The sequence below is a fragment of the Algorimicrobium echini genome, assembly GCF_900115185.1.
Taxonomy (GTDB): Bacteria; Bacteroidota; Bacteroidia; order Flavobacteriales; family Flavobacteriaceae; genus Algorimicrobium; species Algorimicrobium echini.
In genome coordinates this window covers 403464-461134 of the sequence record NZ_FOVN01000001.1, presented here as the reverse complement: position 1 = coordinate 461134, position 57671 = coordinate 403464, and the positions used below count along the sequence as shown (strand labels likewise).

Annotated in this window: 55 protein-coding genes and 1 pseudogene (2 of these 56 cut by a window edge); 28 read left to right on the top strand and 28 right to left on the bottom strand. The window is 33.9% G+C overall.

Annotation, left to right across the window (positions count from 1 at the left end; translation table 11 throughout):
* Both BM239_RS02190 and BM239_RS02185 read left to right on the top strand, forming a co-directional pair.
* Nucleotides 1-863 carry the 3' portion of a DUF5689 domain-containing protein gene (locus tag BM239_RS02190; protein ID WP_092206007.1) on the top strand. The gene continues 535 nt to the left of window position 1, outside the view, so only the last 863 of its 1398 coding nucleotides appear in the window; the start codon falls outside the window, past its left edge; it ends in the stop codon at nucleotides 861-863.
* Nucleotides 864-943: 80 nt separating this feature from the next.
* A complete protein-coding gene (locus BM239_RS02185; RefSeq protein WP_092206006.1) occupies nucleotides 944-1321 on the top strand; it encodes a hypothetical protein in 378 nt (125 codons plus the stop codon).
* 162 nt (nucleotides 1322-1483) lie between these two features.
* Here BM239_RS02185 and BM239_RS02180 read toward each other — a convergent pair whose 3' ends face one another.
* Nucleotides 1484-2449 carry an endonuclease/exonuclease/phosphatase family protein gene (locus tag BM239_RS02180; protein WP_092206005.1) on the bottom strand — a complete coding sequence of 322 codons (966 nt, stop codon included), beginning with the start codon at nucleotides 2447-2449 and terminating at the stop codon, nucleotides 1484-1486.
* 24 nt (nucleotides 2450-2473) lie between these two features.
* On the opposite strand from BM239_RS02180, the gene BM239_RS15370 reads away from it, so the two are divergent.
* From BM239_RS15370 to BM239_RS02145, 9 genes are all read left to right on the top strand, one after another.
* A complete protein-coding gene (locus BM239_RS15370; RefSeq protein ID WP_177208962.1) occupies nucleotides 2474-2620 on the top strand; it encodes a hypothetical protein in 147 nt (48 codons plus the stop codon).
* Nucleotides 2621-2890: 270 nt separating this feature from the next.
* On the top strand, nucleotides 2891-3583 hold the full coding sequence (locus BM239_RS02175; protein ID WP_092206004.1) for a hypothetical protein: 693 nt from the start codon (nucleotides 2891-2893) through the stop codon (nucleotides 3581-3583).
* Between the two features lie 2 nt (nucleotides 3584-3585).
* Nucleotides 3586-3963, top strand: a complete 378-nt coding sequence (locus BM239_RS02170; protein WP_092206003.1) for a hypothetical protein — start codon at nucleotides 3586-3588, stop codon at nucleotides 3961-3963.
* Between the two features lie 217 nt (nucleotides 3964-4180).
* Nucleotides 4181-4327 (top strand): hypothetical protein, encoded by a 147-nt coding sequence (locus BM239_RS15365; protein WP_177208961.1) that lies wholly within the window; start codon nucleotides 4181-4183, stop codon nucleotides 4325-4327.
* 188 nt (nucleotides 4328-4515) lie between these two features.
* The gene (locus tag BM239_RS02165) at nucleotides 4516-5130 is read left to right on the top strand and encodes a DUF6705 family protein (RefSeq protein ID WP_092206002.1); all 615 of its coding nucleotides are present in this window, start codon (nucleotides 4516-4518) and stop codon (nucleotides 5128-5130) included.
* Between the two features lie 125 nt (nucleotides 5131-5255).
* Nucleotides 5256-5855, top strand: coding sequence for a DUF6705 family protein (locus BM239_RS02160; RefSeq protein WP_317042722.1), 600 nt, complete (start codon nucleotides 5256-5258; stop codon nucleotides 5853-5855).
* A 102-nt stretch (nucleotides 5856-5957) separates the two neighbouring features.
* Entirely contained in the window at nucleotides 5958-6548 is a 591-nt protein-coding gene (locus BM239_RS02155) for a DUF6705 family protein (RefSeq protein WP_092206000.1), read from the top strand.
* 166 nt (nucleotides 6549-6714) lie between these two features.
* The gene (gene hflX, locus BM239_RS02150) at nucleotides 6715-7926 is read left to right on the top strand and encodes a GTPase HflX (protein WP_092205999.1); all 1212 of its coding nucleotides are present in this window, start codon (nucleotides 6715-6717) and stop codon (nucleotides 7924-7926) included.
* Between the two features lie 451 nt (nucleotides 7927-8377).
* Nucleotides 8378-10633, top strand: coding sequence for a transglycosylase domain-containing protein (locus BM239_RS02145; protein ID WP_092205998.1), 2256 nt, complete (start codon nucleotides 8378-8380; stop codon nucleotides 10631-10633).
* 67 nt (nucleotides 10634-10700) lie between these two features.
* Here the strand turns inward: BM239_RS02145 and BM239_RS02140 are convergent, their stop codons facing one another.
* From BM239_RS02140 to BM239_RS02060, 17 genes are all read right to left on the bottom strand, one after another.
* A complete protein-coding gene (locus tag BM239_RS02140) occupies nucleotides 10701-11636 on the bottom strand; it encodes a DUF3078 domain-containing protein (protein ID WP_092205997.1) in 936 nt (311 codons plus the stop codon).
* Between the two features lie 43 nt (nucleotides 11637-11679).
* Nucleotides 11680-12186: a DUF2480 family protein gene (locus tag BM239_RS02135; RefSeq protein WP_092205996.1), complete on the bottom strand. Its 507-nt coding sequence runs from the start codon at nucleotides 12184-12186 to the stop codon at nucleotides 11680-11682.
* A gap of 18 nt (nucleotides 12187-12204) precedes the next feature.
* The gene (locus BM239_RS02130) at nucleotides 12205-14040 is read right to left on the bottom strand and encodes an ABC transporter ATP-binding protein (RefSeq protein ID WP_092205995.1); all 1836 of its coding nucleotides are present in this window, start codon (nucleotides 14038-14040) and stop codon (nucleotides 12205-12207) included.
* A 114-nt stretch (nucleotides 14041-14154) separates the two neighbouring features.
* Nucleotides 14155-14478 carry a DUF59 domain-containing protein gene (locus BM239_RS02125; RefSeq protein ID WP_092205994.1) on the bottom strand — a complete coding sequence of 108 codons (324 nt, stop codon included), beginning with the start codon at nucleotides 14476-14478 and terminating at the stop codon, nucleotides 14155-14157.
* Between the two features lie 93 nt (nucleotides 14479-14571).
* On the bottom strand, nucleotides 14572-14994 hold the full coding sequence (locus tag BM239_RS02120) for a SufE family protein (protein ID WP_092206751.1): 423 nt from the start codon (nucleotides 14992-14994) through the stop codon (nucleotides 14572-14574).
* 50 nt (nucleotides 14995-15044) lie between these two features.
* Nucleotides 15045-15842: an META domain-containing protein gene (locus tag BM239_RS02115; protein ID WP_092205993.1), complete on the bottom strand. Its 798-nt coding sequence runs from the start codon at nucleotides 15840-15842 to the stop codon at nucleotides 15045-15047.
* Between the two features lie 40 nt (nucleotides 15843-15882).
* A complete protein-coding gene (locus tag BM239_RS02110; protein ID WP_092205992.1) occupies nucleotides 15883-16206 on the bottom strand; it encodes a DUF4377 domain-containing protein in 324 nt (107 codons plus the stop codon).
* 14 nt (nucleotides 16207-16220) lie between these two features.
* Nucleotides 16221-17435 carry an aminotransferase class V-fold PLP-dependent enzyme gene (locus BM239_RS02105; RefSeq protein ID WP_092205991.1) on the bottom strand — a complete coding sequence of 405 codons (1215 nt, stop codon included), beginning with the start codon at nucleotides 17433-17435 and terminating at the stop codon, nucleotides 16221-16223.
* 163 nt (nucleotides 17436-17598) lie between these two features.
* Nucleotides 17599-18912, bottom strand: coding sequence for a Fe-S cluster assembly protein SufD (gene sufD, locus BM239_RS02100; protein WP_092205990.1), 1314 nt, complete (start codon nucleotides 18910-18912; stop codon nucleotides 17599-17601).
* A gap of 146 nt (nucleotides 18913-19058) precedes the next feature.
* Nucleotides 19059-19811: a Fe-S cluster assembly ATPase SufC gene (gene sufC, locus BM239_RS02095; RefSeq protein ID WP_092205989.1), complete on the bottom strand. Its 753-nt coding sequence runs from the start codon at nucleotides 19809-19811 to the stop codon at nucleotides 19059-19061.
* 1 nt (nucleotide 19812) lies between these two features.
* Complete coding sequence (locus BM239_RS02090) at nucleotides 19813-20244, bottom strand: hypothetical protein (protein WP_092205988.1); 432 nt, start codon at nucleotides 20242-20244, stop codon at nucleotides 19813-19815.
* A 32-nt stretch (nucleotides 20245-20276) separates the two neighbouring features.
* Nucleotides 20277-21725, bottom strand: coding sequence for a Fe-S cluster assembly protein SufB (gene sufB / locus BM239_RS02085; protein ID WP_092205987.1), 1449 nt, complete (start codon nucleotides 21723-21725; stop codon nucleotides 20277-20279).
* A gap of 49 nt (nucleotides 21726-21774) precedes the next feature.
* Nucleotides 21775-22104, bottom strand: a complete 330-nt coding sequence (locus BM239_RS02080; RefSeq protein WP_092205986.1) for a HesB/IscA family protein — start codon at nucleotides 22102-22104, stop codon at nucleotides 21775-21777.
* 183 nt (nucleotides 22105-22287) lie between these two features.
* A complete protein-coding gene (locus BM239_RS02075; RefSeq protein ID WP_245758174.1) occupies nucleotides 22288-23358 on the bottom strand; it encodes a cytochrome-c peroxidase in 1071 nt (356 codons plus the stop codon).
* A gap of 10 nt (nucleotides 23359-23368) precedes the next feature.
* Nucleotides 23369-24139, bottom strand: a complete 771-nt coding sequence (locus tag BM239_RS02070) for an MbnP family protein (RefSeq protein ID WP_092205985.1) — start codon at nucleotides 24137-24139, stop codon at nucleotides 23369-23371.
* Nucleotides 24136-25461 (bottom strand): hypothetical protein, encoded by a 1326-nt coding sequence (locus tag BM239_RS02065; RefSeq protein ID WP_245758173.1) that lies wholly within the window; start codon nucleotides 25459-25461, stop codon nucleotides 24136-24138. The genes BM239_RS02070 and BM239_RS02065 overlap by 4 nt, the downstream gene beginning before the upstream one ends.
* 7 nt (nucleotides 25462-25468) lie before the next feature.
* Complete coding sequence (locus BM239_RS02060) at nucleotides 25469-26956, bottom strand: choice-of-anchor B family protein (RefSeq protein ID WP_092205984.1); 1488 nt, start codon at nucleotides 26954-26956, stop codon at nucleotides 25469-25471.
* A 306-nt stretch (nucleotides 26957-27262) separates the two neighbouring features.
* Here BM239_RS02060 and thiL point away from each other — a divergent pair, with 306 nt between their 5' ends.
* A complete protein-coding gene (gene thiL / locus BM239_RS02055; RefSeq protein ID WP_092205983.1) occupies nucleotides 27263-28309 on the top strand; it encodes a thiamine-phosphate kinase in 1047 nt (348 codons plus the stop codon).
* A 6-nt stretch (nucleotides 28310-28315) separates the two neighbouring features.
* On the opposite strand, the gene BM239_RS02050 is transcribed toward thiL, so the two are convergent.
* Nucleotides 28316-28594: a hypothetical protein gene (locus BM239_RS02050; protein ID WP_092205982.1), complete on the bottom strand. Its 279-nt coding sequence runs from the start codon at nucleotides 28592-28594 to the stop codon at nucleotides 28316-28318.
* Nucleotides 28595-28657: 63 nt separating this feature from the next.
* Nucleotides 28658-29431: an alpha/beta fold hydrolase gene (locus BM239_RS02045; protein WP_092205981.1), complete on the bottom strand. Its 774-nt coding sequence runs from the start codon at nucleotides 29429-29431 to the stop codon at nucleotides 28658-28660.
* A 76-nt stretch (nucleotides 29432-29507) separates the two neighbouring features.
* Between BM239_RS02045 and brnQ the strand changes: the two genes are divergently transcribed.
* Nucleotides 29508-30809, top strand: a complete 1302-nt coding sequence (gene brnQ, locus BM239_RS02040; RefSeq protein ID WP_092205980.1) for a branched-chain amino acid transport system II carrier protein — start codon at nucleotides 29508-29510, stop codon at nucleotides 30807-30809.
* Nucleotides 30810-30830: 21 nt separating this feature from the next.
* Here the strand turns inward: brnQ and BM239_RS02035 are convergent, their stop codons facing one another.
* Nucleotides 30831-32123 carry an aminopeptidase P family protein gene (locus BM239_RS02035; RefSeq protein WP_092205979.1) on the bottom strand — a complete coding sequence of 431 codons (1293 nt, stop codon included), beginning with the start codon at nucleotides 32121-32123 and terminating at the stop codon, nucleotides 30831-30833.
* A gap of 426 nt (nucleotides 32124-32549) precedes the next feature.
* Here BM239_RS02035 and BM239_RS02030 point away from each other — a divergent pair, with 426 nt between their 5' ends.
* From BM239_RS02030 to BM239_RS01990, 9 genes are all read left to right on the top strand, one after another.
* Nucleotides 32550-35393, top strand: a complete 2844-nt coding sequence (locus tag BM239_RS02030; RefSeq protein ID WP_092206748.1) for a VPS10 domain-containing protein — start codon at nucleotides 32550-32552, stop codon at nucleotides 35391-35393.
* 42 nt (nucleotides 35394-35435) lie between these two features.
* Nucleotides 35436-35981, top strand: coding sequence for a hypothetical protein (locus tag BM239_RS02025; RefSeq protein ID WP_092205978.1), 546 nt, complete (start codon nucleotides 35436-35438; stop codon nucleotides 35979-35981).
* Nucleotides 35982-35987: 6 nt separating this feature from the next.
* Nucleotides 35988-36869, top strand: coding sequence for a hypothetical protein (locus BM239_RS02020; protein ID WP_092205977.1), 882 nt, complete (start codon nucleotides 35988-35990; stop codon nucleotides 36867-36869).
* Nucleotides 36870-37027: 158 nt separating this feature from the next.
* Nucleotides 37028-37705 (top strand): succinate dehydrogenase cytochrome b subunit, encoded by a 678-nt coding sequence (locus BM239_RS02015; protein ID WP_092205976.1) that lies wholly within the window; start codon nucleotides 37028-37030, stop codon nucleotides 37703-37705.
* A 14-nt stretch (nucleotides 37706-37719) separates the two neighbouring features.
* Nucleotides 37720-39717, top strand: a complete 1998-nt coding sequence (locus tag BM239_RS02010; protein ID WP_092205975.1) for a fumarate reductase/succinate dehydrogenase flavoprotein subunit — start codon at nucleotides 37720-37722, stop codon at nucleotides 39715-39717.
* 11 nt (nucleotides 39718-39728) lie between these two features.
* Entirely contained in the window at nucleotides 39729-40475 is a 747-nt protein-coding gene (locus BM239_RS02005) for a succinate dehydrogenase/fumarate reductase iron-sulfur subunit (protein WP_092205974.1), read from the top strand.
* 78 nt (nucleotides 40476-40553) lie between these two features.
* Complete coding sequence (locus BM239_RS02000) at nucleotides 40554-41468, top strand: M20/M25/M40 family metallo-hydrolase (protein WP_092205973.1); 915 nt, start codon at nucleotides 40554-40556, stop codon at nucleotides 41466-41468.
* A gap of 18 nt (nucleotides 41469-41486) precedes the next feature.
* Nucleotides 41487-43259, top strand: coding sequence for a MutS-related protein (locus BM239_RS01995; RefSeq protein ID WP_092205972.1), 1773 nt, complete (start codon nucleotides 41487-41489; stop codon nucleotides 43257-43259).
* Between the two features lie 131 nt (nucleotides 43260-43390).
* On the top strand, nucleotides 43391-43609 hold the full coding sequence (locus BM239_RS01990; protein ID WP_092205971.1) for a PLDc N-terminal domain-containing protein: 219 nt from the start codon (nucleotides 43391-43393) through the stop codon (nucleotides 43607-43609).
* A gap of 145 nt (nucleotides 43610-43754) precedes the next feature.
* Here the strand turns inward: BM239_RS01990 and BM239_RS01985 are convergent, their stop codons facing one another.
* From BM239_RS01985 to BM239_RS01980, 3 genes and pseudogenes are all read right to left on the bottom strand, one after another.
* Complete coding sequence (locus tag BM239_RS01985; protein WP_092205970.1) at nucleotides 43755-44660, bottom strand: thioredoxin family protein; 906 nt, start codon at nucleotides 44658-44660, stop codon at nucleotides 43755-43757.
* A gap of 123 nt (nucleotides 44661-44783) precedes the next feature.
* A pseudogene (locus BM239_RS15275) lies at nucleotides 44784-44933 on the bottom strand (S46 family peptidase); the annotation flags it as partial.
* A complete protein-coding gene (locus BM239_RS01980) occupies nucleotides 44888-45091 on the bottom strand; it encodes a hypothetical protein (protein ID WP_143094871.1) in 204 nt (67 codons plus the stop codon). The pseudogene BM239_RS15275 and the gene BM239_RS01980, both read right to left, overlap by 46 nt.
* A gap of 550 nt (nucleotides 45092-45641) precedes the next feature.
* On the opposite strand from BM239_RS01980, the gene BM239_RS01970 reads away from it, so the two are divergent.
* Complete coding sequence (locus BM239_RS01970; protein ID WP_177208960.1) at nucleotides 45642-46205, top strand: hypothetical protein; 564 nt, start codon at nucleotides 45642-45644, stop codon at nucleotides 46203-46205.
* 78 nt (nucleotides 46206-46283) lie between these two features.
* Here the strand turns inward: BM239_RS01970 and BM239_RS01965 are convergent, their stop codons facing one another.
* Nucleotides 46284-48410, bottom strand: coding sequence for a S46 family peptidase (locus BM239_RS01965; RefSeq protein ID WP_092205966.1), 2127 nt, complete (start codon nucleotides 48408-48410; stop codon nucleotides 46284-46286).
* A gap of 139 nt (nucleotides 48411-48549) precedes the next feature.
* Between BM239_RS01965 and BM239_RS01960 the strand changes: the two genes are divergently transcribed.
* From BM239_RS01960 to BM239_RS01950, 3 genes are all read left to right on the top strand, one after another.
* Nucleotides 48550-49692 carry a methionine aminotransferase gene (locus BM239_RS01960; RefSeq protein ID WP_092205965.1) on the top strand — a complete coding sequence of 381 codons (1143 nt, stop codon included), beginning with the start codon at nucleotides 48550-48552 and terminating at the stop codon, nucleotides 49690-49692.
* Between the two features lie 80 nt (nucleotides 49693-49772).
* Nucleotides 49773-50285, top strand: a complete 513-nt coding sequence (locus BM239_RS01955) for a hypothetical protein (protein WP_143094869.1) — start codon at nucleotides 49773-49775, stop codon at nucleotides 50283-50285.
* A complete protein-coding gene (locus BM239_RS01950) occupies nucleotides 50278-51057 on the top strand; it encodes an amidohydrolase (RefSeq protein WP_092205963.1) in 780 nt (259 codons plus the stop codon). The genes BM239_RS01955 and BM239_RS01950 overlap by 8 nt, the downstream gene beginning before the upstream one ends.
* Here BM239_RS01950 and BM239_RS01945 read toward each other — a convergent pair.
* Together BM239_RS01945 and BM239_RS01940 are read right to left on the bottom strand one after the other, a co-directional pair.
* Entirely contained in the window at nucleotides 51044-52654 is a 1611-nt protein-coding gene (locus BM239_RS01945; RefSeq protein WP_092206747.1) for an Ig-like domain-containing domain, read from the bottom strand. The genes BM239_RS01950 and BM239_RS01945 overlap by 14 nt on opposite strands.
* Nucleotides 52655-52710: 56 nt before the next feature.
* The gene (locus BM239_RS01940; protein ID WP_317042710.1) at nucleotides 52711-53244 is read right to left on the bottom strand and encodes a ComF family protein; all 534 of its coding nucleotides are present in this window, start codon (nucleotides 53242-53244) and stop codon (nucleotides 52711-52713) included.
* 299 nt (nucleotides 53245-53543) lie between these two features.
* Between BM239_RS01940 and BM239_RS01935 the strand changes: the two genes are divergently transcribed.
* Both BM239_RS01935 and BM239_RS01930 read left to right on the top strand, forming a co-directional pair.
* Nucleotides 53544-54428, top strand: a complete 885-nt coding sequence (locus tag BM239_RS01935; RefSeq protein WP_092205961.1) for a hypothetical protein — start codon at nucleotides 53544-53546, stop codon at nucleotides 54426-54428.
* A 63-nt stretch (nucleotides 54429-54491) separates the two neighbouring features.
* On the top strand, nucleotides 54492-56033 hold the full coding sequence (locus BM239_RS01930; RefSeq protein WP_092205960.1) for a glycine--tRNA ligase: 1542 nt from the start codon (nucleotides 54492-54494) through the stop codon (nucleotides 56031-56033).
* Nucleotides 56034-56156: 123 nt separating this feature from the next.
* On the opposite strand, the gene BM239_RS01925 is transcribed toward BM239_RS01930, so the two are convergent.
* Nucleotides 56157-57671: the 3' portion of a heavy metal translocating P-type ATPase gene (locus tag BM239_RS01925; protein ID WP_092205959.1), read on the bottom strand. 444 nt of this gene lie beyond the right edge of the window; the window shows 1515 of its 1959 coding nt (coding positions 445-1959); its start codon lies beyond the right edge, outside the window; its stop codon occupies nucleotides 56157-56159.

Here is a 57671-nt window from a genome sequence, read left to right as displayed (position 1 = left end):
AAATAGTACCATTAAGCGTATCTGTATCTCAAATAAACTCAAGTCTTGTTGGTGTGTTTATACAATTAGATAATGTGGAGTTTGCTGATAATTTAGCAGGTAAGCGTTACTTTGATCCAATGGAAGATTTTGATACAAAAAGACAACTTCAATCATGTGGAGGTGTAAATTACACTACAATTAACCTTGAAACTAGTGGTTTCTCTACATTTAAGAACGAATTATTACCTACTGGAAATGGAACTCTTAAGGCAGTAGTAAACAAAACCTTCGATGGTGCCTCTGTAGTATTAGCATTAAACTCTGTTGATGATGTAAACCTTGAAGGTAACCGTTGCTCGTTAGCAGTTGCTATTTTTAGTGAAGATTTTGAATCTGCAACAAACAATACCAATTTAGACATTCCAGGTTGGACAAACTTTGCAGAAGCAGGTTCATGGGTTTGGAGAGAGAAAATATTCGATAACAATGGCTATACTGAATTCAGTACTTTTAATTCAGGAAGTCCAGTAAATATTGCTTGGTTAGTGTCACCAGGTATAGATATGGATGCTCAAGAAGACGAAAGATTAAACTTTACAGCTGCTCAACACCATTTAGAGTCAGAAGCAAACACTTTAGAAGTATTTGTTTCAACTGATTTTGATGGAACTGATGTATTAGCTGCCACATGGGAACCAGTATCTGCTAGCTTGCCAACTATGGATAATAGCTGGTATGAAATGGTTGACTCTGGTTTAATTGATATTTCTGGTTATACAGGTACTCTTTATGTTGCTTTTAAAGTTACAGGATCTGGAACCGATACATCTTTAGATGGTGCTTACCAAGTAGATAACTTTAATGTATTTGCAACTGAATAAAAGTTATTAATTTTATATTATTAAAACCTGCTAATGATTACATTTAGCAGGTTTTTAATTTTTATACCATATCTGTACTCATGTCCACTTTCGATTCTCTTTTTTTTAGCCTGTTTAGACACTATAAAAACAAAAAACACAAAAAAGCCAATCAACTAGCTACGGTTTATATTTCTATTTTACAATGCTGTATCTTGTTGTTATTAGGGATGTTTTTTGCTGGTTTTTCTAGCCAGATGAATATGAATACCATGTCTCAAGATAAAGCGTGGGTATTATTTATTATAGCCACCATTTTTATTTTTTTTAAAAATTGGGTGCAATATGCTGGAAGGAAGCGTCAAGTACTAAATGCTAAAATGCTGAATAAGAAATCTCAAAACCACTCCATATTTTTGCTTTGGTTGCTTCCTGTTGCTTGCATTTTATTGTCAGTAATACTCTGGCAAGCTGTTTAAATTATTAAAAATTCAAATTATTTATTTACAAATTGCTGGCTAATTTAAGTCTACTCGCTAGGTTCTAAAAGTTCTTTGTCGGGACGGTTTTAGCTCACTAATCAGGTTTTTAAGTTTCGTATAATCTTTAAAAGTATTCGGAAACGTTCTTCAGTTTACCCTTCATTTTTTTAAGGTCATATAAACAGGAAAATGATCACTATAACCACCTTTGTGCTTGTTGCCAGCATAGGTTCTAAAAGGTGTCCCTTTATGTCTGCCTTTGTATTCTTTTAAAAAATCGGCATCAAAAATATTGGCCGAATCAAATTCCAAATGGTTTTCTCGCGATTCAAAAAAAGGCATCGTAAACATAATCTGATCAAACAAATGCCACTTTCTTTGGTGCACCAAACTCCCACGATTATAGGATTGTAAGGTATTCATCGGGTTGAACACGTTATTATTTTCTGTGAGTTGGGTAATACTCTTACAATGTGGATCATCATTAAAATCGCCCATGATAATAATTTTTGCATCTGTTTGTTTCGTCTGTATATCCTTAATAATCTCGCTTACTTTCTCGGAAGCTTGTAAGCGTTTCACTTCAGATAGTTGTGTGCCTTCTCGTCTGGAAGCCCAATGATTCACAAGTATCGAAATGGTTTCGCCTTTAAGACTTCCAGTAACTAAAAGAACGTCTCGTGTGAAATCGTCGCCTCCTTCGGATCTTTCAAAAATCAGTTCAAAAATCTCTGAATGAGTCACTGTAAATTCTGTTGTATTGTAAATAAGCGCCACATCCATACCACGTTCATCTTTGGAGTTAAAGTGTACAAAACCGTAGGGAATACCTTTTAAATGCGTAGTATCTAATAAATCGCGGATAACTTTACCATTTTCCACTTCGGCTAGTCCAATAATACTTGGTGCATCTTCGGATTTGGTTTCACCAATTTTAGAAATAGCCAAACTAATTTTATCTAGTTTATTTTGATAGCGTTTTTTAGTCCAACGTCTTTCAGAATTTGGTAAATAATCCCGATCGTGTTTGCTACGGTCGTTATAAATATCAAATAAGTTTTCGGTATTATAAAAAGCAATGGTAAAGGTGCCAAGAGAATCTGCTGACTTTTGCGTGCTGGTCATTAATTTTAGTATTTGCTTAAAAGTATGAATTGGGAATTAAAAAATGGACTTTATACTCAAAAACTCATAGTGCCAAAAAGGCAAAGTGCTGAAACTGGACCATTTTACGGGAAAACCGTAACGGTTTTTTGGGTATTTGATGAACGGCACATAATTCATCAAAAAAGCTAGTTCTAATCATTTTTTTTTTTTTTTATGTTTGCCGCATCGAAAATAATTTGGTTTAGTTTTGAAGTCTGAATCGATTATCTACGACATGATATATCAACAACTGACGTCAGTTTTTTTATTCTGGATACGGAATATTATTGCAAAACTTCTTTAATTAAAAATTTCAAAACTATGGAGTCATTGTGAATAATAAGTTATTAAAATTCTTTTTCACAAATACCAATCAAACAATTATTATTAACTAAAATTATTACATAAATTTAAAAAATTATGAACATTATTGAAATATTTAGAAAACCGAACTTGTCGCTTTTTGCATCAGTATTACTTTTATTTAGCTCTTGCAGTCAATATGATAATGATGAAATATATTCACCTAATTATAGTGAGTTAAATAGGAACGAAGGGATGAGTTCCAAATCTATTGAAGATTTAAAACTTAAAGCTCTAAACAAAATAACACCTCTGGTTGATGAAGCACAATTAGTCTTAAGTTTCTTTGAAACATCAGTAAATAGTTCCCATGAATTGGAAAACTTAACTGTAAATGAGGCTTTACAAATAACAATGCCTTTGGTTAACAAAACGAATTTAGCCTTAAATGAATTAGGTTTTGACCCTAATTTAATGAAGGATCTTTTTGGTAGTAATGACGATCCAAGAATCGCTCTTGTAGGTATTGGTTTGGTCGGCGGCTTAAATGGTTTTAAAGCTGACGCTAGTGGAATGGGTGGTCCGAACATTCTTGGTTGTCTTGGCTCCGCAGTCGGCTTAGATTTGTTGGTTGCTGTAGGAGATGCTCTTGCAAGTGCTGCTGTAGGTGGCTCTGCTTCTACCATAACTGCCGAAACAATTTTATCTTTAGGAATTAAAGGTTTAAAAAGGGTGCTACGCAATTTTATTGGTCCAGTTGGAGTGCTTATTGCTGCATATGATTTTTCTAGCTGTATGGATTTGATATAAATATGGAAAATCAAAAGATTATTTGGGATTTTATTAAAGTGGTAATTTTTATTACTGTGGCTATAATTCCTGTATGGAATTTATTTAAAGTGATAATTTCTAAACAGCCTATTAAAATAATAAGAACAAATGTGTTAATTTCTTTTATTGGAATTATCGTTTCAATTCTAGGATTTGTTTATTTATATAACGGAAATATAAAATCACCCGAAAATTTTTCACAAAGCATAAGTTTGATTACGATTACTATTATTGGTGTTTTGTCATTTTGTATAATTCTTATTCCTTATTACCGAAAGAGGTCTTGGAAGAATAAAATACCAATTTTTATTATAGGTATTTCTGCTGCAGTATTAGCTCTCAAATACTTATATTATTAAACTATTTAATTACGTATTACTTAATAACAGCCATTAAGAAGGAGGTTCAACTCTTTCTAACTTTATGGCTGTTTTTTGCATTTCACTCAAAAATTTCAGTAAACGCATTATAAATATCAAATAGATTTTCGGTATTGTAAAAAGCAATAGTAAAGGTGCCAAGAGAATCTGCTGACTTTTGCTTGCTGGTCATTAATTTTAGTGTTTGCTTAAAAGTATGAATTGGGAATTAAAAAATGGACTTTATACTCAAAAACTCATAGTGCCAAAAAGGCAAAGTGCTGAAACTGGACCATTTTTCGGGAAAACCGTAACGGTTTTTTGGGTATTTGATGAACGGCACATAATTCATCAAAAAAGCTAGTTCTAATCATTTTTTTTTTTTAGTAGGTTTGGATTATTGCGGAATGATTTAGAATTAGGAGTTTCTTTATATAAATTGAAACCTAACAATTTAAATAACCCAAACGAGTTAGAAACTTGGGAAAAATTGTCTTTAAATAATAATGGAACTTTAGCAAACCCAAAACCTTGTAATTAAAAAATAATAGAATGAAAAATATAATATATATAAATTTATTGGTAATAGGGCTAACTTTATCTTGTAAAGCACAATCACCAATCGTTAGTTTAGATGCTCCAACTACTACACCAAGTGGAGCTTATTTAAAGGATTTAAATAATGAACTTGATAAATTTGAAGGAACTTGGATTTTCACAGAAGGCACAATAACTTTTACTATTACTTTGGAAAAAAAAGAGATGGTTTACGATGGTTTTAAATACTATTCTGATGAGTTGTTCGGAGCATATTCATACACCACCAACGGTGTTGAAATTGTAAATACATTTCCTTTAATCACTGAAACAGAAACTGATTTAGATAACACAAATATTGGTGGTAATTATATTATTCCAAACAATTTATATGTAGCATGTGATGATTGCGCTCCTGACGAAAGAAGGGTAAAGCTATATTTTAGCGACCCAGAACGTCCATATTTATCTGTCTCCACTGTACTGCGATATATACAAGATGGTAATGTGCCCGGGCAAGACGAACAAATAACAGCTACAATATTTCCACATGGTGGAATGTTACCTGATGAAAACTCACCTTCTACAATAAGAGTACCTTATGGTGAGTATTTAATGGTTAAAGAATAAAAACTGATAAAATTATTTAATAAAAAACAGCAGTTAAAAGTGGTGCCCAAACCGTTCATACTTTTCTGCTGTTTTTCTATCTTACTAACATTAGTTTTAAATTAGTGATATGAGAACTCCAATTTATTTTCTCAATAGTTTCTTGTAAAGCGCAAAGTCCCATAATATCTTTGTATGACGGCTCGGATTATGCTAATACAGCTAACGCCTATTATAAAGATACTGATAATGACTTTGATAGGTTTATTGGAACTTGGGAATATAACAACGGAAGTGAAAAATTAAGAATTATTATTAGAAAAAAAGAACAATATTATTATAATGGTGTAGGCAATATACCAGCCTTTTATGCAGATTATCTATATGGAGAATACCTTTACAAAGATTCTAATGGAAATCAATTAGTCAATACGTTAACGAATATTGATAGTAATCCTTCGGATATATCAGAACACCTTATATTTGGTAACAGAATAAATCCATCCCAGTTTTTACCAGGTTGTGAAAACTGTGGTCCTAATGAACGAAGTATTTTTCTAGCGCTTTATGATCCGGTAAGAGATTATATAAAGTGTGAACTTGTTTTAAGAACCATACCTAATACTCAAAACAGTAACGTTAACGATTTAAAAGCAGTTATAACCGGTAGTTATTCTATAATACCGGAAGGCTCACCAACAGATAGCAGAATACCTTATGGTAAGTATGTCATGATAAAACAATAAGTAACTTTAAAACTTTAAAGCCTCTCATGCATTTGAGAGGCTTTTTTGTTTTCAACAATTACTGTTATCTTACGTTGAAACCCAAGTCTACATTTTCATAACATGAAAACAATACTTATAACCTTAGCTTTACTATTAGGAATCAACATTTATAGTCAAAATCCAGCACCTATTCCTAGTGTAACAGAAAATATTTGTAGTGGTTTGACGGAAGAAGATGTGCCTAACTATACATATTTCTCTGATTTAAACGGAACTTTTAATGACTTTATTGGTACTTGGAAATGGGAAAATGGGAACCAAATAGTGGTATTCGAATTAACCAAAGTAACTCAAAAATATTTTCCTGAACACAAAATATTCGAAGACTATATGATTGGTAACTACAGCTATTCGATTGACTCGGGAAATTCATTTATTGTTAATTCAATTATTAGTCCAGTTAACGAGAACCCAAGTGAAAACCCGATGTATACAAGCTGTGTAGAAAATGGCAAATTAATATTTATTTTTAATGACATTGTACTTAATAAAGGTTATTGTTACGCAACTTTTGAATTTTTATCGGGAAATTTAAATCAATTAAATGTGAAAATAGAGAACCCAAAAGAAATTCCTGGAAGATTTGATGGAGAACCTGCTTATAATTATAATTTTACACTACCAACTGAAATAATTGTTAATAAGCAATAAATTATTAATAAACACTATAAGAGTAAACAGCCATAAAGAAAGAAGCATAACCGCTTCTTTCTTTATGGCTGTTTTTTTTGCATCACACTCAAAAATTTAAGCAATCGCGTTAAAAATATAAAAATTAAACTGCCTACAATTGTTTAACTTTGTACTTTTAAAGCTTATGATAGAAAAAATAGATATCACGCACGAACGTGCCGTATTAATTGGCGTTATTACAAAAAGTCAGGACGAAGATAAATCTAAAGAATATTTAGACGAGTTAGAGTTTCTTACCTACACTGCAGGTGGAGAGGTTTTAAAACGCTTTACCCAAAAAATGGATATGCCAAACCCAAAAACCTTTATTGGAAAAGGTAAAATGGAAGAAGTCCGTCAATTCATTCAAGATAACGATATTGGAACCGCCATTTTTGATGATGAATTATCCGCTGCTCAAGAACGAAATATCAGTAAAATTCTGGAATGTAAGGTCCTTGATAGAACCAATTTAATCCTCGATATTTTTGCCCAACGCGCCCAAACCAGTTATGCCAGAACCCAAGTGGAATTGGCACAATGTGAATATTTATTGCCACGACTTAAAGGTATGTGGACACACTTGGAGCGCCAAAAAGGTGGTATAGGTATGCGTGGACCTGGTGAAACAGAAATTGAAACAGACAGACGTATTGTTCGGGATAAAATAGCACTCTTAAAAGACAAAATTAAGACCATAGATAAACAAATGGCTGTGCAACGTGGTAATCGTGGTAAAATGGTTCGTGTGGCACTTGTTGGTTATACCAACGTTGGTAAATCTACACTGATGAACACCATTAGTAAAAGCGATGTGTTTGCCGAAAACAAACTATTCGCCACATTAGATACAACGGTTCGGAAAGTGGTCATACAGAATTTACCATTCCTGTTAACCGATACAGTAGGATTTATTAGAAAGCTGCCAACCCAATTGGTAGATAGTTTTAAAAGTACCTTGGATGAGGTTCGCGAAGCCGATTTGTTATTGCACGTAGTGGATATTTCGCACCCTAATTTTGAAGAACATATTGATTCCGTAAATAAGGTTTTGGGTGAAATAGGTTGTGCAGATAAGGAAACCATTATGGTTTTTAATAAAATAGATGCTTACCAACCAGAACCGTATGATGAAACCGATTTGGAAGTAGAGCGGACAGAAGCACATTATTCGCTACAAGAATGGCAAAAAACCTGGATGAATCGGGTAGGCAATAATGCCTTGTTTATTTCGGCCTTAAACAAGCAGAATATGAAAGAGTTTAAAAAGCGTGTTTATGATGAGGTTCGTGAGATTCATGTAACCCGTTTTCCTTATAATCACTTTTTATATCCAGATTACGACGAAGAAGAATAAAACACATTAGTATCTTAAATGAGTTTCATTAATGTTTTTAAATCCTTTGTGTTTTTGGTATCGAACAGTGATTCAATGTTGTAAGATTTGCTTTAAAATATTCCAATTTCGGCCCATCGAAGTTTTATTGTAAAATTTGAAATGAAATCGAAGATTTACGAATACCAAAAAATAAAATATTGATACATGAGTAAATGGCGTAAAATTTTAGGCTGTTTAAGCAAGCGAAATTATGAATTAATAAGTGTTTTCAAAGCGAGTTCCTAAAATTTAGGCGTCGAATGATAAATTTAGATAAGGGTTGGTAAGTCTAGTCTTTTTTGTTTCTTTTTTGGACAATGCACAAAAGATAAGACTAATAGTTTTTTCACTTTCAAAAGCTATATAAAGCGGGTTTGTTTAAATAATAAAATTTCACCTAAATAGATGATTCAAATATTTCAAGATTTCAATGGGTAAAGTACGTGCATTTTTAAAAAAGACATGGGTAAAATGGTCGCTAATGGTATTGGCTGGTATTATTTTATTCTTTGTTGCCTTGTATGCTTGTATTTATTTTGGGCTATTTGGAAAAGTGCCAACACATGAAGAATTAAGTACTTTAAAACAAGCAGAAGCTACACAAGTTTTAGATCAAGATGAAACATTAATTGGCAAATTTTATATTTACGATAGGCAGCCATTGGCGTATGAAGCGTTTCCAAAACATTTGATTGATGCGTTGGTAGCAACAGAGGATGTTCGCTTTTACGAACATGACGGTATTGATAATATTAGTTTGTTGCGTGTGTTTTTTAAAAATATACTGCTTCAAGATAAATCGGCTGGTGGTGGAAGCACCATAACACTACAGCTCGCTAAAAACTTATATGGTCGGGAAGATTATGCATTGTTTAGTATGCTTATTAATAAATTTAAAGAATCTATTGTAGCACAACGTATGGAAGATGTGTATTCCAAACAAGAAATTTTAACACTCTATTTAAATACGGTTCCGTTTCCAGATAATACCTATGGAATTGAAAGTGCTTCGCAAAAATTTTTTAATAAATCGGCTAGTCAATTAACCATTCCAGAAGCTGCAACCTTAGTAGGAACCTTAAAAGCAACAACCTATTTCAATCCCAGAAAATCGGTTGCCAGAAGTCAGTCACGACGCAATGTGGTATTGGATCAAATGGTGAAATACAACTATTTAAAAGGAGCAAAAGCTGATTCACTTAAAACGGATTCCCTCGTTATTAAATATCATTCGTTTAATCACGATTTAGGATTAGCACCTTATTTTAGAGCGCAGGTTAAGCAACAACTTCAAACGATTTTAAAAGCGTATAAAAAGCCAAATGGTGATGCTTATAATATTTATAAAGATGGATTAAAAGTCTACACCACGTTAAATGCCACGATGCAAACCATGGCAGAAGACGCAATGAAAGAACACCTTACTAAACTGCAAGCAGCTTATGAAGCATCACATGGCAAAAATGCACCTTGGACATCCAACACAAGTGTATTTAAAAAAACCTTACAAAGCCTACCAGAATATCAGCGTATAAAAAAAGCTGGTCTTTCAGAAAAAGCGATAGACGACTCGTTATCTGTAAAACACAGTATGGATGTATTTTCTTGGAAAGGTGATAGTACTGCAATGCTTTCAGCAAAAGATAGTCTACAACACTATCTTAAACTTTTAAATACAGGAATGTTGTCCATCGACCCAAAAACGGGCGCCATCCAAACCTATATTGGTGGTATAGATTATCGCTATTTTAAATATGACCACGTGTCTCAAAGTGAACGTCAAGTGGGCTCAACCTTTAAGCCTTTTGTATATACAGCTGCTATTGAAAACGGTATGAAGCCTTGTTCATATTATTCTATAGATGCCGTAACCTATACCAACTACAAAAACTGGACACCAACCAATGCAGGACAAGATCCCAAGGAGAAAACAGATATTAATTACAATCTGGAAATGGCGTTGAGTAATTCGGTAAACACCATTGCCGTAAAAGTTTTAAATGATGTTGGTATTTCTAAAGTTCAAGAGCAAGCGCAAAAAATGGGTATTACTAAAGCATTGCCTACAGAACCCTCTTTAGCATTAGGTGTTGCTGAAATAAATTTGATAGAATTAATAGGCGCTTACGCCAGCTATGTAAATAATAGTTATGGTGTGAAACCCTACATGATAACGAAGATTGAAGATAAAAACGGTAACGTGATAGCTGACTTTGAGCCGGAAATGTTAGAAAAACAAGCGTATAGCAATTATACCCGACAGGTTTTATTGGAAATGATGAAAACAACGGTTAATAGCGGTACCGCTTCACGACTACGAACGACTTATAATTTAACTAACGCTATAGCCGGAAAGACAGGAACCACACAAGATAATAAAGATGGATGGTTTGTGGCCATTACACCCAAATTGGTCACTATTACCTGGGTAGGAAATGATAATTATAACATCGGTTTTAAAACGACGGCTTTGGGTCAAGGTGCTAATTCGGCTTTACCCATGTTTGCCAAATTTTATCAGAGATTGAACAACGATTCTGAATTTAACGCAATTACCAAAAGCACTTTTGAAACACCAAGTAATGACGTTTTAAAAGATTTAGATTGTAAATTGGAAAAGGAAGATGGTTGGTTAAAAAAACTATTTAAGCGTAAGAAAACTTCGAAAGAATTTAAAGGCGATTAATGATTAAAACAAAAAAAGCTCCAACATAAATGTTTGGAGCTTTTTTGATTATAAAAATGGATTGGTTTTAGAACGCATAACTCAAACCAAATGTATAATATACTTGTAAATCATTATCTACGTTTTCAAAGGTTGGTTGAGCTTCAAGTCCCATAGGATCCCACTCTTTAAACGCAAAGTTAACAGCCTCTTGTTTATTATCTCTCAAGCCTAATTCAAAACCTAATCCAATACCTTTCCATAACTTATAGCTAAGAGCGTTAATCCAAGTCCAGTTAGATAAGTTAGAATCCTCATAACTCATAAAAGCCGATAGGTTCGAGTTGAAATCTAATTTTCCAAATGAACGACCATAGTTAGCAACGACTTTCGCACCTAGAGAAGAATCGAAAATTGCATCATTATCAGCAAATACAAAGTTGTAGTTTAAAGGGTGTACGACAACAACTAAATTTTCTAGAGGTGTCCACGTTATACCAACACCAACATCCAAATAACCAGGATCATTAAAGTTGTTAATAAGTGTAGTTCGGTATTCAGCAAGTGTAGAAGCTGCTAAATTTTTAGCTATTTTATAACCAAAAAGGGATGTTACGTTAAACACATCATTAGCTTCTCTAAAGCTATTATCATCTGTTGGGTCATCTTTATCATCAAATTTCACCCAACTTAAGTTAATATTTCCTGTGTTGTACCAGAAATAGTTTTCACGATCTAATTTGGCATAAGGATTAACCGTAATAGTAATGTTTCCTGAAGCATTGTTAGGTGTTCCTTGGCCGTACCAATTATTGAATTCAGAAAAACTAGCACCAATGGTACCAAAAGCACCAAATTTCCAACCTGGGAAAGCATCAATTTGTTTTTGTAACTCATCGGCTTCTGCTTGTAAGGCATCAGCAGCGGCTTGTTTTTCAGCTTTTTGCTCTTTTAATTCTTCTTTTGTTTGCGAAAACGTGGCTGTCGCAAGCAGCACTAAACCAATAGTAAATATTCTTTTCATAGGTTTTAAGGATTAATTAGTAATTAATAACCCTACAAAAATACTATTTTCTTTTAAATAATGGCACACTAGAACAAGCTTCGCCAAACATTATGGATTTTGCAACCGGTTTTAGTTTGTTGGTAATCATGAGATAAGCGTTTACTGGAACCGGTTTTTTTGAACATCCTTTAATAATAATGGGTTTGTCCTGAAATTCAGAAACATCTAAATTTGATATAATATCTTGATAAAGGCTTGTTTCGAGTAATTCTAAATTACCTAAAATGGTTTTTTTGGCAATGGATGCTAATGAAAGTGTTATGAGCATATAAGCCCAATCAGGAATAATAGCATCTGTTGAACATTGAATAGCTACATAGGCATCTTGATACTGTTGCCAATCATGGTTTTTAACCTGTTCTCTAAAATCTTTTTCTCGGAGCACAATATCTTCAAATAACCAGTTTTTAATATCTAATATTACACGTTCACCTTTTGGGTAGTAATCCTCTAAATTAAAGGTTATTAGTTTGCTATTTGCTACGCGATTAATTATTTCTTCTTCCATAATACAAAGTTAATTTAATTATTGATAGCCTTCAGCCTGCAATTGAAAGAGTTGGGCATATAAAGCGTTGTTTGCCATTAATTGATTATGAGTACCTATTTCTAAAATTTTGCCGGCCTCTAATACTAATATACGATCTGCTTGCCTTACAGTACTAAATCTGTGCGAAATAATGATGCTCGTTTTACCTTGTGTTAAACCAATAAAACGCTTGAAAACATCACTTTCAGCTTTTGCATCTAATGCGGAGGTTGGTTCATCTAAAATCAACACTTCGGCATTTTTCATATAGGCTCTAGCTAAAGCTACTTTCTGCCATTGCCCACCAGAGAGCTCTTGTCCTTTAGCAAAGCGCTTTCCTAGTTGTTGGTTGTAGCCTTTTTTTAATTCTGAAATTACTTCAGTAGCCAAACTTAATTGGGCGGCATGTTCAATTTTTTCTTGATTATTTAATTCAGCAATATCTCCAACTGCAATATTTTCCTTAACGGTAAATTCATACCGAAAGAAATCTTGAAAAATAACACCAAAATATTTCTGATAATCGTCTTTTTTAAAGCGATTAATATTAACACCATCTAATAAAATTTCTCCAGAAGTGGGTTCATAAAACCGCAATAGTAATTTTGTAAGCGTTGTTTTTCCGGCACCATTTTTACCAACAAATGCCATTTTCTCACCAGCAGAAATTGTAAAGGTTACACCTTTTAAAATCTCATGATCAGAATCAGGATATGAAAAATGTACATTTCTGAATTCGAATCCAGATACAATTTTTTCAGGAATAGGTTGATTTTCTTCATATTTTGGAACTATGGACCAATCAATAAACTCAAAGTAATCTTTTAAATAGAGCGCGCTTTCTGTAATTCTGGTAAATTTAGCGAAGAAATCTTGAAGATTTCGTGTAAGTCTATTGAAGGATCCTGATAGAAACGTTAATTCACCAAGTGTAATGACGCCAGATACAACCCGATAAATAATAAATATATAAGCACCATAATAGCTTAAAGTTCCCAAAATATTAAAAATAAAACCCAAAGCTGAACGTTTAACGGCTAGCTTTTTATTGAGTTGGTAATATTCTTGAGAAAGATTTTTAAAACGGTCTACAATAAAATCCGTTAGTCCAAATAGTTTAATTTCTTTAGCAGTTTGGCTGTTAGCACCAATAAAACGTAAGTAATCTAATTCACGTCTTTCGGCTGTCCATCCGCGCGCTAACGAGTATTGTTGCTGACTAAACCAAATTTCATTAATAAAGGACGGAATAATACTTAAAACTAATAAAATGATGAGATAGGGTTCAAAATAAATTAAACCAGCTACAAGTGTAGCTATAGAAATAAGACTTTGTATTTCGCCCAAGGCATTAGACATAAGCCCAACACGACCAGCAGTTTGTGTACGAGCACGTTCCAGTTTATCATAAAATTCAGAATCCTCTAATAAACTAATATCAATTTGGTTAGTTTTTTTGATAATCTTAACCGATGAATCAATGGAGTAGGCGTCACCTAATAAATTGTCAGTTAAAGAAATAGCGCGACTGATTAAATCGGATAGCACAATTAAACCAAACTCGAGCGCAACATAAGTCCAAAGGCGATTGAAATTGACAGCATCAATTGTAGATTGAAGTATAATTTCATCTATTATAACTTTACCAACCCATAGGATTAATACAGGTAAAATAGCGCCAATAAGCCGACAAATTGCTGATAAAATAAAACGCTTTTTGTTGGTTTTCCATATTTCTTTAAAAAAACGTGGAATATATATTAAAGCACTAAAGGATTTTTTTAAGCTTGTTTTGTCTTTGTCTTTAAGGGATTTAAGTCTGGATCTAGCCATCTGTAGGATTCAAAAAATTAAAAGTTTAACGTTTAAGATTCCAGATTTAAAAATATACCTCTAAATTTCTAAAAAACAATCAACATGTCATGGAATATGAATCGAAGTGGCTAATTAAAGCATACCTAGCTCTAATTTGGCTTCTTCGCTCATTAAATCTTGACTCCAAGGTGGATCAAAAGTAATTTCTACTTCAGCAGATTTAACACTGTCTAAAGATTTTACTTTTTCTTCCACTTCAAGGGGTAAGGTTTCGGCCACTGGGCAGTTAGGTGTTGTTAAAGTCATTAAGATTTTTACATCATAATCTTCATTTACAAACACGTCGTAAATTAAACCTAACTCGTAAATGTCTACTGGAATTTCTGGATCGAAAATGGTTTTTAAAACGCGAACTATTTTTTCTCCTAAAGCTGTTGTATCTATAGTTTCACTCATGTTTTTTGAAGTTTATTATTTCTAATATTCGTTGTTAAGCTATTTGCGTATTGTTAATAGGTTTATTACTAAATACCAACAGTTGCTAATAGATTATTTAAGTTGTGTTTGATATGCAATAGCATACATTTTTAATTGTTTTACCATGCTAACTAAACCGTTAGCTCGGGTTGGTGATAAATGATCTTTAAGGCCAATTTTATCAATAAATTCGGTGTTAGCAGCTATAATATCTTGAGGTTCTTGGTTTGAAAACGCCCGAATGAGGATTGCAATAATTCCTTTGGTAATGATGGCATCACTATCTGCGGTAAAAATAATTTTGTTATCAACCAAATCAGCATGTACCCAAACTTTACTTTGGCAACCTTTTATGAGATTATTTTCCGTTTTGTATTGGGCATCAATTAAAGGTAAATCTTTCCCCAGGTCAATCATGTATTGGTAGCGTTCTTCCCAATCTTCAAACATGGAAAATTCGTCAATAATTTCGTTCTGTATATCTTCAATTTGCATCATCATAATTTTATACAAAAATACAATAAGTAATGTAGCTATTCAATTATTTAAGGCTTTTCAATATATCCTATTAATTCTGAAACTAAAGCTTCTATAGTTTTTGGTGGGTTTCCAGCATCAAAAGAAGGGGTTTGATAATTTGAACTCCCTGTAGATATTTTTAATCCTGCAATTGCAGCACCATCATACTGATGGGCTTTACTAGGCGGTTCTAAGCTTTCTAATTCATTGAGATTTAAAGCCCCAATTTTAGCATTTAAGGAAGCTATTTGGGATTTAGATAGTGCTTTTACTTGCGGTTTACTGTTTCGTTCTTTTTGAAAAGAAATGCTATTATTCTCGTAGTTTATAAGCATATATGAACCACGAGAAATAGCAGTATACTCCACTTTATAGTCTTTTTGCTTGTCTGCTACTTGTGAGTTTGAGGGTTCAGGTTTTGCTAAAGTCATAACAACTTTATTGTCTAAATCATAGAAAGTAATGACCTGATTGTTTTCCGTAAAACGAATGGTTTCATTTAATGCTTTTAGGATGTCTTGTTCTGTTTTGTTTGCTTCAGGACGACACATTTTTCGCGTGCTTGCTAAAGGACTAAAATTTAAAGCAGCTCCTTTGTTTTCGTAACTTCCTGAAAATTGATTACATCCAGAAAAGCCTGAAATCATTTTTTTTTCTAAAGAAAAACGAATTAAAAGATCTTTGGAGTCTAGCTGGTTTCCATATACAGAAGTGATGTTATAATTTCCAGCAAGTTCGGTTTGGGTTGTCATTGCAGATGCTTCTTTAGCATTGCCACAAGAACATATAAAAAGGCAGGTAAAAAAGAGACTAATATATTTCATAATTGTTGTTTTTTATGAGATGTGCAAAAAGAAGGCCAAACTAATTAATTTTGGTTGTCGATTTCTTTACAACTTCTACCAAGGTGTATTTTATATTAGAAGCGTCAGCTGGTGGGTTACTAATAGTTTCTTTAGTAACTTGTAATTTATAATAAAACCCTGTTTCGTATGTAAAACCTTCTATCTGATCGTAGAATAGGGACCATTCGGTATCATTTTCAAATTTTACTTGCAGGCATTTTTGTGGGCCAACTCCAACACAGTCTGCTTGTTTGTTAGCAACATACACAGTGGTTAAATTTGTTTCTTGACAAGAAAAAGTTGCTAAAAACAGTAGGGTTACTAATAGGCTTTTTAACTTCATAATTATTTGAATATTTAAGATAACATCATTTGTGCTTTTTTCACAGCAGTAATCAAAGCATCTACTTCTGCTTTAGTATTATAAAAGGCGAAGGAAGCTCTTACAGTTCCTGGAATATCATAAAAATTCATTATGGGCTGGGCACAGTGGTGACCTGTTCTAACGGCAATTCCCATTTTATCCAAAAGTGTACCAATATCATAAGGATGAATGCCTTCTAAATTAAAGGATATAACAGACGTTTTATTTTTTGCAGTTCCGTAAATTTTAAGGCTTTGTATTTTTTGTAATTCGGCTGTGGCATATTCTAAAAGTTCATGTTCGTATTTCTCAATAGCTGCAAAACCTATGTTGTTCATGTAATCTACGGCAGCTCCAAAAGCAATACCACCACAAATGTTGGGTGTTCCGGCTTCAAATTTATGCGGCAAATCCGCATAAGTAGTTTTTTCAAAAGTGACGTCAGCAATCATTTCGCCACCACCTTGATAAGGTGGTAATTTATGGAGCCAAGCTTCTTTTCCATATAAAAAACCAATCCCTGTGGGACCACACATTTTGTGTGCTGAAGCCACATAGAAATCAACATTTAAGGCCTGCATATCAGCTTTTATATGCGGACAAGCTTGTGCGCCATCTATCAAAACGGCTGCACCAACTTGATGCGCTTTTTTAATAATGGCTTCAATAGGATTTATCGTGCCCAAAGCATTTGAAATATGGTTTACAAAAACAAGTTTGGTGTTTTTAGTAAGCAACCTGTCGTAATCATTCATGATTAGTTCTCCAGCCGTATTCATTGGAATCACTTTTAAGGTGGCTCCTGTTTTTTCACAAAGCATCTGCCAAGGCACTATGTTACTATGATGTTCTAATGCTGAAACTATAATTTCATCCTCTTTTTTTAATAGAGAAGAAAATCCATTAGCAACTAAATTAATACCATGTGTTGTACCAGCCGTCATGATAATTTCATGAGCATGTTTGGCATTAAAATGTTTTTGGATGGTTTGTCTTGCTGCTTCGTATTTATCAGTAGCTTCCTGACTTAACGTGTGGACACCTCTATGGATATTAGCATTAAAATTACTGTAATAATCTACAATAACATCAATAACCTGTTGTGGTGTTTGAGATGTAGCTGCATTATCTAGATATACTAGCGGTTTTCCATTTACTTGTCTTTGAAGTATGGGGAAATCTTGTCTTATTTTTTCAACGTTAAACATAGTGTTGTTTTAAAATAGCCACATTAGCAGCTTGATCCTTTTTGTTTTCATTACTGAATTGACCTCTCTGTTGTTGGACAGGTTAAGCAGACAGCGCGAAATAGCTTCAAGCAAGAAATAGTTGTTATGCCATTAAATAACGGTAGTCTATTTTACACTTTATCTACAGATCGAAACCAATATTAACGCCCAATTTATGAGCAATAATTTTTGTAATACGTTGTTTTATTTCAGGAATTTTTACTGAACTTAATACGTTGTTACTAAAAGCAAACATAAGTAAAGCTTTGGCTTCCTTTTCTGGAATTCCTCTGGAACGCATGTAAAACATAGCGCTTTCATCCAGTTGACCTATAGTACAACCGTGTGAACATTTTACATCGTCAGCAAAAATTTCTAATTGTGGTTTGGTGTTGATACTTGCTTTATCGCTCACCAATATATTATTGTTGGCTTGAAATGCGTTTGTTTTTTGGGCTTCTTTATTTACTAAAACTTTTCCATTAAAAACACCTGTAGAACTATCGCCAAAAATGCCTTTATAATCCTGATGACTCTCACAATTTGGTTCTATATGATGTACCAAGGTGTTATGGTCTACATGTTGTTTATTGCCAATAATAGTAACACCTTTTAGTGTGGAATCTATACGTTCGCCATTTTGATAAAAGTTTAAGTTGTTTCGCGTTAATTTTCCACCAAATGAAAATGTATGCACCGAGGCATGACTCTCCCGCTTCTGATTGATAAACGTACTATCAATTAATGAGGCGTTTTCATTATCATTTTGAATTTTATAATAATCAACAATGGCGCGCTTATTGGCATGTATTTCAGTGACACTGTTAGTTAGTACGGGATTGTTTGTTAAACTTTGATGACGTTCAATAATCTGTACGTGTGAATTTTCATCTACCACAATTAAATTACGTGGTTGTAACATTAAAGCCGATTCGTTTCCAGTAGCAAAATGAATAATTTGTATCGGCTTTGCTACTAGCTTGTTTTTTGGAATATGAATATAAGCACCTTCTTGCGAAAAAGCTGTATTTAATGATGTTACGCTATCTTTAGTTGCTATTTTATTGAAATAATTTTCAATAATTAAGCGGTATTTTGGCTTGTTTAAAGCAGAAGACATAAGACAGACATCAATACCTTCATGTGTCGTTTGAGATAAATAGGAAGAATATTTTCCATCTATAAATACTATTTTATAGGTGTCAATGTCATGGATAAAGTACTTTTTCACATCTTGATAATCTAGTGCATTTTCCTGTTTTGGAAATACACTATAATCGTGTTTCAATATGCTATTTAGTGATGTGTATTTCCAAGCTTCATCCTTTTTGCTAGGAAAACCCTTAGTTTCAAATGCTTTAATTGCTTCACTTCTAATATCATGCACTGGCGAATCGATGTCAATACGATCTTCGAAGGCCATAAATGAGGATACTAATTTATCTTTTAATTCCATGTCATTCTGTTTTCAGTGTTCATTAGCAGAGGTCAGTAATTCTGTACTTGCTAAAGAATGCTGTTTGCTAATTTGTAATAGTTAAGCTTATATTCTAAATTCTTGTTTTATGAAACTTGATTTCTGAATATAAAACTTTAAACTTATTATGCGTTTACTTCTTCTTTAATCCAGTCGTAACCTTTTTCTTCAAGTTCATGAGCCAATTCTTTGGTTCCTGATTTTACAATACGACCATTATATAATACATGAACAAAATCTGGAACAATATGGTCTAACAGACGTTGGTAATGCGTAATAACAATTACGGCATTATCTTTACTTTTAAGCTTGTTAACACCATTAGCAACAATGCGTAAGGCGTCAATATCTAATCCAGAATCAGTTTCATCTAAAATGGCGAGTTTAGGCTCTAACATGGCCATCTGAAAAATTTCGTTTCGTTTTTTTTCGCCTCCAGAAAAACCTTCATTCAAGGAACGTGATAAAAATTTTCTGTCTATTTCAAGTAATTCAGCTTTTTCACGTATTAATTTCAACATATCTTTAGCAGGCATGTCCTCAAGTCCTTTTGATTTTCGTGTTTCGTTAATGGCTGTTTTAATAAAGTTTGTTACCGAAACTCCTGGAATTTCAACTGGATATTGAAACGACAAAAACACACCTTTGTGGGCACGCTCTTCAGCGGCTAGTTCATCAATGTTTTCGTTTTCTAATAAAATAGTACCATCTGTTACTTCATATTCTTCTTTTCCAGCAATAACAGAAGCGAGTGTACTTTTTCCGGACCCGTTAGGACCCATAATAGCGTGAACCTCACCTGGTTTTACTTCTAAATTAATGCCTCTTAAAATGGCTTTATCGTCAACACTTGCGTGTAAATTAGTTATTTTTAACATGTTATTTGGATTCCAATTTTACTACATTATTGGTTTCAGGGTTTGAAGCTGAAACACTTAAAATTTCTTTTATTTCTACACGAAAAGGCCAGCCTTCTTCGTTTTCGGGTTTTGGTATTACTTTTCCACGAATGGAAACTGTGGCATAATCTGTTGGTTCTTTTTTGTAGGCTTTTGCCATGTTGTTAAGTTCCATCATTTTATCATCAATAACAACACCATATACTTCACGATGTGTTTGTAAAACAGCAGCATCAGCATAATAAACAAATTCCCCTTTTAATAGCGTTAATCCATCATTTTGTTTTTCAGTACGATTAGGATCGTCTACATTTATGGTTTTTGTTTCTATTGTTGTTTCTTCGGTTTTACTATCATTTTTACAACTAATGAAAGCGATAGATAACATTAAAATTGTGGCTAGTTTTTTCATAAAATATCACTAAAAAATATTGATTATCTTGATTACCCTACAGATCCTTCTAAACTAATTTCTAAAAGTTTCTGTGCTTCAACAGCAAATTCCATTGGGAGTTTATTTAATACTTCTTTACTAAAACCATTTACAATAAGTGCAATGGCTTTTTCGGTGTCAATACCACGCTGGTTGCAATAAAAAATTTGGTCTTCACCAATTTTACTAGTTGTTGCTTCGTGTTCTATAATTGCCGATTTATTTTTAGCTTCAATGTATGGAAAGGTGTGGGCGCCGCATTCGTTACCCATTAGCAAACTATCACACTGTGAAAAATTTCGAGCATTGTCGGCGCGTGAACTTATTTGTACCAAACCTCTATAAGAATTTTGTGATTTACCAGCAGATATTCCTTTAGAGATAATGGTAGATTTAGTGTTTTTTCCTAAATGAATCATTTTTGTTCCCGTATCCGCTTGCTGGAAATTATTAGTAACAGCAATGGAGTAAAATTCGCCTACAGAATTATCGCCTTTTAATACACAACTTGGATATTTCCAAGTAACAGCAGAACCTGTTTCTACTTGTGTCCAAGATATTTTAGCGTTTTTCTCACATAAACCACGTTTGGTTACAAAATTGAAAACACCACCTTTGCCTTCGGAATTTCCAGGATACCAGTTTTGTACTGTAGAATATTTTATTTCAGCATCATCTAAAGCAATGAGCTCAACCACGGCTGCATGCAGTTGGTTTTCATCACGACTAGGAGCTGTACAACCTTCAAGATAGCTTACATAGCTGCCTTCGTCAGCAATAACTAATGTTCTTTCAAACTGACCAGTTCCTGCTTGATTAATTCTGAAATATGTTGATAATTCCATAGGGCAACGAACCCCTTTTGGAATATAACAGAAAGATCCATCGCTAAATACAGCAGAATTTAGAGCGGCATAAAAATTATCTTTTTGAGGTACAACCGTTCCTAAATGTTTTCTTACTAACTCCGGATGCTCTTTGATGGCTTCCGAGATACTCATGAAAATAATCCCTTTTTCGCCTAAAGTCTTCTTAAAAGTTGTGGCAACGGAAACAGAATCTACTACCACATCCATGGCAACATTGGCTAATTTTTTTTGTTCGTCAATAGAAATACCAAGTTTTTTAAAAGTTTCTAGTAATTCTGGGTCTACTTCATCTAAACTGTCATATTTTGGTTTGCTATTTGGAGCGGAATAGTAAGAAATTGCTTGAAAATCTGGTTTCTGGTAATGAACATTAGCCCATTCTGGCTCAACCATTTCCTGCCAAACACGAAATGCTTCTAATCGCCATTCCGTCATCCATTCTGGTTCTTCTTTTCGTTTAGAAATTGCACGAACAACATCTTCATTTAAACCAATTGGAAAGGTGTCAGATTTGATGTCTGTGTAAAAACCGTATTCATATTCTTTGGTTTTTAATTCTTCTCTTAAATCGTCTTCAGTATATTTACTCATGAGTGTTTTTTCTTTTAGTTACCTTAAGATAAAGGTTAGACTGTTAGGACTACAGTGAAAATGATTCACCACAACCACACGTTCTATTGGCATTGGGATTATTAAAAACAAAACCAGTACCATTTAGGCCACCCGAATATTCTAGAGTGGTACCAATCAGGTACAAAAAGCTTTTTTTGTCTACAATGATTTTAACACCATTGTCTTCAAAAACTTTATCGCCATCAGCTTGGGCTTTATCAAACTTTAAATCGTAAGATAAACCAGAGCAACCACCACTTTTAACCCCAACCCGAACATAATCCGTGTTTGCGTTGTAGCCGTCTTCAGTCATTAATTCAACGACTTTCTTTTTTGCTGTTTCAGATACTTTTATCATAGTCTTAATTAGATTTGCTCTAAATAGTATGCAAATATACAATATAAGTCATGGATTACCATATAACCTAACATGATATTAACAGATAGATGTATAGATAAAAGTTATACACTAAAATCCAGTTTTTAGTATGATGACATTTTGAAAATTACAGTAATTTCATCTATAAATAATTTACTGAAACTAATTTTGGAAAGCTGGGTTATTTACGAAAGAGGGATCAGATAGGGTGTGTAAAAAAGCTATTAAATCTGCTTTATCTTGTGCGGAAAGCTGTACGCCACCTTGTGCCACTTTTTTCATCAATGGATCAATAGTTGGAGAGTTTTGTAGTCCTTCGCTGTAGTGATTGATAACATCTTCTAAAGTTTGAAAACGACCGTCATGCATAAATGGCGCTGTGTAAGCCAAATTACGTAGGGATGGTGATTTAAATTTTCCATTGTCTGCAGGATCTCCAGTTACAGCACCCAATCCTAAATCGGTAATTGTGGCGTCCAACCCATTGTTATGAAATTTATTATCTGTCCAAAGTGGGTTGTTAGGGCTACCATGGCAGTGAAAACAATCACCTCGTGTTTCATCCATAAAAACGTTTAATCCGTTGGTTTCTTCGGGTGTAAGAGTTACTTCTCCTAATAGGTATTTATCAAATTTTGAGTTCGCCGAAATAAGCGTTCGTTCAAATTGTGCAATGGCTTTGGTGGCTTTTTCTTTTGTTATAATACCTTCGCCAAATGCATTGGTGAATAAATTAGGATATTCTGGATGTTGTTGTAAACGAGAAATAACAGTTTCCCAAGTATTATTCATTTCAATTGGGTTTTCAACAGGTTCTAAAGCTTGATGCTCTAAACTAAATACACTGCCATCCCAGAAGAACTTCTCATCATAATTCCAGGCTAAATTAAAAATTGGCATGGCATTTCTGGTGCCAAAATTACCGTTAACGCCATCGCTAAATTGAGAGGTATCTGAAAATGCATTTCGTGGGCTGTGGCATGAGGCACAGGCCTGGGTGTTGTTGACAGAGAGTATGGGATCAAAAAACAATTTTTTACCAAGTGCAATTCCTTCAACTGTTTGCGGGTTATCAATTGGAATTATTGGATTGATAATTAATTGATTGAAAAGCGGAGGAATGTCTAACGGTTGAGCTGTTGGTTTAATAACGTACTCATTCGTATTTTCATCACTACAAGCAGTTAAGAAAACACAGGAAAGGATTAAAATATATGTTATTGATTTATACAAATTAGTGGTTTTATTGTGTGATATTCCCAATAGAAAATACCGTTAAGACATTTTCTTGCATCATTTTTTGAGCATCATAATTCGGCATTAAAGGTGTATCTAGAACATTTAAATCCCAAGTGTTTGGGTTTTTAAAGAATTCAGCAATATTCATTTTCACTTCAATGGAAGCATTATTAATTATAGTTATTGGTGTTTCGAGTACAATTTCAGCGAAATTTTGTTCGAAAACATCCATACTGACACGCGCTGTTCCATTATGAAAATTGTACGGCATAGCTGTTGTATTAACATTATACATACCATCAAATTGCATAAAGTGGTATCCACCACCTAACATAGCTGGCCAATTCCATGAGGCACTATTTAAGTCAGTGTAGGCGCCATCTATATTGTCTGTTTCATTAAAACCCCAGATAAATTTTAAGGTATAAGTTCCTATTGGAATGTTATTATTTTCTGGTGAAAAGTTATAGGTTGTCTCATCAGATAAATCGGTAAATTTATATCCGTTGAAACGATACGTTTGTCCGTTTTCGTTAGTTAACTCAAACCGAGAAATTAAATAACGTAAACGAGTCATGCTCATGACTTCTCCATGTGCGTTAATAACGGTTTCAGTTTGTAGATTGTTGTTATTGATGGTGGTACCATCCCAATTATGTGTGAAATTAAAAGTAATTGCTGCTTGAGGTAAAGGAGCTATTAGGTTGTCATCGTTATCTTCACTACAGGAAAATAGAATGCATGATACTATAAATATTGCTATTATTTTTTTCATTTTGTTTTTATAATTAATAAATCTGAAAATCCTTTATTTACTAAAACATCACCATCATTACTGCTAGACTCTCCAACCCCAACTATCGTTTGGTCATCTAATTCAATAGCGCTATTGCAAAAATCAATTTCTGAACCTCCAATAGATTTTTGATTGGTAACAGAACCATTTGCATCAACTTTTAAAATCCAAGCATCATTTTGCCCGGAATTACTTGTTAGGTTTCCATTTAAACTTCTAGAGTTTCCAGCTAAAATAAAACCATTGGTAACGGCTTTAGTAATGGAGCGTCCTGCATCGAAATTACTGCCTCCGAGAGTTTTTTCCCATATTAAATTGCCAGAAGGTGATATTTTTATGAGCCATAAATCGGCTGCCCCTAAATTATTAGAAATTTGAACATCTTCACTGCGTGTGTCTCCAACAATGAGGTAGTTTCCATCACCAGCATCCATGATGCCATGAGCTTCATCTATTTGAGTACCACCAAAATTTTTCTCCCAAATAATGGTTCCAGAATTAGAAATTTTAACTACCCAAAAATCGTAAGCACCAATATTGTTAGAGATGTCTACATCGTTACTGTCAGACGAACCAACAATTACAAAGTCTCCTTCGGTTGTTTGAATAGCGTCAAAGGGTGAGTCTGTAAAACTACCACCATAATATTTACTCCATTCAATGGCTCCTTGACTGTCTAATTTCAAGGCCCAATAATCACCTCCAGCATGTTTAAATTGGTTATTTTTAGTGTTTCCTGCGCCTCCAGAAGCTGTAACATCTAAAATGCCTGTTATAAAGAAGCCGCCATCATTGGTAACTACTAATGAGGTTCCGCGATCTGCGCCACTATAACCATAGGTTTCTTGCCAAACTAGATTTCCATTGGAGTCTAATTTTGCTAACCAATAGTCTTGAGCACCTGCGTTTGCGGTAATGTCTCCATCAGTACTATCACTATAGCCTAAAATAGCATAGCCACCATCGCGTGTTTGTACAATTTTTTCACCACGATCATCACCAGATCCACCATAGGTTTTGGTCCATTGCATATCATGATTAGCACTATATTTTAGTACCCAATAATCATAACTTTCATTGAATTTATCTGAAATATCACCATCAGCACTTTGTGTGAAGCCTAGGATAGCATAGCCTCCATCTGTTGTTTTTATGATGGACTGTCCGCTGTCGTTTTTTGAGCCACCAACTGTTGTAACGGTTGTCGTTGAAATAGCAACATCTTCTGGAGTTGTCCCATTATCAGATGAACAGCCTAAAATACATAATGTTGTTAAAATACTTAATACTTTTATTCTCAATGGGATTTTAATTTTGTTTTTGCACTATAAATAAGCCGCCTTCAATGTCACTAACTATAATATTTCCACTGTTAAAATAAGGGTATACATTCCAAGCACCATGAAAACTAGTGCTGTTATTAGCAGGATAAGTGTCAAAGTAACCTACTTCAGTCATTGTTCCCGAAGCGATACCAGAAATATCTACAAAACGTACACCAGCTGAATAATTTGCTATATAAAACGTATTACCTTTTACGTAGCCATTATGATCTATTGCTGCTGTAGGGCCAAAGTAATTCATATGAAAGGCTGGATTGTCTAAATCGGTAAAGTCAAATACAATGGTTCGTGTGTTGCCTCCAAAAGACTGTTCATCTATTTCATCACCTAAAATAAAATAGTTTAAATTTTCTGTAAACCAACCTTGGTGTGTATAACCAATATTGTTGTAAGCGATATCTGAAATAATTTGTGGATTTGCTTTGTCAGTTACATTTACAATTACGACTTCATTTTCATTACTTCCAATTAAAATTTCTTGACCAGTATAGTCTGTGTCTGGTCCATTGTAATTTATTACTTGTGCATCATGTGAATAACCAAAAAAGCCGCCTTCATTAATAGGGTTTAATGGGTTCTGAATATTAATAAATAAAGGACCACCTGCAAAAGTGCCACTACGGCTTGTTCCAACAATATAGGCATAACCAGAATCTTCATTAATTACAATATTATGAGCACTTCCAAAACCGGTAAAGTGAGTGTCAGCAGTAAAGTTTTCTGGAGGATTTGCTACATTTCGTAATCGAGTTAAATCAAAAACCTGCATACCATGACCACTTGCTTCGCTAACTATAAAAACATAGTTGTTATATACTTTCATGTCTCGCCAAACATTTCCGCTATTTCCAGGGCTAGCAGATGCTAAACGTCCTAAAAATATAGGGTTAATAGGGTCTGTGACATTAATAAATGCTGTTCCTTGAGTTGTTCCAACTATGGCATATTCGTTTCCTGTTGTGCTATCTGTCCAGCCCCAAGAATCGTTACCTTCAGCATTTAGTTCTCCTAAAATATTTATAGGAATATGGCTCATTAAATTATAGCCATTACAAGGATATGGTCCAGCCATACCGTTAATACATTCAAATAACGGTGTTGTGGCAGGTGTGTCTTGACAAGCGTTTCCTATACCATCATTATTATCATCTTCCTGATTTGGATTAGCAATTGTAGGGCAGTTATCTTCACTATCTGGAATGCCATCGTTATCCGAATCAGTTATATCAGGCGTGTCGCAAATATCTCCAACGCCATCATTATCCGTGTCTTCCTGATTTGGATTTGATGCTTCTGGACAATTATCTTCACCATCAGGAATGCCATCACCATCCGAATCTACTATAACAACTGGGTCTACAGGTTCATCATCGCAGGCCTGGAATGTGGTAAAAATAATTACACAAATAAATAGAAGTTGGATAGATAGGGGTAATTTAAGTCTCTTTTTCATAGGTTTTTTACTACGGTATACACAGAATTATACCGCATGTTTTTTTTAGGGTAAACGATTTATGCGTTGATTTATTGTTTGTTATAAGCTAATGTCTCTAACAAAACACAACACGTACTTCTTATTTTTTTAAGGTATTTCGGTTTTAAATAGTTTGTTATTAATTTACCGATTCCGAACAAAATTAACGGATTATTTATAATAAAACTTGCTATTGGTCCTTTATTTATGTTAAAAAATTGCATGAATGCGTAATTTAAAGAATTACATGGCTGCAAATAACCGGAAGCTTCTTATTTTTGCATCATGATAGAAGATAAAAATCAACCAAGAACACAGTTAGAAAATTTAGGTGAGTTTGCATTAATAGACCATCTAACGGCCAATTTTAATATTACACAAAAATCTACCATTAAGGGTATAGGTGATGATGCAGCGGTTTTAGATTTTGGTAAAAAACAGGCAGTTGTTTCCACCGACTTATTAATTGAAGGTGTTCACTTCGATTTGAGTTATATGCCCTTAAAGCATCTAGGTTATAAGGCTGTTATGGTAAATTTATCTGATATTTATGCTATGAATGCTATGGCAACGCAAGTTACAGTTTCTATTGCGGTTTCTAATAGGTTTCCTTTAGAAGCCTTGGAGGAACTTTATGAAGGAATTCACACTGCTGCAAGTATTTATGGAATTGATGTTGTTGGAGGCGATACAACATCGTCAACATCTGGATTATTAATTTCTGTAACGGCCATTGGAGAGGTTGCTACAGGTGAGGCAGTTTATAGAAGTGGAGCAAAACCTAATGATTTGTTAGTGGTAACAGGAGATTTAGGTGGTGCTTATATGGGTTTGCAAGTTTTAGAACGAGAGAAGGAGGTGTTTAAAGTTAACCCAAATAATCAACCGGATTTAGATCAATACACTTACATAGTTGAAAGACAGTTAAAACCGGAAGCTAGAAAAGATATTGTAAGTTTATTGAAGGAATTAGAGGTGAAACCAACAGCGATGATTGATATCAGCGATGGATTATCATCTGAAATAATTCATTTATGTAAACAAAGTAATGTAGGGTGCGATTTATATGAAGATAAAATTCCTTTAGACCCACAAGTTATCACTACCTGTGAAGAATTTAACATAGATAGTACTACAGTAGCTTTAAATGGAGGAGAAGATTATGAATTGTTGTTCACCATTTCGCAAGAAGATTATCCTAAAATTCAGGCTAACCCCAATTTTAGTGTCATAGGTTACATGCAAGATGTTAGTGCAGGAATGCATTTGGTAACACGTGCTGAAAGCAAAATTCCGCTAAAAGCCCAAGGTTGGAAAAGTTTTAACGCGTAAATTCCGTTAACCGGTAATTCGTAAATTGGTTTCCATGTAGCTGTTTGATGCCAATCTCATGGCGCGACGCGTGTAAATTTGTTCTAATATGCTATTAATTTCTTTAAATTTTGGCGTCAGTTCGGTTAATCTGCCATTGCCATTGGTTGTAGCTTGTTTTTTACATTTTTTGCATTGATACTCCTTGACATGTAGTGTAACTTTTCTGGAAACTTCAAAATCATGACCAAACATATTACAATATAATTTGGGAATGAAAGCGATTTTTTGGTTAGTAGGTTTCATACTTTATAAGTTTTGGGTTCCTAAAGCTATTAAAAAAATCAAATTATTCGTCAAAATCACAAATTATTCGATGAAATGCATTATTTCCTGTAAGAATAAACTTTCATTTTCAATATAGCTCATGTGTCCATCAGGAAAAATAACGAAATTAGTTTTCGTGTCTTTGGCTTCTTTAATGAGTATTTCACATGGTATAACCGTATCTCTACGACCAATAATTAATAATTTAGGACACGTAATGTTTTTGAGAATATCAGTTCTATCTACCCTGATTTTCATGCCTTCCAAAGCAGCAATAATACCTTGTTGCTGTGTTTTTAACGCTTCTTTTTTGACTTGTGAAATTTCTTCAGAAAGAATAATCTGATTATCACAAGCAAATAAATTTGTAACTGCCATGCTAACAAACGCTTTGTGGTTATGTTTGACGGCCTTTATGGCTCGGTTTCTATTTAATTTTCGTTCAGGACTATCTGCTTGTGCAGTGCTATTTGCTAGGCATATGCCCAATAATAATTCAGGGAATTTTTCAGCAAAAGCTAATGCTACATAGCCTCCCATGGAATGACCAATAAATATACTTTTAGCAATATTTAAATGAATTAAAACCGCACGAACCATGTCTGCCATGAGTTCCATAGTATGAATATATCCCAAACAATCTGTTTGTCCGTGGCCTAATAAATCTATGGTAATGACGCGGTTTCTCTCAATAAGTTTAGGGATTAAACGCTGCCACATTATGCTACTTTCTAGAAAGCCGTGAAGCAAAACGATTGGTGTTCCATTGCCTTGGTCGGAATAAAAAACAGCGGTACCTTTATAGTCTAATATCATTTTTAAAGTATCTTGGGCAAAGATAACAGAGTTTGAATTTTAAAAGATTAATCTATTTTGTTTTTCAGCAAATACAATGAATAATACGAAACAAACAGTCATTATTGCCTTTGCTCTTTTCTCGCTTTTTTTTGGAGCGGGTAATTTAATTTTGCCACCTTATTTGGGCGTTCAAGCAGGAAGTGATTGGTATTTAGTTGCTTTTGGTTTTTCTTTAACTGCTGTAGTCATTCCTATTTTAGGTATTTATGCGTATGCTAAATTACAAGGTACCATGTTCGATTTTGGTAAAAAAGTGTCGCCAGTATTTAGTTATATTTATTGTATGTTTATGTATGCAATTGCAATTGCTTTACCAGCGCCAAGAACGGCTTCTGTGACACATGAAATGGCAATCGCACCATTTTTTAATTCGCCTGCTTTGCTAACAAGCTGTATTTATTTCGCATTAGTTTTTCTGTTTGTAATGAATCGCTCGCAACTCTTAAGCTTAATTGGTAAGTATTTAACGCCTTTAATAGTTGTTATATTATTAATCATAATTGGTTTAGGAATAAATGGTGGCTCATCAGAAATGGCAACTACGGCTGTTAGTTCGCCATTTTCACTCATAACATTTGGGGTTTTTGAAGGTTATCAAACTTTTGACGCCATTGCAGGTGTTGTAGTTGGTGCTGTTATTGTTTTATCTTTAAAAAGGTATGGAGTAGGTTCTTTTCAAGAAAAGAGAAAGCTAATTTTGCATTCAGGATTGTTGGCAGGTTTTGGATTATTTATCATTTACGCTGGCCTTATAGTTTGCGGCTATTTATGGCAAGATAATTTTTCAGATAATGCAACTAGAACAGAAGTGTTAACCAAATTAAGTCAGATTACATTGGGTGAAATAGGCGCTAGTTTTTTAAGTGTTCTTGTTGCTTTGGCTTGCTTTACCACAGCGGTTGGTGTTATTACAGGGGCATCTGATTATGTGAGTGGCTTATTTCAAGATTCTAGAAAAGCATATACCTTAACAGCCATATTGTCGTCTTTAATTGGTGTTTTGGTTGGAAGTTATAATGTGGCTTTTATTATTGATGTTGCCTTGCCAGCACTTATGTTTATTTATCCAATTACTATTGTGTTGATTTTGTTGCATGTGATGCCAGAAAAATTTGCATCAGAAACTGTTTTTAAAGCAGTAATACTGGTAACTTTTATATTTAGTATTCCTGATTTTTTAAAGTTTTTAATACCAATAGATCATTTAGAAGGTGTCTTGAGTGTTATTCCGCTTGCAAATCATAGTTTGGGTTGGGTGTTGCCTGCTATAATTGTATTTATTATAGTTAATGTGTATCAAAAAAAAAGCCTCAATAATGATATTAAAGAGGCTTAATAAAATGATAGATATTAAAAATTAAGAATTCATTATGTCTTCAATTTCTTCAATTTCAATAGGGATATTACCCATTAAGTTTTTCGGTGCGCCACTTTCTTGAATCACTAAATCGTCTTCCAATCGGATACCAAAACCTTCTTTTGGAATATAAATTCCAGGTTCTACTGTAAAGACCATATTTGCTGTCATCGGTTCATGAAGTAAACCATAATCATGTGTATCTAAACCAATATGATGAGAGGTTCCATGCATGAAATACTTCTTGTAAGCTGGCCAATCTGGATTTTCATTTTGAACATCAGCTTTGTCTAATAATCCCAATTTTAAAAGTTCAGAGGTCATTAATTTGCCAACTTCCACATGGTAATCGGCCCAAATAGTTCCAGGAACTAACATTTTTTCGGCTTCTTTCTTAACATGATTTACCGAATTATAAACAGCCTTTTGTCGGTCGTTAAATTTTCCAGAAACAGGAATTGTTCTAGTCATATCACTAGAATAATTGGCGTATTCAGCACCAACATCAAGCAAAATTAAATCGCCAGCCTGACATTCTTGATTATTTTGTATGTAGTGTAAAACATTCGCATTATTTCCCGAGGCTACAATGGGTGTGTAAGCAAACCCTCTCGAGCGGTTTCTTAAAAATTCATGCATTAATTCGGCTTCAATTTCATACTCCATAACACCTGGTTTTACAAAATTTAATAAACGGCGAAAGCCTTTTTCTGTAATATTACAGGCCTGTTGCATGATGTCTAATTCAATCTTATCTTTTACAGAACGTAAACGTTGCAATATGGGATTGCTTTTGGCGACACTGTGAGCTGGATATTGTTCTTTTAGTTTTTTATTAAATCGATCTTCACGAGTTTGAGTATCAGTATTTGCACGATAATGCTCATTGGTGTTGATGTAAACCGTTTCGCATTGTGCCATGACTTCTTTAAAAATTTTATCGAAATCTTGAAGCCAATAAACCGTCTTGATACCAGAAGTTTCTAGAGCTTTTTCTTTGGTTAATTTTTCACCTTCCCAAACAGCAATATGGTCGTTTGTTTCAGTTAAAAACAAAATTTCGCGATGCTTTGGGTTTGGGCAGTCTGGAAAAAGTACCAAAATACTATCTTCTTGGTCTACACCACTTAAATAAAAAATATTTCGATCTTGTTGAAAAGGAATGGTACTATCTGCGCCTATTGGATATACATCGTTTGAATTAAACACGGCTAAACTATTAGACTTCATTTGAGCCATAAAATTTTTCCGGTTTTTAATAAAAAGTTGATTGTCTATTAACTGGTATTTCATGTGTTCGTTTTTATTGTTTTTTAATTGTCACATGTGCTCGCTATAAAATAATTACCATTAGAGATAATGTTTTAAGAACGCTCGGTTCATGTGTTCGTTTTTATTGTTTTTTAATTGTCACATGTGTTCGCTATCCAATAATTCCATTAGAGATAATGTTTTTAGAGCGCTCAATTCATGTGTCTGTATTTATTGCCTATTTACTGAAGGCTAGTTTTCTAAAGCGAATTTTAGTATTTTCTATTAAATGAAACTTGAAAAAATACATGTTTCATATTGTTGAAAATTGATTTCCTCAAAGCTACATATTTCACAATGGTTTAGAAAAAAAACGCTTCACTTTTTGTTAAACTTTAACACCAAATTTTGATGCTAGGCAGTTTATGGCTAATTTTCAATTTTAAACAAATAATATCACGTTATTTTATGAATCGCCTCCAGCTAATCAGTCTTGGTTTTATAATTTTGGTTGCCACTGCATTTGGTCAACAACCAGCTACACCATCAAGTGTTATTAAAAAATCATTAGAGCAGAAAGACGCTTTAATGCAAAAATCCTTGGTTAAAAACATTCCATTTACCAATATAGGACCAACAGTTATGAGTGGTCGTGTTACGGATTTGGCTGTCAATCCAGAAAACCCTATTGAGTTTTATGTGGCATATGCATCGGGAGGTGTTTGGCATACCATTAACAATGGATCCACATTTAAACCCATTCTAGATGCTGCTAATACACAAAACGTAGGTGATATTGCTGTGCATTGGCCAACTAGAACAATTTGGGTTGGAACAGGTGAGAATAATTCATCACGTTCTAGCTATGCAGGAATTGGGATTTTAAAATCTATAGATAATGGTGACAATTGGGAACACGTTGGGTTGTCAGATTCGCATCATATTGGGCGAATTTTAATACATCCTGACAATCCTGATATCGTTATTGTTGGTGTTACGGGTCATTTATATTCTTCAAATGCCGAGCGTGGTATTTATAAAACAACAGATGGCGGAAAAACGTGGAGTAATACCTTGTATGTTGATGATACTAGTGGCATTATAGATGTGCAATCAGTGCCAAATAATTTTAATATCCTGTTTGCATCCTCATGGACGCGTGACCGAAAAGCGTGGAATTTTACAGGAAATGGTGTTAATTCAGCAATTTATAAAAGTGAAGATGCAGGGACTACCTGGAAAAAAGTGTCTGCCAAAACCAGTGGTTTCCCTACAGGAATTAGTGTTGGTAGAATAGGGTTAGCCGTTTTTGATGAAAACTTGATTTATGCGTTACATGATAGTCAGTTTCATAGAACGGATTCAAAAGAAAAAAGTGAAACACGTGGTTTAACAAAGAATGAATTTAAAACCATGTCGGTTGAACAGTTATTAAATCTAGAAGATAAAAAGCTGAATGATTATTTAAAAACCAATGGTTTTCAAGAAAAATATCGTGCAGATAATGTGAAACAATTGGTTAGAAGTGGAACCGTTAAACCCATAGATTTAGCAAATTATTTAGAGGATGCTAATGCTATGTTATTTGACACACCTGTTATTGGAGCCGAAGTCTACAAGAGTGAAGATGGAGGCAAAACATGGAAAAAAACACATGACGATTATTTGGAAGGCTTGTATTTCAGTTATGGGTACTACTTTGGTGAAATACGGGTTGATCCAAATGATGTAAATGCCATTTATGTATTGGGAGTTCCGCTTTTAAAATCTAAAGATGCAGGAAAAACGTTTACATCTATTAGTAGGGAAAACGTCCATGCTGATCATCAAGCGTTGTGGATTAATCCAAAAAAATCAGGCCATTTAATTAACGGAAACGATGGTGGCTTAAATATGAGTTATGATGATGGTGATAACTGGGAAAAACTCAATGTCAATGCCGTTGGACAATTTTATGCGATTAATGTCGATAACGAAAAACCATACAATATTTATGGTGGTTTGCAGGATAATGGTGTTTGGGTTGGTCCTCATAACGCTAGAGAAAGCAAACACTGGCATCAAAGTGGACAATATCCATGGGAAGAACTAATGGGTGGAGACGGTATGCAAATTCAAATAGATAGTAGAAACTCGGATGTTGTTTTTACAGGATATCAATTTGGGAATTATTTCCGCATAAATCGTAAAACGGATGACCAAACCTACATTCAGCCGAAACATGAACTAGGCGAAAATCCCTACCGTTTTAATTGGCAAACGCCAATCTTGTTGTCGCCACATAATCAGGACATCTTGTATTTGGGAGGCAATAAACTCATGCGTTCCATGAATCAAGGTGACACTTGGGAAGCCATTAGTCCCGATTTAACCAATGGCGGAAAAAAAGGGAATGTAGCTTATGGCACACTAACAAGTATTAGTGAGTCGCCATTTAATTTTGGATTACTCTATACGGGAAGTGACGATGGACTGGTACACATATCTGAAAATGCAGGAGGTTCTTGGGAATTGATTTCTAGTAGTTTCCCAAAAGATTTATGGGTAACGCGTGTCATTGCGTCTCAACATAAAAAGGAACGTGTATATGTGGCGCTCAATGGCTATCGTTGGGATGATTTTACAACGTATTTGTACGTGTCTCAAGACTATGGTAAAACATGGCGAAACATGGCATCTAACATGCCAATGTCGCCAGTTAATGTCATTCAAGAAGACCCAAAAAATGAAAATATTCTTTATGTTGGAACTGATAATGGCACTTATATATCATTTAATCAAGGCGATTCTTGGGAAGCATTTTCTAAAGGTTTACCCGCTGTAGCGATACACGATTTAGTTGTTCATCCAGAAGCAAACGATTTAATTTTAGGAACACATGGTCGTAGTTTATATACCGCTAATATGGAACCAGTTCAAAAAGTAAATGCTGCTTTACTCGCAAAAAAAGTAACGATATTTCCTATGGAATCTATGCGTTATTCATCACGATGGGGAAATTCTTGGAGTCAATATTTAGAGCCTTACGTTCCAGAAACTCAAATTAAAGTTTATGTGAAGGAGGCCGGAAAACACACGATAGAAATTCGTTCAGCAAACAACGATTTACTAAATAGTATTACTGCTGATTTGGATGCTGGCTTCAATTATATTTCTTACAATTTGTCGATTTCCGAAAAAGGTAGAAAAGCATTAATGAAACAACAATCTGATTTAGATATTCCGAAAGCGCAAAATGATACATATTACCTGCCAAAAGGTATTTATAGTGTTCAATTATTAGGCGAGGTTGTGGATTTTGAAATTAAGTAATTATACTAAAATTAAAGTTTTAGCGTTGTAAATAATTAAATTATGAGATCTATTTTTAGAGAAGAGAAAAAAATACAAAAAGAACCAAGATTTAAGGAAATAACTAATTTTAGTATAGTTACGCATGATGAAGATGTACCAAGAGCTAGGAAATATTCTTTAAATGATCAATTGTATTTTAGTGAATTTTCGGGATTTAAGATAAAAGAACTTATTGAAACAAATTTCAACTTTTTCACTTGGCTTCCAAGAAAAATCGAAAATTTTACTTACGAAGATGAGGTTATTAAATATGCAGAACAATGTCTTGAATTTTTAGAAAAAATCGATAGATACTCTTTTAGTAAACGTCATGATATATTAAGTCTGGCTATTAGTCAGGTTGATAATATGCTTCGTTACGAGCATGAATTAGATTTCGGAAATGAAAATAGAAAGCTGTACTATAAAAGCTTGATTAATGTTCCTTTCTATAAAAAAATAGATAAGATAACCGAAAAATTAATTAGGCAAGCTTTAGAAATAGAACAAACAAGTCCAGAATATAGGCGTAAATACTTTGAAGAAGTAAAGAGCAAATATAAATAAAACATTATGAAAATTTTAAATCTAATTATGTGCATCGTTCTTCTAGGAATTACTTCCTGTAGTGATGAATCTATAAACGAGCCTATAGGAAATCCTGCACCTGAAGAGGCTAATTTAGTCATTAAATTCAAATTTGATCCAAATCAAATTCGCTTGAATAATTTAGGACAACCAGCAACTATTCCAAATGAAAATGCGGCACAATCACCAAGTTTTGCTAGAATGAGTTCGCATTACATTGAGTTGGCGCCAACAGCTAACACTCTATTAGGTCAAGGAGCTATTATATATGAAGGTCCAACAACAACTCAAGGAGGTGAGGAGGCTATTGATTTTCAAGAAGCTAAATTTGCTGGAAACAATGAAACGTTTTTAACCATTCCATTAAGTCAAGTTGCCACAGGAAACTATAGCTGGGTTCGTGTCTCTTTGGCTTATCAAGAAGGTGCAATCAATTTTTTAGCAGCAGATGGCAATGAATATTCTGGAACCTTGGCTAGTTTTGTAGGGTACAATACTTACGTACCAACGCTTAACTTTAATGGTGCTTCATTTCCAATCAATGAAAATAAACTACAAGGTTTTTGGGCTTTTGAGGCTTTAGGTTTTACCTCTCAAGGTCAGGCGCCTCCAGGTGCCACAACGGTTCCTAATCCACTGTTTAATTCATCACCAATACCACAAGGTTCTTGTGTAGTTACAGGTGAGTTTGAAAATGGTTTAACAATTACGGGAACAGAAACCGAAGATGTGGTCGTAACACTGTCGTTTTCTGTTAATAATAGCTTTGAATGGACTGAAATCAATTCTGATGGTAAATACGAGCCTCAAGCAGGCGAAACGTTAGTGGATATGGGTTTAAGAGGTTTAATTCCAATTGTAGAATAAGGAACAATTACAGATTTATTAGAAATCCGTTTAGTTTTAAAATTAAACGGATTTTTTGTTCTGTTTAAAATCATTCTAAATACATAATATATATGTCTGTATTTTGTCTAAAACTGTTTTGAAGCGTATCTTTGTTTGATAAATATTAAACTTCAACAATGAGCGGAATTTTGAATTCTTCGATTGGGAGAAAATTTGCCATGGCACTTTCGGCATTCTTCCTAATGATTTTTTTACTACAGCATTTTGCTATTAACATCTTATCAGTATTCAGTCCTGATGCGTTTAATGAGGTTTCTCATTTTATGGGAACCTTTTGGCTAGTGCAGTACATTTTTCAACCTATTTTAATTTTTGGTGTTATTTTTCATTTTGTCATGGGTTTTGTGCTAGAAATAAAAAATAATAGCGCCCGAAAAATCAGTTATGCAAAAAATAATGGTAGTGCCAATTCATCATGGATGAGTAGAAATATGATTTGGAGCGGTGCAGCTATACTCGCTTTTATCGTGCTTCATTTTATTGATTTTTGGTTTCCAGAAATTAACACCAAATACATCCAAGGCGATATGTCTGGATTATTAGCCGATGGTGAAGGATTTAGATACTATGAAGAATTAGTTCATAAATTTGAAAACCCAATACGTGTGGCTGCTTATTGTTTAGCTTTTGTGTTTTTAGCACTGCATTTATTGCATGGTTTTATGTCTGCCTTCCAGTCCGTTGGCGCTAACAACAAATACACAAAAAGTTTAAAAGGTTTTGCTAAAGTATACGCTATTGGTATCCCATTAGGATTTATTTTTATTGCGATATTCCACTACCTTAATCACTAAAAAACATATCTAATATGGCTTTAGATTCAAAAATACCAAAAGGTCCACTTAAAGATAAATGGACAAATCATAAAAACTCCATTAACTTGGTCAATCCAGCTAACAAGCGCTTAATAGACGTTATTGTTGTAGGAACTGGTTTGGCAGGAGGTTCGGCAGCGGCAACATTAGCTGAATTAGGTTATAATGTAAAAGCATTTTGTTTTCAAGACTCTGCTAGACGTGCGCATTCAATTGCTGCACAAGGCGGAATTAATGCTGCTAAAAATTATCAAGGTGATGGTGATTCAACCTACCGTTTGTTTTATGATACGGTTAAAGGTGGTGATTACCGCTCGCGAGAGGCTAACGTGTATCGTTTAGCGGAAGTATCTGCAAATATTATTGATCAGTGTGTAGCCCAAGGAGTGCCTTTTGCACGTGAGTATGGTGGTCTGCTAGATAACCGTTCATTTGGTGGTGTATTAGTTTCTAGAACATTTTATGCAGCAGGTCAAACAGGTCAGCAGTTATTATTAGGAGCTTATTCGGCATTAAACCGTCAAATTGGTCGTGGAAAAGTAAAAATGTATAGTCGCCATGAAATGCTAGACGTTGTAATAGTAGACGGTAAAGCACGCGGTATTATTGCACGTAATTTGGTTACAGGCGAAATAGAACGTCATTCAGCGCACGCTGTTGTTTTAGGAACTGGAGGTTATGGAAACGTATTTTTCCTGTCAACAAATGCCATGGGTAGTAACGTAACTGCAGCATGGAAAGCTCATAAACGTGGAGCTTACTTTGCAAACCCATGTTATACGCAAATTCACCCAACGTGTATTCCTGTTTCTGGAGATCATCAATCAAAATTAACCCTTATGTCAGAATCGTTACGAAACGATGGTCGTATTTGGGTTCCAAAACATATAAAAGACGTTGAAGCCATTCGTGCTGGTAAATTAAAACCGACGCAGATAGAAGAGGCAGATCGTGATTATTATTTAGAGCGTCGTTATCCAGCTTTTGGTAATTTGGTGCCTCGTGATGTGGCATCACGTGCAGCTAAAGAACGTTGCGATGCTGGTTACGGTGTGAATGCAACAGGAGAAGCTGTTTATTTAGATTTTGCAGCAGCCTTCATGCGTTATGGAAAAGAGCAAGCTCATGTAAAAGGTTTGGATGAAAATGATGATGCGCTAGTTAAAAAATTAGGACAAGAAGTAGTTAAAAACAAGTATGGTAACCTTTTTCAAATGTATGAGAAAATTGTTGATCAGAACCCATACGAAACACCTATGATGATTTATCCAGCCGTTCATTATACTATGGGAGGTATTTGGGTAGATTACAACTTACAAACTACCGTACCAGGATTATATGCTATTGGTGAAGCTAATTTTTCAGATCATGGTGCAAACAGACTTGGTGCTTCAGCATTAATGCAAGGTTTAGCAGATGGTTACTTTGTTTTACCATATACTATTGGTGATTATTTGGCTAATGATATTAGAACAGGGACAATCCCTACTGATTCACCAGCATTTGATGAGGCTGAAAAAAATGTTCGTGATAATATTGCGCATTTAATTAACAATAACGGTACGCATTCTGTTGATCATTTCCACAAACGTTTAGGTAAAATCATGTGGAATAAATGTGGTATGGCACGTAATGCGGCAGATTTAAAATCTGCTATTACAGAAATTGCAGAACTACGAAAAGAATTTTGGAAAGATGTTAGAGTTCCTGGTACCAATGAAGAATTCAATGAGGAGTTAGCAAAAGCTTTACGTGTAGCTGACTTTTTAGAGTTAGGTGAGTTATTTGCAAAAGATGCCTTATTGCGTGAAGAATCTGCAGGTGGACACTTCAGAGAAGAATATCAAACAGAAGAAGGTGAAGCCCAACGTAGAAAAGAATTCCAATATGTGGCAGCCTGGGAATATAAAGGAGATCCAAAGGATGCCGTATTACACAAAGAAGATTTGGTTTACGAGAATATAGAAGTGAAAGAAAGAAGTTATAAATAAGAAGGAAAGCTATGAATTTAACGTTAAAAATATGGCGTCAAAAAAACGCTAACGATAAAGGAAAATTGGTTGAGTATCCCATAAGTGATATTTCTCCAGATATGTCTTTCCTAGAAATGTTAGACGTATTAAACGAAGGTCTAATCAATAAAGGTGATGAGCCTGTAGAATTTGATCATGATTGTCGTGAAGGAATTTGTGGTATGTGTTCGCTGTATATTAATGGCGAAGCTCATGGACCGGATCGTGGCATAACAACCTGTCAATTGCATATGCGTATGTTCAAGGATGGAGATACCATAGTTATTGAACCATTTAGAGCAACAGCATTCCCAGTTATAAAGGATTTAGTTGTGGATAGAAGTTCTTTTGACCGTATTCAACATGCTGGTGGTTTTATCTCGGTAAATACTTCAGGAAACACCATTGATGCAAATGCCATTCCTGTTAATAAACACGATGCAGACGATGCCTTTAGTGCTGCAACCTGTATTGGTTGTGGAGCATGTGTAGCGAGTTGTAAAAATTCATCGGCCATGTTATTTGTTGGTGCTAAAGTTTCTCAATTTGCACTATTGCCTCAAGGTAAAATTGAAGCTACAGACCGTGTTTTAAATATGGTTAAGCAAATGGATGAAGAAGGTTTTGGTAACTGTACCAATACGGGAGCTTGCGAAGTGGAGTGCCCTAAAGGAATTTCATTAGAAAATATTGCGCGAATGAATCGTGAATATTTAAAGGCGAGTTTAAAAGGATAAATTTTTTTAATATTTCTATAAAAATCCCAAGTTTTATCTTGGGATTTTTTTGTTACTTTATATACTTAATCTATACTAATGAAAAGCACTAATTTTATTTTATCTACAGCCTTTATCTTGCTGTTTTCCTGTCTCTCCTTCGGACAAATAAATAACACCTACAATTTCAATCCTGACAACCTACTAAATCACGTCAAGGAGTTAGCTTCTGATGCTTACGAAGGTAGACGAACTGGAACTCCAGGGGCATCCAAAGCAAAGAATTATATTATCGAACAATTAGAATTGCTAGAAGTTGGTTCCTTGACACAAAATTTTGAGCAGCCTTTCACATTTCAGAGTAGAAATAAATCATACAATGGAGTCAATATTCTAGGTTCTATAAAAGGAACGGAATTTCCTGATAAATACATTGTGTTAAGCGCTCATTATGATCATGAGGGTGTTAAAAATGGTCAAATTTATAATGGTGCTGATGATGATGCTTCGGGAGTAAGTGCGCTATTAGCATTTGCCGAATCTTTTAAGAAAAACCCACCAAAGCATTCCGTAATTCTGGCCTTTTTTGATGCAGAAGAATTAGGGCTTCAAGGATCTAAATTTTTTGTTGATAATCCTATTGTAGATTTAAAAACGATCGTGCTTAATATCAATTTAGATATGGTATCACGGAATGAAAATAATGAATTATACGTCACCGGAATTAAAAGTCATTCACACTTGGAAACCATGTATAGCCAATTAGATACGCCTGAAACTATTACTATTATAGCAGGCCATGACGGTACAGACGGTAAACAAAACTGGATGTTTTCATCAGATCATGCACCTTTTCATATGAAAAAAATTCCATTTTTATATTTTGGTGTAGAAGATCATCAAGACTATCATCAACCCACGGATGATTATGAAAATATCCATCCTGAATTTTATAAGACTGCTGTAGAACATATTATTAACATCTTTTATAAACTGGACGTAATGACGTTTTAATAAGTTTATTATTACTACATGACACAAAAGCCAAATTCCTATTACCAAGAACAACTAGAAAATCACCAAACAGCTGTAAAAACACTCAATAAAAAACTTTTTACATTTAGCATGTTACGTTTGGGAATTTTTTTAGCAACAGTAATAGCTGTATATCTTACGTTTCATAATTGGCAAATTGCTACAGGTATCGGAATTTTAGGAACTGCCTTATTCATTTTTACATTAGCTAAATATACCGATATTAAATACAAACGGAACCTTCATAAAGCACTTGTTGCTTTAAATGAAGAGGAATTGGCAATTGGTTCAGGTATATTTCATGAGCGACCAACAGGTTTGGAGTTTCAAAATCCGACCCATTTTTACAGTTTAGACATCGATTTATTTGGAAAAGGCTCCTTCTTTCAATTTATAAATAGAACGTCCATAAATGAAGGAACCCAAACACTTGCCACTGCTTTAAATGCAAATGATATTACCCATGTAGAAACCCGTCAAGAAGCCATTAAAGAATTAGCCGATAAACCCGATTGGCGACAACATTTTTCGGCTGTTGCATCCTTAATCCATGTGGAAACACCAGCAGTAAAAATTATAGAATGGCTGAAAAATCACCAGGTATTTTTACCAAAAATGATGAGTTGGTTTCCCTTGGTTTTTAGCTTGGCTTCAGTAGTAGTTGTGGCACTTTCATTATTTGATGTCGTAGCAGCTTCACTCATTGCTTATTGGTTGCTTTTTGGTTTGGTTATAACAGGTGTATTTTTAAAAAAAATAAACCATCTAGCCAGTAATACTGATAAAGTAAAGGACACCTTTAGACAATATGCAACCCTTTTAAATCAAATAGAACAAGAAACATTCACCTCTAGTTTATTAAAAGACAAGCAAACTCAAATTAAACTAAAACATCATAAAGCATCGGAAATATTTGCCAAGTTTTCCAAACATTTGGATGCTTTAGATAATAGAAATAACTTTATTTCTGCTATTTTAGGAAATGGCTTTTTTCTAACCGATTTAAAAAATAGCTATAAAGTAGAGCAGTGGATAGTACAATATCATGAAACTGTAGCGCACTGGTTTGAAGTGGTTTCATTTTTCGACGCCTATAATAGTTTAGGAAATTATGCTTTTAATCATCCAAATTACGTGTTCCCAACTATTGTTACTAAAGAAACTACTATTGAAGCCAAACATTTAGGACATCCATTATTGGATGCGAAAAAACGGGTGGCTAGTGATTTAACCATAAACAACCAAGAATTTTTTATTGTCACAGGTGCAAATATGGCTGGGAAAAGTACGTTTTTAAGAACCGTTTCCTTACATATTGTTATGGCAAATGTGGGTTTACCAGTTTGTGCTACGTCCAGCAATTACCAACCCATTAAATTAATTACAAGCATGCGTACCAGCGATTCGCTAACGGATGATAGTAGTTATTTCTTTTCGGAATTAACGCGCTTAAAATTTATTGTAGACGCGATTCAGAAAGAACCCTATTTTATTATTCTAGATGAAATTTTAAAAGGAACGAATTCCACCGATAAAGCCATTGGCTCTAAAAAGTTTGTTGAGAAGTTAGTGGCTTCCAATGCCACAGGTATTATTGCGACGCACGATTTAAGTTTATGCACAATAGAAACCGAATTAGAGCCCGTAAAAAACTACTATTTCGATGCACAAATTATTAATGACGAGCTCTTTTTCGATTATAAATTTAAAAAAGGCATTTGCCAGAATATGAATGCGAGTTTCTTATTGAAGAAAATGGAAATTATTTAAAAAAGAAAGACCTGACTGGTTAAAGTAAATCAATAGAATTTTTCTATCCACAAATTTTATTTTATCTTCATTCAAAATTCAAATGATTTTAAAAACTTGAAATGTCATCCAAATCTTAACCGCTTAAAATTATGACTATAGTAAATCCAGTAATTTTAATTATTAGTGCAATTCTTGCATTAGCCTTATTTTTAACAAGTTTAGTATTCATATTTAAAAACGAACAAAAACCGTTGTTCAAACTTTTATGGACGCTGTTTGTGATTTTTGTGCCTATTTTTGGCTCAATTATATATATCATTAAATACTTTGTAGAAAAAAAAGGTATGAACCATACGTATGCAACATAACGTATAAAACACGTTTTTGTAAAATAGTAAAGACCTCACAATTCTGATTTTTGGAACTGTGAGGTCTATTTCTTTTAGTATGCAATGAAATTGACTTTTCCGTCACTTCGAGTGTCCTGATTTATAATCGGGATGTATCGAGAAGCTATCTCTTACTTTCTTTGTCAGCAGCCTTAATCTTCTCAATCATTTCCAAAGCATTGGCATCATCAGGAAATAGGCTTAAGGACTGATAATAATTTTTTAAGGCTTCTGCATAATTTTTAGTTTCAAATTCTAATTTTCCCAAGCTGGTGTAAACAATATGGCGATTAGGAAATAGCTTGGCATTTAAATCAAAAACATACGCAGCTTTGTCAAATTGTTTGTCATAGTAAAAAACATTTCCAAGTGTATTTAATTCTTTACTGCCTTCCGAGTATTCTAAAAACGTGGCCAGAAAATTAGGTTCACTCTTCTTAAGGTCTTCCAAGCTGTTTTTCTCTATAAAATTAAACAAGGTATTGGCCACATAGTAATGTGGGTAGTAACGTTCTTGGTTTACAATTTTTAGCATATCGCGCTCCAATGTTTCGTTAGGAAACTCCACAATCCGATTCACTTCCTCACCATTTTTATAAAAAATAAAGGTTGGTACGCGGTGAATATTTAGGCCTTTTTCTTCACCATTTGGTCCTTTTTTATAAGCTGTATCTGCATGGTCTAAAGCAATAACTTCTAATTGATTCATAGGAAAGTCGGCCGTTTCCAATACACTATAAAAGTGCGGCACTTCACGTTTACTATCACCACACCAAGTGCCTAAAAAAGCTTTAATGGTATATTGGTTTAAAGAATCTTTCAGCTGTTTTACAATTTTGTCATTTACCGCGTAGTCTTTATAATTTTTATCAAACCACTCGTTAAAAGGTGCTTGCGTTAACCCTGTTTTATTAATGGTGCCTAAAAGCATGTCTTTACCTTCCTCATCTTTTACCTGTTTGTTTAAGGATTGGGACATAAGCATTTGGAACGTGAGCAGTATTGTAAAGAGCGTAAATACGTGTTTCATTTTTGTAAGTATTTAGAAATCAAATGTAAGGATAATTTGGACGTATTGGTTTTTAAATATTTGTTAAAAAAAAGCCTCACAGTTTTTATATTCCGTGAGGCTTTTTTTGCTAATAACAACGAATTAATTCTTAACTTTCTTCTTGTTTTTAGACTTACTTTTTCCACTTTTTGGATGAACCAAAGTCATTTCATCAATTAAATGTTTGGCACCAGCATATTTATCAACTATAAATAAAACGTAGCGTAAATCGACCATAATATTTCGGAAAATTTAATGCCACTTTCGTCTTTAGGAACAAACTCCAAACGTGTCCAAATATCTGAAATTGCAGAAACCTGATTTAAATTATAGTCGTTTATACCATCAACTATTATCTTGATGTTTTCTTTATTGCAAGGTTCGGTAGGGATTGGCGTTGTTGGTTTCATTTGAATGATTTTTGGCTTAATCTTCATTTGACAATTTGTAATATTTTTCTCTTAAATATTTATTATAATCTTCAACTATTATTTCACCATTATTTAATAAGAAATAAACTGAATCGATTCCCTTCTCTTTATAAACGGAATCTCCAATTTGAACTCTGTAATATGTATCGTTTTGAATTCTTTGTTCATGATGGTTATCTAATAAGACGAATTTTCCAGCTCGAATATAATCTCCCTCTTGTCTTTTTTTTTACTATTATTCCGCTAAATTCAGTATTTCTACTTTGTTCATATTCTGATTTATTATGTTCTAGCGAGTTATTTTGGTAAACCACGATAAGTGAAATCAATATTAAAACCGGAATAAAAACTAGAAATAAATTTTTTCTAATTTCAGATTCTTGTTTATCAAGTTCTTTTTTGTTTTCCTTGTTCATTTTAATTAATCTGCATTATCCCGTAAAGAAACAAATACTAATAAGCAGTTCAAATTAATTTTTCTAAATTTAGAATTAAAATAAAACTCAAGTATAAAAGCGAAATTTCACCTATGAAAATAAAAAACTTGGTATTAGTAATACTGATGTTGATTGCAGCATTGGGATGTGGATCTACTAGAGATAAACCAAAACAATTTGTTTGCTTAGATAGGAGTGAACTAAAAACATTAATAAAAAATTATGAATTGACCATTCCAGAAAAGTGGTGCTCATTTTATGGAACACATAATGAATTAGTACATTCTCCAATTAATATTAAACCATCAATGGAAAATTATGGTCCTTGCTATGTTTATGTGCTTGCCCTTGATATTGAAAACTATAAAAGCAAGAATGTAGATGACGCTTTGCAAATACATATTAAAGGCTGGAAAGAAAGAGGAAATAATAAACTGGAATATGAATCTGAATTTCATCCTATTTATGGAAAATACTATTTAATGAAATATGCTAATACGTTTGGTGATCAAATTCAATATAAGCTAAAAGCACTTTTCAATTACAACAATCAAAGCTATGTGATTAATTATTCGGCTACTGACAAAGATTTTGACAACTATTTGCCTCAAGTTATTCAAATGATAACGACTTTTAAAATAATAGAAACACCCTAATTTTTATTCGCATCTAAGCATAAAAAAAGCCTCACAGTTTTTATATTCCGTGAGGCTTTTTTTGCTAATAACAACGAATTAATTCTTAACTTTCTTCTTGTTTTTAGACTTACTTTTTCCACTTTTTGGATGAACCAAAGTCATTTCATCAATTAAATGTTTGGCACCAGCATATTTATCAACGATGAATAAAACGTAGCGTAAATCGACCATAATATTTCGGCAAATTTCTGGATCGTAATTCATATCACTCATGGTACCTTCCCAAACGCGATCAAAATTTAAACCCACTAAATTTCCATGGGCATCAATAGCTGGACTTCCAGAATTTCCACCAGTTGTGTGATTGGTCCCTAAAAAGCAAACGGGTACTTTTCCGTTACTGTCAGCATATTGGCCATAATCTTTTGTTTCGTAAAGTTCAATTAATTTTTGCGGTACATCAAACTCATAATCGCCAGGAATGTATTTTTCAATGACACCATCTAAATAACTCACAGGATTGTAATATACAGCATCTCTGGGTGCATATCCACGAACTTGACCATAGGTAACACGTAAGGTTCCATTGGCATCTGGAAAGTAGCGTTCGTTAGGTAAAGCTTTCATAAGCGCTGTCATATATTCGGTTTGAAGCGCTGTAATAGGCTCATTTTTTTGTTGAAATTCTGGATTTAGATTATTGAAAAAATCTTCAATAAACGGTTTGGCATAGCTGTAAGCGGCATCATTATTTAATTTCTTAATGACATCGTCTGCAGATCCTTCAAAAAGCGCTAAGGCCGAATCTAAATTGGTAAAGGCAGTCGTATCATAAATTGAAGCCTGTACATTATCTGTATAAAAAGGCATCACGTTTTCAAAAACACCTCTGTCAACTTTCTCGCTATAGTCTTTATGAATCCCTTCTAAGACACCTGTTATGTATGCGCGATTTTTATCCATACTTTCTGGATCGCGTTGTAAAGCTTGCTCTACTTGATACGCTCTAAAGGTCATGGTCATGAGCTCATTGGTTACCAAAAAGACTTCAATAAAGTTTCGACGCTTGATATTTACTTCTGAAAAATCTTTATATAATCTATCAAAATCTGGCAGTATATGACCGTATTTATCTTCCAAACCTTTTTCTTTTAAGGCTTTGGTAAAAGTAGCTTCAAAAGCACGACGTTCTGCTACTGCATTACTCTTTTTAATACCTAAATTTTCACCTATCCATTTTTTCCAAGCATTAGCAATACGTGCTTGCTTAGAGGCATATTTAATACGAACCTCATCATTCACTTTCATTTCAGCATCAATTACTTTTAAAGCGGCTTCACGAATAGCAATATTGCTCGGGTTAAATTCTTGGGTAATATGTTCAATAGCTACAGCAGGCAAATATTCGTCTGTTGTTCCTGGGAAACCAAAAACCATTGTAAAATCGCCTTCTTCAATACCATCTAAAGAAATGGGTAAATAGTGTTTGGGTTTGTATGGTACATTGTCTTTACTGTATTTTGCTGGTTTATTGTTTTTATCAGCATAAATACGGAACATGGAAAAATCGCCAGTATGTCTAGGAAATACCCAGTTATCTGTGTCGCTACCAAATTTTCCAATACTGGTTGGAGGAGCACCAACTAAACGAATATCCTCAAAACGTTCGGTTACAAATAAGAAATACTGATTCCCTTTGAAAAACGATTTGACTTTGGTGTCTTGCCAAGCTTCTTTGTTTACTTGAGTTTGAAGCGTGTTGGTGTTTTTATCTATAGTAGATTGCTTTTCGCGTTCTGTCATGTTCTCTGTAACACCAGCTAATGCCTGCGTTGTGATATCTTCAATACGTACAATAAATTCGATATACAAACCGTCGTTTGGCAATTCGTCCTCTAAATTCGTAGCCCAAAAGCCATCTTTTAAATAGTCGTTTTCTAATGACGAATGCGATTGGATTTGTCCAAACCCACAATGATGATTGGTTAGAATTAAACCTTTATCGGAAATGACTTCACTTGTACAGCCACCATTAAAATGTCCAATGGCATCCTTTAAGCTAGAGTTGTTAACATCATAAATGTCTTTAGCAGTTAATTTACTTCCTAAAGCAGTCATTTCGTTTTCATTCATACCTTCTAAAAGCGACGGAATCCACATACCACCTTGTTGTGCGGATGCTTGAAAAACAATAAGAAGTACTAGTAATCTGAATAATTTCATGGTCTTTATTTTTATCTGGTAAATATAAAAAAGTTATTGCTACTTATTTTACTTCTGTTTTATTTTCGTCAATTCGAATAGTCCTATTTATAATCAGGATGTATCTAGAAGTAAGATTTAACTTATTATCTTTACAAGTATGAAACATATTTCCAAATTACCACAGGTTGAAACCAGTATTTTTTCAGTGATGAGTGCATTAGCGAAACAACATGATGCTATCAATTTATCGCAAGGTTTTCCGAATTTTAAAAGCGATCAGAAGCTAATAGATTTAGTTTCAAAAGCTATGAATTCAGGTTATAATCAATATGCACCTATGGCAGGGCTTTTGGAATTACGTGAAGCTATTTCTAAAAAATTTGAATTATTATACAATACCAATTATAACCCTGAAACCGACATAACCGTTACAGCAGGAGCAACTCAAGCTATATATACCATTATTTCGGCGTTTATTCATGCTGATGATGAGGTGCTTATTTTTAAACCTGCTTATGATTGTTATGAACCTGCTATTAAAATTAATGGCGGAAAACCTATTGCTATTCAACTGGAAGCACCTGATTATTCAGTAAATTGGGATGCCGTAAAACAGCAAATTTCCCATAAAACAAAGATGATAATAATCAACACACCTCACAATCCTAGTGGAACGATTTTAACACATAATGATCTGTTAAAGTTACAAGAAATAACCGCAGAAACTGATATTATTGTGTTGAGCGATGAGGTTTACGAACACATGATTTTTGATGGTTTAAAGCATCAAAGTGTCTGTTTATTTCCAGATTTAAAGCAACGCAGTTTTATTGTCGCTTCTTTTGGAAAAACGTTTCATAATACGGGTTGGAAAATGGGGTATTGTTGCGCGCCTAAAGCCTTAATGATGGAATTTCAAAAAGTACATCAGTTTAATGTGTTTTCAGTAAATAGTGCCATGCAAAAAGGCTTGGCAGAATATTTGGAATCGCCCGAGCATTATTTACAGTTAACCGGTTTCTATCAAGAAAAACGCGACTATTTTTTAAGCCTTATTAAAGATTCTAAATTCACATTTCAACCAGCGCAAGGCACCTATTTCCAAGTGTTAAATTATTCTGAAATTACCGATGATTATGATGTTGATTTTGCCAAACAATTAACAATTAAACAGGGTTTAGCATCCATTCCATTATCTGTCTTTAACCTAGGAAATAAAGATGACAAGGTATTACGATTTTGCTTTGCTAAAACCAATGAAACCCTTGAAAAAGCTGCTCATATTTTAAACAGGTTATAAAATGTCTAATTTTAAAAAATTAGTATCAATTAGTACTGAAACTATTTTTAAAAAGTGTAATTTTTAAAACAAAAAAAATAATGATGAAATATCTTAAAATAGTATCTTTAACAATGGTGATAACTGTAAGTTCTTGTGGAACAACACACCAAGTTATTACAGACTCGGGAGAGATTTATGAGGTTAAAGGTGATACCTATTATAAAGATGGAAAAGATGTAACCTCTAAAATATCTGACTCGGAAAAAGACCATATAGTTACCACTTTAAATAGGCGGTTAGAGTCTGAGGATGAATTATTAGCACAGCAAGAAGCAATTGAGGAGGCTCGTGAGGAGGCCGAAAAAGCACTTGAAGAAGCTGATGAGCAAGCAGAGGCTATACAGGAGAAATTAGAAGCAACAAAAGAAGCTAGAGAAAATTATATTCAAGCGAATAAAGACTTAAATCAAGCTCAAAAGAGCTATAAAAGGCTTCGTAAAAAGGAAGGTTTTTCCACAAAAGATGACGCCAAATGGACAAAAAAAATAAATGATTTGTCTGATAAATTAAAAGAAACGGAACAGAAACTTAATAATTTAATGGATGAGTAACCAATTAAAGTTAGCCATTATTCAAACACATTTGATTTGGGAAGATCCTAAAGCAAATAGAAAACATTTTAAAGCTAAAATACAAGGTATAAAACTACCCATTGATTTAATTGTATTACCCGAAATGTTTACAACTGGTTTTACTATGAATGCGAAAGCTGTGGCGGAATCTATGGAAGGGGAATCTGTTTTATGGATGAAAAAAAGAGCTACTGAAACTGGAGCTGCCGTTACAGGAAGTCTAATTATTGAAGAAAATAACCAGTATTATAACCGAATGGTTTTTGCATTTCCTGATGGCACACATAAAACATATGATAAGCGTCATACATTTTCATTAGCAGGTGAGGATAAAGTGTTTACTTCTGGTCAGGAACAAGTAATAGTAAATTATAAAGATTGGAATATTTGTTTACAAATTTGCTACGATTTACGGTTTCCTGTTTGGTCCAGAAATACTACAGACTATGATGCCTTAATATATGTAGCTAATTGGCCAAAACCGCGTATTGCTGCTTGGGATGCTTTGTTAAAAGCACGTGCTATTGAAAACATGTGCTATGGTGTTGGTGTAAATAGGATTGGCGAAGATGCAGCTCAAAACGAATATTCTGGGCATTCGGCAGTGTATGATGTGTTAGGGAATAACATCACACCTATACGGCCAAACAAGGATCATATTGAAATAATTACGTTAGATAAAACCCACATTGCACGTTATAGAAATAAACTGAAATTTCTAGAAGATCGCGATCAGTTTAAAATAATGTAAACGTGTAGATGTTATCAAAATTAGCACGAATATCTAATTTGTCTTTATAATAGCTTACGCGTTCTGGTTGCTGGTTTTTTAAGTAGTTTCCAGAGTCGTATTTTTTGTTTTTATTCGCATCAAAAATTACACGTAAATAGAAAATACCTGTTTTAAGATGTCTAAAATCAATAGGCTCTGGTTTTGTGCTGTATTGTTCGGCAATAACATCCCCTTTATCATCTGTTATTTGCGCAATTATTGGGTAAGTAGCGTTTTGTAATTCCACACGAACATTACCATAGTCAGCATATGTTTTAGTTGTTAGTTGATAGTTTAACGTGTCGTTTTTATTATCGAAAAAGTCGGTTAAAGCTTCTGGTAATAATTGAATTTGGTATTTTTCACTTTCTTTTTTCTCAAAATTTAAAATATAGCTATTGGTTAACGAATCTAACTTTACGTTATAATTTACCGCAATCGAATCTTTATCCAAAATGGTTACTTTATCTTTTTCAAATTTAGTAAAAGGAATAGCGTTGGTAATTTTAAACTCATCATTAAAATTTAAAAGACTTTTTGGCTCCACCTGAATATTCATGGTGTCCCGTTTTTGTTCGCTTAATTTTACAGTAAAATCTTGGTTGTAATTGGTGTTCGTTACATTAAATTGAATTGAGTCAACTTCTAATCGTGGTTTATACCAATAATATAAACTATCTGCTTTTGTATCTTTAGTTAAACGGCTTACAAAACCTTCTGGAAGGGTTCCAGCAGCTTTTATTTTCATATTGTTATAATCACCTTCAAAAGGAAAAACAATTTTTTCACCAGAAACTAAACGTGGTCTGGTAATTTTTGTGTCTAAATTTTCAGAAAATAATTTTAAAGTAAATGATGTGGTCGAATCTACAGGTACGTCTATAAATCCTTCCTGAAAGGCTATTTTATCGGTTTGTGGCTGAAATTTATAATCTTGATTATTATCTTTTAAGGCTATCAGTTTGTATTTGCCAGCTTTCAAATTTTCTAAAGAAAAAGTTGTAGTACTATCAAGTGTGTTGGTAACATATTTTGGTTTTTCCTTATAGATAATAGAATCTGTGTAAGTAGAATCTACCTCGTATAACATTACCGAAATAAAATCTTCAGGTTTTCTTAAAGTAGCATCAACAGTAATCCCTTTTATTGAAAGCGAATCGATATAATTACCTGTTGAAAACACATATTTATAAAATGGATAGGGATTCTCTTCATTATTGTCTACAATACTATTTCCAAAATTAAATGCGTAGGTTGTGTTTGGAGCTAAAGTGTCTAGAATTTTTATTTTAATATATTTACTTGCACTAGACAAGGGTGTAATATCTGGTGCTGGATCCATTGGTGGCGAAATAATAAGCTGCTTGGAAACATTTTTAATTTTAATATACTCATCAAAATAAATTTTTATTTCATTACCTGTAAAATTAGTCGTGTAATTTTCAGGTTCAGATTTTGTTATTTTTGGAGGAATGATGTCTTTTATACCACCACTTGGAGTACCACGATTGGCACAACTAGCAATTACTAAAGCCACTAAAATACCTACTATTATTTGAGAAAACGCTTGACGCATACCGACTTTTCTTTTTTTGCAAATTAACAACATATTTATCATTAACGAAACATCCATTATGCTATTGCCATGGTTGCAATGCTTATTCTAGTATTAGCGTTTTTTAATAAAACAGTTCCGCAAGCTTCCATAGTAGCACCTGTTGTAATGATATCATCTACTAGTAAAATATGTTTATTTTCAATTTTATGGGAATTAATTACTTTAAAAACTTCAGTATTATTCAACCAGCGTGTTAATCTGTTTTTGGTAACTTGAGAGCTGGTATTAGTAACTTTAACTAAAACATCCTCTATATATTCTGCTTTTAAGCTTGTAGCTAGCGCTTGTCCAAATTTAGCCACTTGATTATAACCGCGTTTTCGGAGTTTCTTTTTATGTAATGGAACCGGAATAACCATGTCAATGTCTTGATATTCTGGAAAGTTTTGAAGTTCGCCACCAAGCCAATTGCCTAAAAATTCACCTATTTCCTCAAAGCCTTTATACTTTAGGTTGTGAATCAAGTTTTGGGTTATTCCTTTTTTTTCGAAGCGCAAGAGTGCTGTAGCGTTTTCTACAGGAATCCGACCATAAAATACTTTCAACACTGTTTCATCCTTATTAAAATGAAAATTTGTAACTGGAAAATTATGTCGGCAACTGGTACAAGCATATTGTTCATTATCGTGCAATAAGCCATTGCAACTATAACAAATTTTTGGAAAAAATAAAGCAAGTACTGACTGAAACAAAGTAATTATTTAATCCTAAATATATTACAACTTTTTATCAAGGCATAACAATTTGTTATTTAAACAAGAACTTTAACAAGTTTATTTTCTCTTTATCGATTAAAAAGTTGATTACCAAACTTTAATTTTAGATTTGTTGCCATAATTTAATTAAGATGATAGTTAACCCTCAATTATTTAACTACAAATTAATTATTGGATCATTGGTAGTAGCCATTGTTGTATTAGGGTCGTATAGTTTTTCGAGTTACAACGCATTAAAAAATCAGGAGAAATTCATGGAGCAAGAAATGACACTTGTTCAGAGTGAATTGTCAAATATGATGAAACTTCATGATTTTGAACGTGTTGATAACCAAGAGCTAAAATTGCAGTTACAACAAGCGCATTCTAAATTAGAATCAGTTTCAGATTCTTTGAATTTAGTAAAAACAGATTATCCTTTAATTTCAAAGTATAAAGAAGATATAGCAACTCTTATTCAAGAGCGTAGAAATCTATTCAATAGAATTGCAAGTATTTTAGAGCAAAATGCAGCTTTAAACGAAGCATCAGAAACGAAAAGTTTGAAACTTGAATCCAATAGGTTGGCTTTAGCAAAACTTACCGAGCAAAATACCGAACTGGTAGCTTTTGTAGATAGAATCTCCGCCTTGTCGCTCGATAATTTATCAATAAAACCAGGGGTAACAAGTCCTACGCAATACAATATTACCACCACTAAAGCGCAAGAGGTAAATAATATGGAAGTCTGTTTTACAATTTTAAAAAACGATTTCGCTTCTGATGGCAATAAGGAATTATATGTTCAAATTATAGGTCCTGACCATAATATGGTTTCTAATAGAGGTATGGCAGAGTTTGGTCAAGAAAAATTAGCTTACAGCGGGAAAACAGCCGTTAACTATAGGAATGATGATATTGCCGTCTGTACTAAAATTGATATTAACCAAGAAAAATTGTTATTAAAAGGCGATTATTTAATAGCGGTTTTCCATGATAACAAGTTGCTTGGTTCTTCAAAAATTAAACTAAATTAATGATCACATTATATTTTTCTTAAAACCGCTCATTTAGTTGAAGCGGTTTTTTATTTTTGCACTATGGCAAACAACGACGATCAATTTAAAAAAGTAATCTCTCACGCAAAGGAGTATGGTTACGTATTTCAAAGTAGTGAAATCTACGATGGATTAAGTGCAGTATATGATTACGCACAAAATGGTGCAGAACTTAAAAAGAACATTCGCGATTATTGGTGGAAGGCCATGGTGCAAATGCATGATAATATTGTGGGCATTGATGCCTCCATTTTTATGCATCCAACCACCTGGAAAGCTTCTGGACACGTAGATGCGTTTAACGACCCGTTAATAGATAACAAAGATTCTAAAAAACGCTACCGTGCCGATGTTTTAATAGAAGAATACTGTGCAAAAATTGAAGCAAAAATAGATAAGGAAATCGCTAAAGCTGAAAAACGTTTTGGTGATGCGTTTAATAGAGAAGAATTTATAAGTACCAATCCACGTGTAGTTGGGTATTTTGAAAAGATTCAGGCGATTTTAACCCGAATGGGAAAATCTTTGGAGGCTGAAGATTTAGCAGATGTTAAGGCGCTTATTGAAGAATTAGAAATTGCGGATCCACTTACTGGTTCTAGAAACTGGACAGATGTGAAGCAATTTAATCTCATGTTTGGAACCAAACTAGGCGCTTCTGCAGAACATGCCATGGATTTATATTTACGTCCAGAAACGGCACAAGGTATATTTGTAAACTTTTTAAATGTTCAGAAAACAGGACGTATGAAAATTCCGTTTGGAATTGCACAAACCGGAAAAGCGTTTAGAAACGAAATTGTAGCGAGACAATTTATCTTTAGAATGCGTGAATTTGAACAAATGGAAATGCAATTTTTCATAAAACCAGGAACTCAAAAAGACTGGTTTGAATATTGGAAAGAAACACGCATGAAATGGCATACATCATTAGGTATGGGAACCGACAACTACCGTTTCCATGACCATGAAAAATTAGCCCATTACGCAGATGCTGCAACCGATATTGAGTTTAAATTCCCTTTTGGATTTAAAGAACTGGAAGGCATTCACTCGCGAACAGATTTCGATTTAAAACAACACGAAGAATTTTCAGGTAAAAAATTACAGTATTTTGATCATGAGGATAATGCGAGTTATACACCGTATGTTTTAGAAACCTCTATTGGTTTAGACCGGATGTTTTTAGCTGTATTTTCAAATTCGCTAATAGAAGAAGAACTGGATAATAACACCACCAGAACGGTTTTAAAATTGCCAGCAGTATTAGCGCCTGTAAAAGCGGCTATTTTGCCTTTAGTTAAAAAAGATGGGTTGCCAGAAATTGCCCGTCAAATTTTTGATGATTTGAAATGGGATTTCAATATGGATTACGACGAAAAAGATGCCGTAGGACGCCGTTACAGACGTCAAGATGCCAACGGAACACCATTTTGTATTACAGTAGACCATGACACATTGGAGGACCAAACGGTAACCATTCGTCATCGGGATACTATGGAGCAAAGTCGTGTTAAGATTTCCGATTTGCGTGATATTATTAAAAAAGAAGTAGACGTTAAAGAGTGGTTAATGAAAATGTAATCAATACCTGTAAAAACAGGTGTCTTTAAAGTATTTTAAATAACGAACTTTAAAAACTCCCAAGCAAAATGCTTGGGAGTTTTTGTTTTTAAAATTCATATTTATATAAAAAATCAGCAAGTTTTAATTTTCCTTATAACTCAGCAAACGCAACGCATTTATAACAACTACAATCGTAGAGCCTTCATGAAAGAGTACAGCCAAACCAATGTTGGTTAATCCTAGTATGGTTACAGTTACAAGTATAGCTACTACTCCCAAACTGATAAAGATATTTTGATTTATAATCCGCTTGGATTTTCGACTTAATCCAATAACAAATGGTAACATTTCTAATTTGTCGGACATTAAAGCTACATCAGCCGTTTCTAGAGCCACATCGCTACCGGCTGCTCCCATGGCAATGCTTACGGTACTTAATGCCATAGCTGGAGCATCGTTTACGCCATCGCCAACCATGGCAACTTTGCCGTTGCGTGCAATGAGCTCCCGAATGGCTTCAACCTTATCTTCAGGTAATAGGTTGCCTCTAGCTTCGGTTAATCCAATTTGTTGTGCAATGGCTTGTCCAACTCGTTTATGGTCGCCAGTTAGCATAATCAGGCGTTTAATACCTATTTCTTTAAGTCTTTGTAGTGTTTGAGATGCTGATTTTCTAGGAACATCCATAACGCTAATTAAGCCAATAATTTGATTTTTATAACCGACTAACATGACGGTTTCACCAGCTTCAAGGTTTTTGTTTATTTGGTTTTCAATAGTTTTAGAAATAGGAATGTCTTGATCCGTAATTAGTTTTAAATTTCCAATATAAACAGGCTCATTCTTATAACTTGCTTGAATGCCTTTACCTTGAATAGCCTGAACATTTGCAGCATTATTTTCATCATCAAACTGTTCTTGGTTTTTAATGGCATTAGCAATTGCTCTTGCTAACGGATGGTTACTTAATCGTTCTACATCATACACTAACTTATAGAGTTCCTTTAAGTTGAAATTGTTAAAAGCTATTAGTTGTTTTAACTTGGGTTGCCCTTCGGTTAAAGTGCCTGTTTTATCAAATGCTATGGTAGTTATTGTGCCTAAATCTTCCAGAGCTTTTCCGCCTTTAATAAGCACACCACGTTGTGCAGCTCTTGCAATACCACTTAAAACGGCACTTGGTGTTGAAATAGCTAAAGCACAAGGGCTGGCCGCAACTAAAACTGTAATAGCACGATATAGACTTGTTTGAAAAGATTCATTAATAACTAAAAAGGCAAAGCATAAAATAGTGACCAAAATAATAACGATAGGCACATATATTTTTTCAAATTTTTTAGTGCGTCTTTGGGTTGGCGATTTTTGGGTTTCTACTTCATTTACCAAGTTGATAAGTCGGGAAACAGTGGAATCCTTTGTGAGTTTTAAAACGTGTACTTCCAATTTGTTATCGCCATTTATAGTTCCAGAAAAAACGATGTGGCTTTTGTCTATAGCATTAAAATCTAATGGTTGTTTATGGTCTTGGATGGCAGATTTGTCTACAGGTATACTTTCACCTGTTATTGGAGCTTGGTTAATACTGCTAGTTCCATTGATTATGACACCATCAGCTGCAATTTTAGAATTGGGTTTTACAACAATTATGTCATTGAT

Excerpts from the sequence above, each read along its gene's own strand:
- BM239_RS02130 (WP_092205995.1), bottom strand. The coding sequence starts at position 14,040 with ATGGCTAGATCCAGACTTAAATCCCTTAAAGACAAAGACAAAACAAGC.
- BM239_RS15370 (WP_177208962.1), top strand. The coding sequence starts at position 2,474 with ATGAATTGGGAATTAAAAAATGGACTTTATACTCAAAAACTCATAGTG.
- BM239_RS02115 (WP_092205993.1), bottom strand. The coding sequence starts at position 15,842 with ATGAAATATATTAGTCTCTTTTTTACCTGCCTTTTTATATGTTCTTGT.
- BM239_RS02110 (WP_092205992.1), bottom strand. The coding sequence starts at position 16,206 with ATGAAGTTAAAAAGCCTATTAGTAACCCTACTGTTTTTAGCAACTTTT.
- BM239_RS02105 (WP_092205991.1), bottom strand. The coding sequence starts at position 17,435 with ATGTTTAACGTTGAAAAAATAAGACAAGATTTCCCCATACTTCAAAGA.
- BM239_RS01985 (WP_092205970.1), bottom strand. The coding sequence starts at position 44,660 with ATGAAACACGTATTTACGCTCTTTACAATACTGCTCACGTTCCAAATG.
- BM239_RS02145 (WP_092205998.1), top strand. The coding sequence starts at position 8,378 with ATGGGTAAAGTACGTGCATTTTTAAAAAAGACATGGGTAAAATGGTCG.
- BM239_RS02015 (WP_092205976.1), top strand. The coding sequence starts at position 37,028 with ATGAGCGGAATTTTGAATTCTTCGATTGGGAGAAAATTTGCCATGGCA.
- BM239_RS01935 (WP_092205961.1), top strand. The coding sequence starts at position 53,544 with ATGATAGTTAACCCTCAATTATTTAACTACAAATTAATTATTGGATCA.
- sufC (WP_092205989.1), bottom strand. The coding sequence starts at position 19,811 with ATGTTAAAAATAACTAATTTACACGCAAGTGTTGACGATAAAGCCATT.
- BM239_RS02175 (WP_092206004.1), top strand. The coding sequence starts at position 2,891 with ATGAACATTATTGAAATATTTAGAAAACCGAACTTGTCGCTTTTTGCA.
- BM239_RS02090 (WP_092205988.1), bottom strand. The coding sequence starts at position 20,244 with ATGAAAAAACTAGCCACAATTTTAATGTTATCTATCGCTTTCATTAGT.
- BM239_RS01950 (WP_092205963.1), top strand. The coding sequence starts at position 50,278 with ATGAGTAACCAATTAAAGTTAGCCATTATTCAAACACATTTGATTTGG.
- brnQ (WP_092205980.1), top strand. The coding sequence starts at position 29,508 with ATGAATAATACGAAACAAACAGTCATTATTGCCTTTGCTCTTTTCTCG.
- BM239_RS02035 (WP_092205979.1), bottom strand. The coding sequence starts at position 32,123 with ATGAAATACCAGTTAATAGACAATCAACTTTTTATTAAAAACCGGAAA.
- BM239_RS01930 (WP_092205960.1), top strand. The coding sequence starts at position 54,492 with ATGGCAAACAACGACGATCAATTTAAAAAAGTAATCTCTCACGCAAAG.
- BM239_RS02060 (WP_092205984.1), bottom strand. The coding sequence starts at position 26,956 with ATGAAAAAGAGACTTAAATTACCCCTATCTATCCAACTTCTATTTATT.
- sufD (WP_092205990.1), bottom strand. The coding sequence starts at position 18,912 with ATGGAATTAAAAGATAAATTAGTATCCTCATTTATGGCCTTCGAAGAT.
- BM239_RS02120 (WP_092206751.1), bottom strand. The coding sequence starts at position 14,994 with ATGCAAATTGAAGATATACAGAACGAAATTATTGACGAATTTTCCATG.
- BM239_RS01945 (WP_092206747.1), bottom strand. The coding sequence starts at position 52,654 with ATGCGTCAAGCGTTTTCTCAAATAATAGTAGGTATTTTAGTGGCTTTA.
- BM239_RS02010 (WP_092205975.1), top strand. The coding sequence starts at position 37,720 with ATGGCTTTAGATTCAAAAATACCAAAAGGTCCACTTAAAGATAAATGG.
- BM239_RS02070 (WP_092205985.1), bottom strand. The coding sequence starts at position 24,139 with ATGAAAAAAATAATAGCAATATTTATAGTATCATGCATTCTATTTTCC.
- BM239_RS02000 (WP_092205973.1), top strand. The coding sequence starts at position 40,554 with ATGAAAAGCACTAATTTTATTTTATCTACAGCCTTTATCTTGCTGTTT.
- BM239_RS15365 (WP_177208961.1), top strand. The coding sequence starts at position 4,181 with ATGAATTGGGAATTAAAAAATGGACTTTATACTCAAAAACTCATAGTG.
- BM239_RS02140 (WP_092205997.1), bottom strand. The coding sequence starts at position 11,636 with ATGAAAAGAATATTTACTATTGGTTTAGTGCTGCTTGCGACAGCCACG.
- BM239_RS01990 (WP_092205971.1), top strand. The coding sequence starts at position 43,391 with ATGACTATAGTAAATCCAGTAATTTTAATTATTAGTGCAATTCTTGCA.
- BM239_RS02125 (WP_092205994.1), bottom strand. The coding sequence starts at position 14,478 with ATGAGTGAAACTATAGATACAACAGCTTTAGGAGAAAAAATAGTTCGC.
- BM239_RS01965 (WP_092205966.1), bottom strand. The coding sequence starts at position 48,410 with ATGAAATTATTCAGATTACTAGTACTTCTTATTGTTTTTCAAGCATCC.
- BM239_RS01970 (WP_177208960.1), top strand. The coding sequence starts at position 45,642 with ATGAAAATAAAAAACTTGGTATTAGTAATACTGATGTTGATTGCAGCA.
- BM239_RS02185 (WP_092206006.1), top strand. The coding sequence starts at position 944 with ATGTCCACTTTCGATTCTCTTTTTTTTAGCCTGTTTAGACACTATAAA.
- BM239_RS02050 (WP_092205982.1), bottom strand. The coding sequence starts at position 28,594 with ATGAAACCTACTAACCAAAAAATCGCTTTCATTCCCAAATTATATTGT.
- BM239_RS02030 (WP_092206748.1), top strand. The coding sequence starts at position 32,550 with ATGAATCGCCTCCAGCTAATCAGTCTTGGTTTTATAATTTTGGTTGCC.
- BM239_RS02080 (WP_092205986.1), bottom strand. The coding sequence starts at position 22,104 with ATGATAAAAGTATCTGAAACAGCAAAAAAGAAAGTCGTTGAATTAATG.
- BM239_RS02005 (WP_092205974.1), top strand. The coding sequence starts at position 39,729 with ATGAATTTAACGTTAAAAATATGGCGTCAAAAAAACGCTAACGATAAA.
- BM239_RS01955 (WP_143094869.1), top strand. The coding sequence starts at position 49,773 with ATGATGAAATATCTTAAAATAGTATCTTTAACAATGGTGATAACTGTA.
- BM239_RS02180 (WP_092206005.1), bottom strand. The coding sequence starts at position 2,449 with ATGACCAGCACGCAAAAGTCAGCAGATTCTCTTGGCACCTTTACCATT.
- BM239_RS02155 (WP_092206000.1), top strand. The coding sequence starts at position 5,958 with ATGAAAACAATACTTATAACCTTAGCTTTACTATTAGGAATCAACATT.
- BM239_RS01995 (WP_092205972.1), top strand. The coding sequence starts at position 41,487 with ATGACACAAAAGCCAAATTCCTATTACCAAGAACAACTAGAAAATCAC.
- BM239_RS01960 (WP_092205965.1), top strand. The coding sequence starts at position 48,550 with ATGAAACATATTTCCAAATTACCACAGGTTGAAACCAGTATTTTTTCA.
- sufB (WP_092205987.1), bottom strand. The coding sequence starts at position 21,725 with ATGAGTAAATATACTGAAGACGATTTAAGAGAAGAATTAAAAACCAAA.
- BM239_RS02045 (WP_092205981.1), bottom strand. The coding sequence starts at position 29,431 with ATGATATTAGACTATAAAGGTACCGCTGTTTTTTATTCCGACCAAGGC.
- BM239_RS02165 (WP_092206002.1), top strand. The coding sequence starts at position 4,516 with ATGAAAAATATAATATATATAAATTTATTGGTAATAGGGCTAACTTTA.
- BM239_RS02170 (WP_092206003.1), top strand. The coding sequence starts at position 3,586 with ATGGAAAATCAAAAGATTATTTGGGATTTTATTAAAGTGGTAATTTTT.
- thiL (WP_092205983.1), top strand. The coding sequence starts at position 27,263 with ATGATAGAAGATAAAAATCAACCAAGAACACAGTTAGAAAATTTAGGT.
- BM239_RS02135 (WP_092205996.1), bottom strand. The coding sequence starts at position 12,186 with ATGGAAGAAGAAATAATTAATCGCGTAGCAAATAGCAAACTAATAACC.
- hflX (WP_092205999.1), top strand. The coding sequence starts at position 6,715 with ATGATAGAAAAAATAGATATCACGCACGAACGTGCCGTATTAATTGGC.
- BM239_RS02020 (WP_092205977.1), top strand. The coding sequence starts at position 35,988 with ATGAAAATTTTAAATCTAATTATGTGCATCGTTCTTCTAGGAATTACT.
- BM239_RS02025 (WP_092205978.1), top strand. The coding sequence starts at position 35,436 with ATGAGATCTATTTTTAGAGAAGAGAAAAAAATACAAAAAGAACCAAGA.
- BM239_RS01980 (WP_143094871.1), bottom strand. The coding sequence starts at position 45,091 with ATGAAACCAACAACGCCAATCCCTACCGAACCTTGCAATAAAGAAAAC.